This is a genomic window from Polaromonas sp. (assembly GCF_030680935.1).
In the GTDB taxonomy this organism is placed as follows: domain Bacteria; phylum Pseudomonadota; class Gammaproteobacteria; order Burkholderiales; family Burkholderiaceae_C; genus Polaromonas.
Map to the genome: position 1 here is coordinate 1 of NZ_JAUXUP010000056.1, position 52,694 is coordinate 52,694.

The 52,694-nt window shown below is 62.4% G+C and carries 56 protein-coding genes, 2 pseudogenes and 1 riboswitch; of the genes and pseudogenes, 32 read left to right on the forward strand and 26 right to left on the reverse strand.

Annotated features, from left to right (window positions below):
* The coding region (locus tag Q8L50_RS13765) for a Crp/Fnr family transcriptional regulator (RefSeq protein ID WP_305349204.1) at nt 1-730 on the forward strand (730 nt) is incomplete at its 5' end.
* 364 nt (nt 731-1,094) lie between these two features.
* Complete coding sequence (locus tag Q8L50_RS13770; RefSeq protein ID WP_305349205.1) at nt 1,095-1,319, forward strand: hypothetical protein; 225 nt, start codon at nt 1,095-1,097, stop codon at nt 1,317-1,319.
* Nucleotides 1,320-1,343: 24 nt separating this feature from the next.
* On the opposite strand, the gene Q8L50_RS13775 is transcribed toward Q8L50_RS13770, so the two are convergent.
* Nucleotides 1,344-2,270 carry a DUF6279 family lipoprotein gene (locus Q8L50_RS13775; protein WP_305349206.1) on the reverse strand — a complete coding sequence of 309 codons (927 nt, stop codon included), beginning with the start codon at nt 2,268-2,270 and terminating at the stop codon, nt 1,344-1,346.
* On the opposite strand from Q8L50_RS13775, the gene glmU reads away from it, so the two are divergent.
* Together glmU and Q8L50_RS13785 are read left to right on the forward strand one after the other, a co-directional pair.
* The gene (glmU, locus tag Q8L50_RS13780; RefSeq protein ID WP_305349207.1) at nt 2,269-3,696 is read left to right on the forward strand and encodes a bifunctional UDP-N-acetylglucosamine diphosphorylase/glucosamine-1-phosphate N-acetyltransferase GlmU; all 1,428 of its coding nucleotides are present in this window, start codon (nt 2,269-2,271) and stop codon (nt 3,694-3,696) included. The genes Q8L50_RS13775 and glmU overlap by 2 nt on opposite strands.
* A 74-nt stretch (nt 3,697-3,770) precedes the next feature.
* Nucleotides 3,771-4,217, forward strand: coding sequence for a hypothetical protein (locus Q8L50_RS13785; protein ID WP_305349208.1), 447 nt, complete (start codon nt 3,771-3,773; stop codon nt 4,215-4,217).
* 186 nt (nt 4,218-4,403) lie between these two features.
* Here the strand turns inward: Q8L50_RS13785 and Q8L50_RS13790 are convergent, their stop codons facing one another.
* Nucleotides 4,404-4,883, reverse strand: a complete 480-nt coding sequence (locus Q8L50_RS13790; RefSeq protein WP_305349209.1) for an Lrp/AsnC family transcriptional regulator — start codon at nt 4,881-4,883, stop codon at nt 4,404-4,406.
* A 147-nt stretch (nt 4,884-5,030) separates the two neighbouring features.
* On the opposite strand from Q8L50_RS13790, the gene glmS reads away from it, so the two are divergent.
* The 5 genes and pseudogenes from glmS to Q8L50_RS13815 all read left to right on the forward strand — a co-directional run bounded on the left by glmS (nt 5,031) and on the right by Q8L50_RS13815 (nt 10,589).
* Nucleotides 5,031-6,878 carry a glutamine--fructose-6-phosphate transaminase (isomerizing) gene (gene glmS / locus Q8L50_RS13795; RefSeq protein ID WP_305349210.1) on the forward strand — a complete coding sequence of 616 codons (1,848 nt, stop codon included), beginning with the start codon at nt 5,031-5,033 and terminating at the stop codon, nt 6,876-6,878.
* A 267-nt stretch (nt 6,879-7,145) separates the two neighbouring features.
* Complete coding sequence (locus Q8L50_RS13800) at nt 7,146-7,394, forward strand: helix-turn-helix domain-containing protein (RefSeq protein ID WP_305349211.1); 249 nt, start codon at nt 7,146-7,148, stop codon at nt 7,392-7,394.
* Nucleotides 7,391-8,605 carry a type II toxin-antitoxin system HipA family toxin gene (locus Q8L50_RS13805; protein WP_305349212.1) on the forward strand — a complete coding sequence of 405 codons (1,215 nt, stop codon included), beginning with the start codon at nt 7,391-7,393 and terminating at the stop codon, nt 8,603-8,605. The genes Q8L50_RS13800 and Q8L50_RS13805 overlap by 4 nt, the downstream gene beginning before the upstream one ends.
* A gap of 54 nt (nt 8,606-8,659) precedes the next feature.
* Nucleotides 8,660-8,755, forward strand: a pseudogene (locus Q8L50_RS13810) (integrase core domain-containing protein); the annotation flags it as partial.
* Nucleotides 8,756-8,873: 118 nt separating this feature from the next.
* Nucleotides 8,874-10,589, forward strand: a complete 1,716-nt coding sequence (locus tag Q8L50_RS13815; RefSeq protein ID WP_305349213.1) for a lysoplasmalogenase family protein — start codon at nt 8,874-8,876, stop codon at nt 10,587-10,589.
* Nucleotides 10,590-10,596: 7 nt separating this feature from the next.
* Here the strand turns inward: Q8L50_RS13815 and Q8L50_RS13820 are convergent, their stop codons facing one another.
* From Q8L50_RS13820 to ruvA, 5 genes are read right to left on the reverse strand one after another with little or no spacing between them, the layout of a single operon-like run.
* Nucleotides 10,597-11,331 (reverse strand): ABC transporter ATP-binding protein, encoded by a 735-nt coding sequence (locus Q8L50_RS13820; RefSeq protein WP_305349214.1) that lies wholly within the window; start codon nt 11,329-11,331, stop codon nt 10,597-10,599.
* A 4-nt stretch (nt 11,332-11,335) separates the two neighbouring features.
* Entirely contained in the window at nt 11,336-12,562 is a 1,227-nt protein-coding gene (locus tag Q8L50_RS13825) for an ABC transporter permease (RefSeq protein ID WP_305349215.1), read from the reverse strand.
* Between the two features lie 15 nt (nt 12,563-12,577).
* Nucleotides 12,578-13,882 (reverse strand): efflux RND transporter periplasmic adaptor subunit, encoded by a 1,305-nt coding sequence (locus Q8L50_RS13830; RefSeq protein WP_305349216.1) that lies wholly within the window; start codon nt 13,880-13,882, stop codon nt 12,578-12,580.
* 7 nt (nt 13,883-13,889) lie between these two features.
* Nucleotides 13,890-14,963 (reverse strand): Holliday junction branch migration DNA helicase RuvB, encoded by a 1,074-nt coding sequence (ruvB, locus tag Q8L50_RS13835; RefSeq protein ID WP_305349217.1) that lies wholly within the window; start codon nt 14,961-14,963, stop codon nt 13,890-13,892.
* A complete protein-coding gene (gene ruvA, locus Q8L50_RS13840; protein ID WP_305349218.1) occupies nt 14,960-15,532 on the reverse strand; it encodes a Holliday junction branch migration protein RuvA in 573 nt (190 codons plus the stop codon). The genes ruvB and ruvA overlap by 4 nt, the downstream gene beginning before the upstream one ends.
* Before the next feature lie 92 nt (nt 15,533-15,624).
* On the opposite strand from ruvA, the gene Q8L50_RS13845 reads away from it, so the two are divergent.
* Together Q8L50_RS13845 and ybeY are read left to right on the forward strand one after the other, a co-directional pair.
* Nucleotides 15,625-16,638 (forward strand): PhoH family protein, encoded by a 1,014-nt coding sequence (locus Q8L50_RS13845; RefSeq protein ID WP_305349219.1) that lies wholly within the window; start codon nt 15,625-15,627, stop codon nt 16,636-16,638.
* Nucleotides 16,628-17,083, forward strand: coding sequence for an rRNA maturation RNase YbeY (gene ybeY / locus Q8L50_RS13850; RefSeq protein WP_305349220.1), 456 nt, complete (start codon nt 16,628-16,630; stop codon nt 17,081-17,083). Before Q8L50_RS13845 ends, ybeY begins: the two co-directional genes overlap by 11 nt.
* On the opposite strand, the gene Q8L50_RS13855 is transcribed toward ybeY, so the two are convergent.
* The 4 genes from Q8L50_RS13855 to Q8L50_RS13870 all read right to left on the reverse strand — a co-directional run bounded on the left by Q8L50_RS13855 (nt 17,064) and on the right by Q8L50_RS13870 (nt 20,580).
* Nucleotides 17,064-17,849 (reverse strand): alpha/beta fold hydrolase, encoded by a 786-nt coding sequence (locus Q8L50_RS13855; RefSeq protein WP_305349221.1) that lies wholly within the window; start codon nt 17,847-17,849, stop codon nt 17,064-17,066. The genes ybeY and Q8L50_RS13855 overlap by 20 nt on opposite strands.
* A 146-nt stretch (nt 17,850-17,995) precedes the next feature.
* Nucleotides 17,996-19,105: an alpha/beta fold hydrolase gene (locus Q8L50_RS13860; protein ID WP_305349222.1), complete on the reverse strand. Its 1,110-nt coding sequence runs from the start codon at nt 19,103-19,105 to the stop codon at nt 17,996-17,998.
* Between the two features lie 108 nt (nt 19,106-19,213).
* Complete coding sequence (gene dtd / locus Q8L50_RS13865; protein WP_305349223.1) at nt 19,214-19,669, reverse strand: D-aminoacyl-tRNA deacylase; 456 nt, start codon at nt 19,667-19,669, stop codon at nt 19,214-19,216.
* Nucleotides 19,666-20,580, reverse strand: a complete 915-nt coding sequence (locus Q8L50_RS13870; protein ID WP_305349224.1) for a cation diffusion facilitator family transporter — start codon at nt 20,578-20,580, stop codon at nt 19,666-19,668. Before Q8L50_RS13870 ends, dtd begins: the two co-directional genes overlap by 4 nt.
* Before the next feature lie 46 nt (nt 20,581-20,626).
* Between Q8L50_RS13870 and Q8L50_RS13875 the strand changes: the two genes are divergently transcribed.
* From Q8L50_RS13875 to Q8L50_RS13890, 4 genes are all read left to right on the forward strand, one after another.
* On the forward strand, nt 20,627-22,102 hold the full coding sequence (locus Q8L50_RS13875; protein WP_305349225.1) for a sensor histidine kinase: 1,476 nt from the start codon (nt 20,627-20,629) through the stop codon (nt 22,100-22,102).
* The gene (locus Q8L50_RS13880) at nt 22,099-22,737 is read left to right on the forward strand and encodes a response regulator transcription factor (RefSeq protein ID WP_305349226.1); all 639 of its coding nucleotides are present in this window, start codon (nt 22,099-22,101) and stop codon (nt 22,735-22,737) included. Before Q8L50_RS13875 ends, Q8L50_RS13880 begins: the two co-directional genes overlap by 4 nt.
* Nucleotides 22,738-22,871: 134 nt before the next feature.
* Nucleotides 22,872-23,363, forward strand: a complete 492-nt coding sequence (locus tag Q8L50_RS13885) for a heme-binding protein (RefSeq protein WP_305349227.1) — start codon at nt 22,872-22,874, stop codon at nt 23,361-23,363.
* A 29-nt stretch (nt 23,364-23,392) separates the two neighbouring features.
* Complete coding sequence (locus Q8L50_RS13890; RefSeq protein ID WP_370869805.1) at nt 23,393-24,115, forward strand: ankyrin repeat domain-containing protein; 723 nt, start codon at nt 23,393-23,395, stop codon at nt 24,113-24,115.
* A 13-nt stretch (nt 24,116-24,128) separates the two neighbouring features.
* On the opposite strand, the gene tyrS is transcribed toward Q8L50_RS13890, so the two are convergent.
* Complete coding sequence (gene tyrS, locus Q8L50_RS13895) at nt 24,129-25,361, reverse strand: tyrosine--tRNA ligase (RefSeq protein ID WP_305349228.1); 1,233 nt, start codon at nt 25,359-25,361, stop codon at nt 24,129-24,131.
* 224 nt (nt 25,362-25,585) lie between these two features.
* On the opposite strand from tyrS, the gene Q8L50_RS13900 reads away from it, so the two are divergent.
* Together Q8L50_RS13900 and Q8L50_RS13905 are read left to right on the forward strand one after the other, a co-directional pair.
* Nucleotides 25,586-26,944: a M23 family metallopeptidase gene (locus Q8L50_RS13900; RefSeq protein ID WP_305349229.1), complete on the forward strand. Its 1,359-nt coding sequence runs from the start codon at nt 25,586-25,588 to the stop codon at nt 26,942-26,944.
* A 45-nt stretch (nt 26,945-26,989) separates the two neighbouring features.
* Nucleotides 26,990-28,186, forward strand: a complete 1,197-nt coding sequence (locus tag Q8L50_RS13905) for an anhydro-N-acetylmuramic acid kinase (RefSeq protein WP_305349230.1) — start codon at nt 26,990-26,992, stop codon at nt 28,184-28,186.
* A 54-nt stretch (nt 28,187-28,240) separates the two neighbouring features.
* Here Q8L50_RS13905 and erpA read toward each other — a convergent pair whose 3' ends face one another.
* The 5 genes from erpA to rplM form a co-directional block, all read right to left on the reverse strand.
* Nucleotides 28,241-28,606, reverse strand: a complete 366-nt coding sequence (gene erpA, locus Q8L50_RS13910; RefSeq protein WP_305349231.1) for an iron-sulfur cluster insertion protein ErpA — start codon at nt 28,604-28,606, stop codon at nt 28,241-28,243.
* Between the two features lie 103 nt (nt 28,607-28,709).
* Nucleotides 28,710-29,153 (reverse strand): polymer-forming cytoskeletal protein, encoded by a 444-nt coding sequence (locus Q8L50_RS13915; RefSeq protein ID WP_305349232.1) that lies wholly within the window; start codon nt 29,151-29,153, stop codon nt 28,710-28,712.
* A gap of 27 nt (nt 29,154-29,180) precedes the next feature.
* Complete coding sequence (locus Q8L50_RS13920) at nt 29,181-29,888, reverse strand: DUF6776 family protein (RefSeq protein WP_305349233.1); 708 nt, start codon at nt 29,886-29,888, stop codon at nt 29,181-29,183.
* 180 nt (nt 29,889-30,068) lie between these two features.
* Nucleotides 30,069-30,461, reverse strand: coding sequence for a 30S ribosomal protein S9 (gene rpsI / locus Q8L50_RS13925; protein WP_305349234.1), 393 nt, complete (start codon nt 30,459-30,461; stop codon nt 30,069-30,071).
* Entirely contained in the window at nt 30,458-30,913 is a 456-nt protein-coding gene (gene rplM, locus Q8L50_RS13930) for a 50S ribosomal protein L13 (protein WP_305349235.1), read from the reverse strand. Before rplM ends, rpsI begins: the two co-directional genes overlap by 4 nt.
* 275 nt (nt 30,914-31,188) lie before the next feature.
* On the opposite strand from rplM, the gene Q8L50_RS13935 reads away from it, so the two are divergent.
* From Q8L50_RS13935 to Q8L50_RS13965, 7 genes are all read left to right on the forward strand, one after another.
* Nucleotides 31,189-32,184: a 23S rRNA (adenine(2030)-N(6))-methyltransferase RlmJ gene (locus tag Q8L50_RS13935; RefSeq protein ID WP_305349236.1), complete on the forward strand. Its 996-nt coding sequence runs from the start codon at nt 31,189-31,191 to the stop codon at nt 32,182-32,184.
* 23 nt (nt 32,185-32,207) lie between these two features.
* A complete protein-coding gene (locus Q8L50_RS13940; RefSeq protein WP_305349237.1) occupies nt 32,208-34,259 on the forward strand; it encodes a protein kinase in 2,052 nt (683 codons plus the stop codon).
* A 117-nt stretch (nt 34,260-34,376) separates the two neighbouring features.
* On the forward strand, nt 34,377-35,384 hold the full coding sequence (gene paaA / locus Q8L50_RS13945) for a 1,2-phenylacetyl-CoA epoxidase subunit PaaA (RefSeq protein WP_305349238.1): 1,008 nt from the start codon (nt 34,377-34,379) through the stop codon (nt 35,382-35,384).
* On the forward strand, nt 35,381-35,674 hold the full coding sequence (gene paaB / locus Q8L50_RS13950) for a 1,2-phenylacetyl-CoA epoxidase subunit PaaB (protein WP_305349239.1): 294 nt from the start codon (nt 35,381-35,383) through the stop codon (nt 35,672-35,674). Before paaA ends, paaB begins: the two co-directional genes overlap by 4 nt.
* Nucleotides 35,674-36,459 carry a 1,2-phenylacetyl-CoA epoxidase subunit PaaC gene (gene paaC / locus Q8L50_RS13955; protein ID WP_305349240.1) on the forward strand — a complete coding sequence of 262 codons (786 nt, stop codon included), beginning with the start codon at nt 35,674-35,676 and terminating at the stop codon, nt 36,457-36,459. The genes paaB and paaC overlap by 1 nt, the downstream gene beginning before the upstream one ends.
* Nucleotides 36,460-36,463: 4 nt before the next feature.
* The gene (gene paaD, locus Q8L50_RS13960; RefSeq protein ID WP_305349241.1) at nt 36,464-36,964 is read left to right on the forward strand and encodes a 1,2-phenylacetyl-CoA epoxidase subunit PaaD; all 501 of its coding nucleotides are present in this window, start codon (nt 36,464-36,466) and stop codon (nt 36,962-36,964) included.
* Nucleotides 36,965-36,975: 11 nt separating this feature from the next.
* A complete protein-coding gene (locus tag Q8L50_RS13965) occupies nt 36,976-38,100 on the forward strand; it encodes a 2Fe-2S iron-sulfur cluster-binding protein (protein WP_305349242.1) in 1,125 nt (374 codons plus the stop codon).
* 1 nt (nt 38,101) lies between these two features.
* Here Q8L50_RS13965 and Q8L50_RS13970 read toward each other — a convergent pair whose 3' ends face one another.
* Genes Q8L50_RS13970 through Q8L50_RS13980 form a run of 3 tightly spaced genes read right to left on the reverse strand, consistent with a single transcriptional unit; the run spans nt 38,102 to nt 41,170 of the window.
* Entirely contained in the window at nt 38,102-39,133 is a 1,032-nt protein-coding gene (locus Q8L50_RS13970; RefSeq protein ID WP_305349243.1) for a cytochrome d ubiquinol oxidase subunit II, read from the reverse strand.
* On the reverse strand, nt 39,126-40,541 hold the full coding sequence (locus tag Q8L50_RS13975; RefSeq protein WP_305349244.1) for a cytochrome ubiquinol oxidase subunit I: 1,416 nt from the start codon (nt 40,539-40,541) through the stop codon (nt 39,126-39,128). The genes Q8L50_RS13970 and Q8L50_RS13975 overlap by 8 nt, the downstream gene beginning before the upstream one ends.
* Nucleotides 40,542-40,543: 2 nt before the next feature.
* A complete protein-coding gene (locus Q8L50_RS13980; protein ID WP_305349245.1) occupies nt 40,544-41,170 on the reverse strand; it encodes a GbsR/MarR family transcriptional regulator in 627 nt (208 codons plus the stop codon).
* A gap of 754 nt (nt 41,171-41,924) precedes the next feature.
* Here Q8L50_RS13980 and Q8L50_RS13985 point away from each other — a divergent pair.
* The 4 genes from Q8L50_RS13985 (at nt 41,925) to Q8L50_RS14000 (ending at nt 43,691) form a co-directional block, all read left to right on the forward strand.
* Nucleotides 41,925-42,476, forward strand: a complete 552-nt coding sequence (locus Q8L50_RS13985; RefSeq protein ID WP_305349246.1) for a GNAT family N-acetyltransferase — start codon at nt 41,925-41,927, stop codon at nt 42,474-42,476.
* A gap of 72 nt (nt 42,477-42,548) precedes the next feature.
* Nucleotides 42,549-42,998, forward strand: coding sequence for a GNAT family N-acetyltransferase (locus tag Q8L50_RS13990; protein ID WP_305349247.1), 450 nt, complete (start codon nt 42,549-42,551; stop codon nt 42,996-42,998).
* Nucleotides 42,999-43,030: 32 nt separating this feature from the next.
* Entirely contained in the window at nt 43,031-43,363 is a 333-nt protein-coding gene (locus Q8L50_RS13995) for a DUF6516 family protein (protein ID WP_305349248.1), read from the forward strand.
* Entirely contained in the window at nt 43,344-43,691 is a 348-nt protein-coding gene (locus tag Q8L50_RS14000) for a DNA-binding protein (protein ID WP_305349249.1), read from the forward strand. The genes Q8L50_RS13995 and Q8L50_RS14000 overlap by 20 nt, the downstream gene beginning before the upstream one ends.
* 89 nt (nt 43,692-43,780) lie before the next feature.
* On the opposite strand, the gene Q8L50_RS14005 is transcribed toward Q8L50_RS14000, so the two are convergent.
* From Q8L50_RS14005 to ahcY, 4 genes are all read right to left on the reverse strand, one after another.
* Nucleotides 43,781-44,392: a septal ring lytic transglycosylase RlpA family protein gene (locus Q8L50_RS14005; protein ID WP_305349250.1), complete on the reverse strand. Its 612-nt coding sequence runs from the start codon at nt 44,390-44,392 to the stop codon at nt 43,781-43,783.
* Nucleotides 44,393-44,435: 43 nt separating this feature from the next.
* Nucleotides 44,436-45,263, reverse strand: a complete 828-nt coding sequence (gene metF, locus Q8L50_RS14010; protein WP_305349251.1) for a methylenetetrahydrofolate reductase [NAD(P)H] — start codon at nt 45,261-45,263, stop codon at nt 44,436-44,438.
* A gap of 35 nt (nt 45,264-45,298) precedes the next feature.
* A complete protein-coding gene (locus Q8L50_RS14015) occupies nt 45,299-46,303 on the reverse strand; it encodes a TlyA family RNA methyltransferase (protein WP_305349252.1) in 1,005 nt (334 codons plus the stop codon).
* A 143-nt stretch (nt 46,304-46,446) separates the two neighbouring features.
* Nucleotides 46,447-47,880, reverse strand: a complete 1,434-nt coding sequence (ahcY, locus tag Q8L50_RS14020) for an adenosylhomocysteinase (protein ID WP_305349253.1) — start codon at nt 47,878-47,880, stop codon at nt 46,447-46,449.
* Nucleotides 47,881-47,943: 63 nt separating this feature from the next.
* A riboswitch (S-adenosyl-L-homocysteine riboswitch) is annotated at nt 47,944-48,031 on the reverse strand.
* 89 nt (nt 48,032-48,120) lie between these two features.
* Here ahcY and Q8L50_RS14025 point away from each other — a divergent pair.
* The 3 genes from Q8L50_RS14025 to Q8L50_RS14035 all read left to right on the forward strand — a co-directional run bounded on the left by Q8L50_RS14025 (nt 48,121) and on the right by Q8L50_RS14035 (nt 50,638).
* The gene (locus Q8L50_RS14025) at nt 48,121-48,933 is read left to right on the forward strand and encodes an HAD-IIB family hydrolase (RefSeq protein WP_305349254.1); all 813 of its coding nucleotides are present in this window, start codon (nt 48,121-48,123) and stop codon (nt 48,931-48,933) included.
* Between the two features lie 89 nt (nt 48,934-49,022).
* On the forward strand, nt 49,023-50,204 hold the full coding sequence (locus tag Q8L50_RS14030) for an MFS transporter (protein WP_305349255.1): 1,182 nt from the start codon (nt 49,023-49,025) through the stop codon (nt 50,202-50,204).
* Nucleotides 50,205-50,254: 50 nt separating this feature from the next.
* Nucleotides 50,255-50,638, forward strand: coding sequence for a hypothetical protein (locus tag Q8L50_RS14035; RefSeq protein ID WP_305349256.1), 384 nt, complete (start codon nt 50,255-50,257; stop codon nt 50,636-50,638).
* Here Q8L50_RS14035 and Q8L50_RS14040 read toward each other — a convergent pair whose 3' ends face one another.
* Nucleotides 50,639-50,959, reverse strand: coding sequence for a hypothetical protein (locus tag Q8L50_RS14040; RefSeq protein WP_305349257.1), 321 nt, complete (start codon nt 50,957-50,959; stop codon nt 50,639-50,641).
* 100 nt (nt 50,960-51,059) lie between these two features.
* Here Q8L50_RS14040 and Q8L50_RS14045 point away from each other — a divergent pair, with 100 nt between their 5' ends.
* Nucleotides 51,060-51,962: an SMP-30/gluconolactonase/LRE family protein gene (locus Q8L50_RS14045; protein WP_305349258.1), complete on the forward strand. Its 903-nt coding sequence runs from the start codon at nt 51,060-51,062 to the stop codon at nt 51,960-51,962.
* Here Q8L50_RS14045 and Q8L50_RS14050 read toward each other — a convergent pair.
* Nucleotides 51,963-52,694 (reverse strand): annotated as a pseudogene (locus Q8L50_RS14050) (excinuclease ABC subunit A); the annotation flags it as partial.

The following is a 52,694-nucleotide window of genomic DNA, read 5'->3' on the forward strand; positions in this document are numbered from 1 at the left end:
CTGCCCCAGGCAGTGCGCCGACTGCCGCTTGCGCCGCACCGAGGCGTTCAAGACCGTCAGCGACGCGGAGTTGGCCTTCATCGAGAGTTTTCGCAGCGGCGCTGCGCTGGCCACAGCAGGCACTTCGATCATTTCCGAGCAGAACCCCAATGGCAAACTGTTCACGCTGTATTCGGGCTGGGCTTTTCGCTACAAGACCCTCAGCGATGGCCGGCGCCAGATCCTCAATTTTTTGCTGCCTGGTGACTTCATCGGTTTGCAGCAGGAGTTTGCCGACGGCCCCAGCCACGGCGTGGAAGCGCTGACCGATACCACCCTGTGCGTTTTTCCGCGCGACCGCCTGTGGGACCTGTTTCGCCAGTTCCCCAGCCTGGGTTATGACGTGACCTGGCTGTCGGCGCGCGAGGAAGGCATGGTGGACGACAACCTGCTGAGCACCGGCAGACGCAACGCGACAGAGCGGGTGGCCATGCTGCTGATGCACCTGTACCGTCGCGTGCAGCGCCTGGGGCTGGTTGAAGAAGGCTCGATCGCGTTTCCGATCAATCAGCAGCACATTGCTGACGCGCTCGGCCTGTCGCTGGTGCACACCAACAAAACTCTGCGAGCCCTGCACAAGCTCGGTTTGCATGAGCTCAGGGACGGGCGCCTGCGCTTGCTCAACCCCAAAGCCCTCCAGCGTATTGCCGACTATTACGAGCTGCCTGTGCGCCAGGTACCTTTGTTGTAGTCCGGCGCCGACAGCGGCCACCCACCTGGGCCGACAGCGCCCGGGCAAACGGCTTTTTACGCTGACTCCTTATTCCTTTTTCTGCACCATACCGGCGCAGGCAAACAGGTTTTTGGAGTTTTTATGAACAACAAAATCGTTTTCAGGCCGCCTGGCCTGCAGCAACAGCCACACCGCCCGGTGAACCAGCAGCAACAGCAAAGCAGTGGATCGGGCGAGTTTCAGCCGCGGCACAAAGGGTGGACTGGTCAGCCGACCCCTGGCGCGCCAGGCTCTGCCGATGCCAGGCGAGGCGCTGTTGCGCCAACTTGATGGCGCCACTCACCGCAAGCCCCCACTCCATCACACTTTCAAAAGGACAACCATGAACAAGCAGACACCCAACAGCACCACGCCAAAGCCGCAGCAAATCGGCGAAGGCAGTTATGAAGGTACGCGCGACTATCAAAAGGGTGTGGACACCTACCTGAAGGATGCCAACCTGGCTGCCGATGCACCAGCTGCGCGCCCGGCTGACGCCGCCGAAGCCGCCGAGCTGAAAGCAGCCGAACGCGAAGGCCTGTCGCATTCCAAGGCCAAAGGCCAATAGGCCTTTTGCTTCGTGCGGCAGGGTTCAGCGCTGCGCGGTCAACAGCCTGAAATCCTGCGCATAGGCGGTCAGGGTTTCAACCGCCTTGGCCCGTTGCGCGGCAGTGGTGCTGTTGTGAAGCGCGGCAAAGGTGGCGCAGCTGTCGCGCGTCAGGCGCTCCTGGTAAGCGCGGTAGGCAGCATTGGGTGAGTTCATTGCCCGCTGCAAATACGCTTGCACGACCGGCCTGGCTTGTTCGGCGGTGGATTGCCCGGCGACCAGGGGGCTCAGGCTTTGCAGGGCGTCGCGCTGGCGCCGCTGAAACTCACCCAAAGAAATGTTCGCATCAAACGCCGACTGGGCCAGCCGCGACTTGAGCACCGCCAGCTGCGGCTCGTCGAGTGAGCCGTACAACATTTCTGCCCGGCTCACGGCCTTCTTGAGGCGCTTTTCCATCAGAACGGCCGGCGTGCCTTCGATGAACTCGCTGCGATATTCGGCATTGAGTTTGGAAAACTTCTTTTGCATTGCGTTCAGTTGCTCGGGCACCAGCGTGGCGGCCAAACTGCCCGCCGCAGGCAATGCGCGGTCGGATATGGCTTGCAGCTTGTTGCGCACTTCGTCAAAGACCGCACAGGCCTGTGCCTCGGTTACTTCCCCGGGCAACCACGTCTGCCAGCGCTGCAAAGCCTCGACATACCCGGGCAACTGGGTTTGCCGGTGCCATTGGTGAACTTTGGCCAGTTCTTCACGCACGCGGGGCTTTTGCGTGTCGTTGAAGTCAAAGTAGCCATCAAGCTGCCAGAAAGACAGCTCAATCGCCTGGTTATAGGCAATTTTGACGGCGCTGCAGGCCTGCAGGCCAGCCACCAGCAGCAGCACGGCCAGCACACCGATAATCGGCTTGCGGCGCTGCCCTGCCGCCCCGGCCCAGTGGCTGTCCCGATTTGCAAAACGTACAGGAAACTTCATGGCGATTCCAGTCTCAGTTGATGTTGTCATCATGGCCGCAGGCAAAGGCACGCGGATGAAAAGCACGTTGCCCAAAGTGTTACACCGATTGGGCGGTCGTGCACTGCTGGGACATGTCATCGACTGCGCAGCGCGGCTATCGGCGCGCCAGGTGGTGGTGATCACCGGCCACGGCGCTATCGAAGTAGAAGCAGCTTGCGCAGGCGCTGATTGGGCTACAGGCAGTTCTGACCTTCAGTCGCGGATAAAGTTCGCGCGGCAGGAACCGCAGCTCGGCACCGGGCATGCGGTGCAGCAGGCGGTTCCGCTGCTGGCCGACGACGGTGTGACGCTGATTCTCAACGGCGACGTGCCGCTGATTCAGGCACAAACCCTGCGCAAACTGCTGGATGTGTGCGCCGGGGACAAGCTGGCGCTGCTGACCCTGACCATCGCTGACGCCAGTGGTTATGGCCGGGTGCTGCGCGCGGAAGATGGCGCGGTGCTGGGCATTGTCGAGCACAAGGATGCGACCCCCGCACAGCGCGAGATCCGCGAGTTTTATACCGGTGTGATGGCGGTGCCCAACAAGCTGCTCAAAACCTGGTTGGCCCGGCTGACCAACCAAAACAGCCAGAAGGAGTACTACCTGACCGATGTGGTCGCCATGGCAGTGGCAGACGGTCGGCAAGTTGTGGCCAGCCACCCCGACAACGAGCCCGAAGTGTCCGGCGTGAACGACCCGCTGCAACTGGCTGCGCTGGAACGTGTGTACCAGTCGCGCCAGGCGATTGCGCTGATGACACAGGGCGTGCGGCTGGCCGACCCGGCCCGGCTGGATGTGCGCGGCAGCTTGACCTGCGGGCAGGATGTCGAAATTGACGTGAACTGTGTGTTTGAAGGCGCAGTCACGCTGGGCGACGGCGTGCGCATAGGCGCCAACTGCTGCATCGCCAACGCCGTGATAGCGGCAGGCGCCGTGATCCACCCTTTCACCCACATCGACGGCGAAAAGCCCGGCGTGCAGGTTGGCGAAGGCGCGCTGGTCGGCCCGTTTGCCCGGTTGCGGCCCGGCGCGCAACTGGGCGCAGACGTGCACATCGGCAATTTTGTTGAAGTCAAAAACTCCACCCTGGCCAGAGGCGCCAAGGCCAACCACCTGGCCTACCTGGGGGATACCACCGTGGGTGAGCGGGTGAACTACGGCGCCGGCAGCATCACCGCCAATTACGACGGCGCCAACAAGCACCGCACTGTGATCGAAGCCGATGTGCACATCGGCAGCAACTGCGTGCTGGTGGCCCCGGTGACGATAGGCGCGGGCGGCACAGTGGGCGGCGGGTCCACCATCACCAAGGACACACCGGCAGGCGCATTGAGTGTGGCGCGTGGCAAGCAGGTTAGTTTGACTAATTGGACGCGGCCGTCTAAAAAGACGGCATCCTGAGCCAGCTTGACTCTGGAGTCAGCTTATTTCGAAACAACAACACTGGGAAAAACATGAGAAAAATTTGCGCAGCGGTGGGCTTCATCCTGGTCTTGAGCGGGTGCGCGCCCGCAAAACTTGTCCCCCTGTCCAGGCTTCAGGAAACCAACCAGTCCACCCTCCTGGTCTACCGCGAGTCGGCATTCAACTCCGGTGGCATTGACGCCGTCTTCGGATCGGGCCAGCAAGACTGGGTGGCGCTCGGTACCAAGAGCTATGCGGTGCTGCAGATCGCGCCAGATTCGCATGAATTTTTCGTGCGATCGACGCAGGCGGACCAACCCTTCCTGTTCAAGGCAACGGTGGCTCAGGCAGAGACCAAGTGCTTGCGCGTATTCCCAAATCCGGGCAACTTTGCGAAGGCCTTGTTGTTGCCGATCAGCTATATGGCCGGCAACACCTTCATGCTCGAAGAGGCCGTGTGTCCCAGCGCTGCAATTTTGGCGGAATTCGGCAAAAAGACTGTCACTTACGCTAAGTGAGTCGACGCGGGGCTTGTGCCAGAAAACCTACTTAACCCGATTCACCAAAAACACCCCAAAAATCGCCAACCCCTCACCCGCCAGCAAACTGCCGCTCAAGGGTTCCCCCAGAATCGGCAGGTGGCCGATGGCCCTGCGCAGACTGTAGATCGCTATCAATTTGGGAGCTACATACCTTTGTCTTTATTAGGCTAACAGCACTTTCGGCTCAAACTTTACGCGCTTGGTGCTGAAAAACGCCTTCACATTGCGCACATTGGCGTCGCTGGTAAACAAGCGCTGCGCCAGCGCCAGGTAGCCCGGCATGGTGGCCACATGCACCACCAGCACGAAGTCCGGCCCCGGCGAGACGCGGTAACACTGCTGCACCGCGTTGTCCTGCGCCACACGGGTTTCGAAAGCTTGCTGCCATTCAGCGCCCTGCTGGTCCAGCGTGATCTCCACCAGCGCTGTCAGGCCGTGGCCCAGCGTACTTGCCAGTTTGTCGGGGTTGAGGATGGCAATTTCGCGCTCGATCAACCCGGCGTCGCGCAGCCGCTTGACCCGCCGCAGGCAGGTGGGCGGCGAAATAAACACGCGCGCTGCCAGCGCCTGGTTGCTCAGCGAGGCATCGTCCTGCAATGCTTCAAGCAGCTTGATGTCGATTTCGTCGATGTCAGAAATCATTATTCATTCCAATATCTGAACTGTTTTGGAATAATATTCCAAATGTAAGAAACAATGAAATTAATCAACAATTTCCTGCCAAAAAAGTAGATTCAAGAAAATATCTTAGGCCTAATATCCGCTCATTGTTTTACTTTGGAGTGGCTTATGTGCGGCATTGTGGCGTCGGTTTCAACTCGAAATATTGTTCCCATCCTGGTGCAGGGCCTGCAGCGGCTGGAATACCGGGGTTATGACTCCTGCGGCGTGGCGGTGTACGACCAGGGGCTCAAGCGGGCGCGCAGCACCTCGCGCGTGGCCGAGCTGATCGAGCAGGTCCAGGCCGATCACATTGAAAGCGGCACCGGCATTGCCCACACCCGCTGGGCCACCCACGGCGCCCCAGCGGTACACAACGCGCACCCGCACTTCAGCCACGGCAGTGGCGACGCCGCGCACAAACCCGGCAAGGTGGCACTGGTGCACAACGGCATCATTGAAAACTACGAAGAACTGCGTGCCGGGTTACAGGCCAAGGGTTATGTGTTCACCAGCCAGACCGACACCGAGGTGATCGTGCACCTGATGGACAGCCTGTACGACGGCGACCTGTTCGAAGCGCTGAAGGCGACAACTGCCCGTCTGCACGGGGCCTACGCGATTGCGGCCTTCTGCAAGGACGAGCCGCACCGTGTGGTGGGCGCCCGATCGGGCTCGCCACTGATTCTGGGCGTGGGCCAGGACGGCAGCGAAACCTTTCTGGCCAGCGACGCCATGGCCCTGGCCGGCGTGACCGACCAGATCCTCTACCTGGAGGAAGGCGATCTGGTTGATATCCAGCTGGGCAAATACTGGATTGTTGACCGCAGCCACAAGGCAGTTCAGCGTGAGGTCAAGACCGTGCATGCGCACAGCGGCGCGGCCGAGCTGGGCCCCTACCGCCACTACATGCAAAAAGAAATTTTTGAGCAGCCACGCGCCATCGCCGACACGCTCGAAGGTGTGGACGGCATTGTTCCGGAATTGTTTGGCGACGGCGCTTACCGGGTCTTCAAGGACATCGACTCGGTGCTGATCCTGGCCTGCGGCACCAGCTATTACAGCGGGTGCGCGGCCAAGTACTGGCTGGAGTCGATTGCCGGCATACCCACACAGGTCGAGGTGGCCAGCGAGTACCGCTACCGCATCTCGGTACCCAACCCCAAAACATTGGTGGTCACCATCACCCAAAGTGGCGAAACCGCCGACACATTGGCCGCCCTGCGCCACGCCCAAAGCCTGGGCATGACACAAACGCTGACCATCTGCAACGTGGCCACATCGGCGATGGTGCGCGAATGCAAACTTGCCTACATCACACGCGCGGGTGTCGAGATCGGCGTGGCGTCCACCAAAGCCTTCACCGCCCAGCTGGCTGGCCTGTTTTTGCTGACGCTGGCACTGGCCCAAAACAAGGGGCGGCTCAGCGACAAAGAAGAAGCAGTGCACCTCAAGGCCATGCGCCACTTGCCAGCTGCGCTGCAAGCCGTACTGGCGCTGGAGCCACAAGTCATCAGCTGGGCCGAAGACTTTGCAAAGATGGAAAACGCGCTGTTTCTGGGGCGCGGCCTGCATTACCCGATTGCGCTGGAAGGTGCACTCAAACTCAAAGAGATCAGCTACATCCACGCCGAGGCCTACCCGGCTGGAGAGCTCAAACATGGCCCGCTGGCCCTTGTTACCAGCGCCATGCCAGTGGTCACCGTGGCACCCAACGATGCGCTGCTGGAAAAGCTCAAGAGCAATATGCAGGAAGTACGCGCACGCGGCGGCATGCTGTACGTGCTGGCCGACGCAGACAGCAAAATTGAAAGCGGCGAAGGCATTCACGTCATCCGCATGCCAGAGCACTACGGCGCGTTAAGCCCCTTGTTGCATGTGGTGCCGCTTCAGTTGCTGGCCTATCACACGGCGCTTGCTCGCGGCACCGATGTGGACAAGCCTCGAAACCTCGCAAAGTCAGTCACTGTAGAGTGATTGACTTGTGCAGCGGCATGCTGTCGGTCTGAAAAATTCAATGTGGCGGTGAGAAAAATTGACCCGTCACTCAAGGTTGTTAATGCTACTTTGCTGAAAGTCCCCTTTGACGTATCCCACTGGCACGTTTGACGGAGAAGAAGGCGGCACGGGCAAAGGCGGCGCACAAGGCTTGAAGCGTTGAAACTGAATTGGGTATTGTGGTGTACTGCCTACAAAATGTATCGTTTATGAATCATTTTTTTATAAATGTATTACTATCGATACATGGAAAAGTCTTTTCACCTTCAAAAACTGGGGCAAGCCTTCAAAGCCATGCGCACTAACCGGGGCCTGACCCAAGAGAAATTGGCGAGCTTGGCGGGTGTGACGCGCCTGAAGGTGATCGAGATGGAAGCCGGGCGCAGTTCGGTGTCGATGGAGAGCTACGCACGGTTGGCCGGCGCACTGGGTGCGGAACTAACCCTGTCACCCCGCACCCGGCCTACGCTGGATGAACTGAAAGACTTCCAATGAACGCTGCCACGCACCTGCGCGTCAGCACGCCCCAGGGCGAGGCGGGTGAGTTGACGCAGGAGCAGGGGCAGTTTTTGTTTGGCTACGGCCCAGCTACTGCAGGCTCGGCGGTCAGCCTGACCATGCCGGTACGCAAGGCGCAATATGCGCATGCCACCTTGCACCCCATCTTCCAAATGAACTTGCCGGAGGGGTTTTTACTGGAGGAGCTGCAAAACCGCCTGGCCAAAATCGTCAACCTGGAGCCGATGTTGCTGCTGGCCCTATCTGGCGGGCAAGCACCCATCGGCCGCGTGGCCGTGCAATCAGATTTTGTGAACCCTTTGGCGAGTGCGCCGGGCAACGGCGAGCACTTAAGTGAAATACTGGCGTGGGACGGCACAGAAAGTTTGTTTGCCGAACTGGTCAACAAGTACATCTACCGCACCGGCATTTCGGGCGTGCAGCCCAAGGTGTTGGTGCCGCTGGTGGTGGCACCCGATGCAATGGAGCCCGCGTCTTCCAAGGCCACAGTACGCACACACGACCTGATTGTTAAAAGTGGTCGCCAGGAATATCCAGGGCTGGCAGCGAACGAGTTTCTCTGCATGAGTATCGCCAAAGAGTCAGGCTTGGCAGTGCCGGAGTTCTATTTGTCAGACAACAAAGAGCTGTTTGTCATGCAGCGGTTTGACAGAACGCCGGATGGCGCCCCTATTGGGTTTGAAGACATGGCAGTGCTGGCCGGGATTTCATCGCGTGAGAAATACAAAACGAGTTATACCCATGTGGCCAAGCTCGTTGAAGCGTTTTCCTCTGGCCCCCATGTCATACCGTCCTTGCAGGCGCTCTTCGATATGGTGGCGCTGTCTTGCGTGGTGGGCAATGGCGATGCGCATCTGAAAAACTTTGGCCTGCTCTATACCGACCCGACCACCAACGACTGCCGCCTGGCGCCAGCCTTTGACATGGTCAACACCACGGCCTACATTCCTGAGGATGTACTGGCCCTGGATTTGTGCGGGCAGAAGTCATTTTTTTCGGCCCGCCAAGGCTTGTTGGATTTTGCCAAGGTATGCCAGGTGGCCGATCCCGGTGACAGAATGCAGCGGCTGATATTGACCACCGAGATGGTGATCCGGCGTGAAGCCGAAGTGGCAGAGTCCATCCCGCATGTGGTGGCAGCTATCCAGCATTGCACTGACATGTTCAAAGAAACCTTTTTTGATTAACGGGATGGCGTTCACCACCTCGCCAGTGATCATTTCAAACGCGCCTGAACCCACCTGAACGAGCAATGGTTCGAGACCTTGCACCAGGCCAGGAGTGCCTCGGCCATCTGGCGGCAGGACTACAACGAGGTCAGGCCGCACAGCAGTTTGGGGCGTAATAGCGGCGTGATGTGAACACCCTAAACCGCGTAATCTTGCAAAGAGCATGACCGTCGAATCAGGGTAGATGCCAGCGCCGCATCAGTCTGCGCTGCGAGACAATGCGGGCATGAGCCCCAGTCAGATCATTGTTCTTGCCACCCCGGTTTTCTTTCTGCTGATCGCAGTCGAGTTTGCCTGGGGTTATGCAAAAGGCCGCAACACCTACCGCCTGAACGATGCGATCAACAGCATCAGCCTGGGCATGCTGAGCCAGATCAGTGCGGTGTTCACGCGGCTGTTTCGCATTGGCATCTACACCGCCATTTATTCCTCGGTGGCGCTTTTCCCCGATGAAGCTTTCTGGACCACCTGGTACGGCTGGCTGATCGCACTGGTTTTTTATGACTTCTGTTACTACTGGCTGCACCGCGCCGGCCATGAAAGCTCACTTTTCTGGGCGGCGCATGTGGTGCACCACCAAAGCCAGGACTACAACCTTTCAACCGCGCTGCGCCAGACCAGCAGCGGCGCCATCTTCGGCTGGATTTTTTATGTGCCGATGGCGATTGCCGGCGTGCCGCCCCTGGTCTTTGGCGTGGTGGTGCTGGTGGACCTGCTCTACCAGTTCTGGGTGCATACCGAGCATGTCCCCAAACTCGGCTGGTTTGACCGCTGGTTCTGCTCGCCGTCCAACCACCGGGTACACCATGCCGTCAACGACCACTACCTGGACAAGAACTATGGCGGCGTGCTGATCATCTGGGACCGGCTGTTTGGCAGCTTTCGCGAAGAGGACGAAAAATGTGTTTACGGCACACGCAGCCCGCTCAACAGCTGGGACCCGCTGTGGTCCAACGCCGAGGTGTACTGGGCGCTGGCCAAAGACTCGTGGCACGCGGCCCACTGGGGCGACAAGATACGTGTGTGGTTCAAGCCCCCGGGTTGGCGCCCGGCGGATGTTGCGGCGCGTTTCCCCCGGCCAGCCTTTGACATCAGTCGCGTGCAGCGTTACCACCCGCCACTGAGCCGCGCGGCCCTGTGGTTTGGTGCCCTGCAGTTTGTGCTGCTGTTGCAGGGTGTGGCTCTTTTCCTCTGGTACGCAGACAACATGCCGACGGCGCAGGCGGCCATCTGGCTGGGCGTGTTGACAGCCGGTCTGTGGGCCGTGGGCGCGGCGCTGCAAGGGCGCATCAGCTTGATGGAGGTACTGCTGATTGAGGCCGCAGCGCTGGCCACCGCCACCGGCGCGCTGGGACTGGTGGAGTTGCACCGCATTTTCAAACCACTGGCCCTGTTATTTGCTATTATTTTTATAGCTGCTTACGCACACCCGATAAGGGCTGCAAGCCGATTTAATATATTTTTATTGGCGGGATTGGCTTTTTCGCTCGCTGGCGACTGTTTTTTGATGTTTCCCGGTTTTTTCATCCCGGGCCTGCTGTCCTTCCTGGTGGCGCACCTGTTTTACATTGCGCTGTTCAAGATCAATCAGCCGTGGTTTCCCAGCCGGCGCGCGCTGGCAGCCACGCTGGCGGTGGGTGCGCTGATGTACGCTTTTCTGTTTGACGGGTTGACACCGGTACTGCGTGTCGCGGTGGCCGCCTATGTGGTCGTGATTGCGCTGATGGCCGCACAGGCCATAGGCCGCGCCACCGTGCTGCAGGGCAAAGCGTCGGTCTGGGTCGCCATCGGCGCCGGGTTTTTCATGCTCAGTGATGCGCTGCTGGCCACCAACAAGTTTGCTGTGCCGCTACCGATGGCGCAGCTGTGGATATTGAGCACCTATTACATCGCGCAAATTTTGATTACGCGCCACGCGCGGCCGTCGGCGCCCAGGGACTGAAAGCCGCTCAGGTGGCGGCGTGGGTAATCGCCTCGTCGCGCGCAATGCGTCCATCGACCAGCTCGACCAGGCGGTCACAACGCGCGGCCAGACGGGGATCGTGCGTGACCACCACAAAGGTGGTTCCGAGTTCGGCGTGCATGCGCCGCAGCTGCACAAACACCTCATCCGACGACGCGGTATCCAGGTTGCCTGTGGGCTCGTCGGCCAGCACCAGGGCGGGCGACATGACCAGCGCGCGGGCTATCGCCACCCGCTGCTGCATGCCGCCCGACAACTCTGCCGGCCTTTTACCCATGGCCGCTGCCAGCCCGAGGGAGGCGAGCAAGGCACGCGCGTGTTCCCGCTGCTTTGCGCTGACCCGCCCTTCACGCATCAGCGCCGGCAAGGTGACGTTTTCCAGCGCGCTAAAGGCCGGCAGCAGGTGATGAAACTGAAACACAAACCCCAGGGCGCTGCGCCGAAGCAGGGTCAGGGCTGCGTCATCCATGCCCTGCACTTCCTGGCCCAGCAGCCGGCAACTGCCGGCGGTCATGACTTCGAGCAGGCCGATGATGTTGAGCAGGGTGCTTTTTCCCGAGCCGGATGGTCCTATCAAGGCAATGAATTCCCCGCGCTGCACCTCGAGCGACACGCCGTGCAAAACCTCGGCCTCGCTGGGCAGGCCCAGGTTGTAGCTCTTGCGTACATCAGCAAGTGTCAGCAGTGCGCGGGCATCGGGGGCGGGGGCATCGGGGCTCATGCAGCTACATCCGTATGGCTTGCGCCGGGTCCAGCGCGGCGGCGCGGCGCGCTGGTGCCACGGCAGCCAGCACCCCACACACCGTGGCAATCAGCGCCACCTGCACGGCGGTGGCCAGGGGCAGTGTGATCAGAAAAAGCGGCAAGCCGTCTGAGCCGCGCACAAAGGTGGTGAAAAGCCAGATCATGACCACGGCCAGCGCAATCCCCAGCAATGAGCCCAGCGCGCCTACCACCGCACCCTGCACCAGAAAGAGCCGCAAAATCTGCCCGCGCGTGGCGCCCATGGCGCGCAAAATGCCGATCTCCCGGCGTTTTTGCACCACCGATACCACCAGCACGCTGGCAATGCCCAGCACCACCACCACCATCACCACGCCACGAATCAGCGCGGTGCTGACCGACTGGGCATTGAGGGCCGACACCAGCTGGGCATTGCTTTCCTGCCAGCTCTCGATCTTGTAGGGAAACTGCTGGCGCAACTGGTCGGCCAGGGCCTGGGCCGACCAGACATCTTTCACCGTGACATCCAGGCTGGTGGCGCCGCCAGGCAGGCCCAGCAGGTTTTGCGCCGCACGCAGCGGCACGATCACGGTGCGGCGGTTCAGGTCTTTCACGCCCAGATCCACCAGCGCGGTGACGCGCACCGAGTCACTGACCAAGCCGGTCTGCACCGTCAGCCGGTCGCCCACACGCACACCCAGGTCTGCCGCCAGCTCGCGGCCCACAATCGCTTCCCCCGGTGACAGGCGCGGCGTACCGCTGATGACCTTGCCGCGCAGCCCGACCACACGGTCATAACGGTCCAGATCCACGCCCGTCAGCGCAATCGCCTGGGTGGCTTCGCCGCGCAACGCCAGGCCAGCGCCCGACACCGTGGGTGAAACACCGGCAATGGCGGGCAACGCTTCCAGCAGCGGCAACAAGGCCTGCCAGTTGGCAACCGAGCGCAGGCGCTGCGCACGTGGCTGCGTTTCGGTCAGTGTGGCAGTGCCCTCCGCAGCCTGCCAGGCCGGCGTGACCAGGTCGTCTGGCGCACGCACAGTGATATGCGCCTGGGCGCCCAGGGTTTTGGTCAGGGTGCTGCCCTGCAGGCCGCTGATCAACGCCGAGATATAGGCCACCACGGCCACGCCGGCTGCCACACCCACAATGATCAACACGGTCTGCATGCGCCCTTCGCGCAAAAAGCGCAGCGCCACACGCAGCTCAAAACCAAACCCGGGGAACATGTGTTGGACGGCGCGTCAGCGCCCCATGGCGTTGGTCAGGGCCGAGCCAGCGTCTGAAGCGGCGGCCGCCTTGCCCACCGGCTGGCCCGGCTGCCAGGCAACGGCTCGCACGCGCACGCGGGCACCTGCGCGCACGCTGCCACCCAGCAGCACCGCGTCGCCCTCAGCCAGGCCTTCCAGCACCTCGGCGGCATCCAGCGTACGCAGCCCCAGGCGCACCTGGCGCTCTTGTGCATGCCCCTCCACGGCAAGCAGCACGGTCGCCGCCGTGGGTGAAACCTGGCTGTGCAGGGCACTGAGCGGCAACACCAGGGCGCGTTCACGCCGGCCGGTTTCGACCTCGACCGACAGCGTCATGTCTTCGCGCAGAAATGCCGGCGCCTGCTGTTCGAGCGCAAACCTGACTTCGATCGCACCGCGCTGGGCATCGACCGCAGGGGCAATCGACAACACACGCGCGGCAAAACGCTGGTCGGCAAAAGCGTCGGCCACCACGGCTGCCTTCTGCCCCGCTTGCAATTGGTCCAGAAAACGCTCATCCACCTGGGCACTGAGCTGCGTGGGCCCGGCCAGCGCCAGGCTCATCAGGGCCTTGCCGGGCTGCACGATTTGCCCCGGCTCGACATCGCGTGTCAACACCCGCGCATCGGTAGGCGCCAGCACAGCCGCCTGCGCCAGGCGGGCGCGCGCCGCTGCGGTGGCCGCACTGGCCAGCGCCAGTTGCGCCTGGGCCTGGGCCACATCGGTACCGGCCTCGGCATTGGCCTGGGTCTGCGCACGGGCGCCGGTCTGCTGCGCCCGAGCCACTTCCACCGCGCGCCGCACTTCGTCCAGCCGGGCCGCGCTGATAAAACCCTGGGCCACCAGTTGCTCGGTGCGCGCCAGCTCGGCCTCGGCGGCTTTCAGCGTCGAGTCGGCCTGCGTCAGGGCAGACTGCGCCGAAGTGCGGCCCGTGCTACGCAGTCCGGCCAGCCGCGCCTGCGCCTGGCGCTCGGAAGCGACGGCCTGCGTCACCGCAGCGCGCAGCTCATCGGTCTCCAGCTGGATCAGCACATCGCCCTGGCGCACCTGCGCGCCTTCGGTGACCCGCACCTGAGCCACACGACCGGTCACGGTGCTGCCAATGTCCACCCGGGACAGCGTGGCCACACGGGCAGAAAATTGCAGGGTCCGCAACAAGGGCGCGTAACGGAGCTCCAGCACATCCACACGGGGGCTGCGCTGCATCCACCATGCAGTGCCTGCCGCCACCAGCAGCACAGCCACCGCCCCCACCCATATCCAGCGGCGTTTGGGTGAAAGTGTTGCGGCAAGGTTCATGGAGGTCTCAGGCGCCCGGCTCAAAAAGGCCATCGCCGGTACGGGGAGGCGTAACGCCCAAGTGCCGGTAAGCCGCGAGCGTGGCAATGCGCCCGCGCGGCGTGCGTTGCAAATACCCCTGCTGGATCAGATAGGGCTCGATCACGTCTTCAATCGTGTCACGCTCTTCGCCAATGCTCGCGGCGATGTTGTCCAGGCCCACCGGCCCGCCGTCAAAGCGGTGAATCACCGCTTCCAGCAGTTTGCGATCCATCACGTCGAAGCCCTGCGGATCGACGTCGAGCATGGCCAGGGCCTTGTTGGCGATGTCCAGCGAGATGTGGCCACTGCCCTTGACATCGGCATAGTCGCGCACGCGGCGCAGCAGGCGGTTGGCAATGCGTGGCGTGCCGCGCGAGCGGCGGGCAATCTCGAAACCGCCTTCTTCATCCATAGGCGCATTGAGCAGTTTGGCGCTGCGCCTGACAATGCGCGCCAGTTCGTCGGCGGTATAAAACTCCAGCCGCGCCACGATGCCGAAACGGTCGCGCAGCGGATTCGTCAACATGCCGGCGCGGGTGGTGGCCCCTACCAGCGTGAAGGGCTGCAGGTCCAGCTTGATGCTGCGCGCCGCCGGGCCCTCGCCGATCATGATGTCAATCTGGTAGTCCTCCAGCGCGGGGTACAAAATCTCCTCGACGACCGGGCTCAGGCGGTGGATTTCATCGATGAACAGGACATCGTTTTTTTCCAGGTTGGTCAGCAGCGCTGCCAGGTCTTTCGGTTTTTCCAGCACCGGGCCTGAGGTCTGGCGCAGGTTGACGCCAAGCTCGTGCGCAATGATGTGGCTCAGCGTGGTTTTGCCCAAGCCGGGCGGGCCGAACAGCAACACATGGTCCATCGCCTCGCTGCGTTTTTTGGCGGCACCAATAAAAATTTCGAGTTGCTCGCGCACCTTGGACTGGCCGACATATTCGTCGAAGAGTTTGGGCCGCAGGGCACGTTCTATCGCTTCTTCGTTAGGAGAGGCGGGCGCGGCGGACATGACGCGTTTGGCCGGCGGCACGCCGGACATGTCGAAGTCGTCGGTCTGAATGCTCATTTGGCCAGGGCTTTCAATGCCAGCTTGATGCCGTCACTGACACCAACGTCCTTCGGCAAGGCCTTCAGCGCCAGCGCCGCATCGCGGTCGCTGTAACCCAGCGCCACAAGGGCCTGAAGAATGTCGGACTGCGCATCGTCGGCCACGCTGACCGTGATGCCCATGTCGGCGCCGAGTTTGCCCTTGAGTTCGAGCAACAAACGCTCGGCGGTTTTTTTGCCGATGCCCGGCACCTTGATGATGCGCCCTGCCTCCTGCTGGGTCACGGCCTGCGCCAACTCATCAACACTCATGCCGCTGAGCACGCTGAGGGCGGTGCGCGGGCCGACACCGGAAATCTTGATCAGCTGGCGAAAGGCCGCGCGTTCGCTGGCGCTGCCAAATCCGTAGAGCAGCTGCGCGTCTTCACGCACCACAAAATGTGTCAGCAGGCTGACTTTTTCGCCCAGTGCTGGCAGGTTGTAAAAGGTACTCATGGGCACCAGCACCTCGTAGCCGACGCCGTTGCAGTCCACCAGCAATTCCGGCGGGTTTTTTTCGGCCAGCAGGCCAGTGATGCGTCCAATCATGGACAAATCTTATCAGTGCGCCCCCGCCCGTCGGATTGAATATAGAGGGACAATCACCCATCTGATTGCCTTGCCTCAAGGAAAACACCCTTTTGATCCTCCGCCACACCTTCACACCGCCCAACAACACCCGCATGGGCCACCTGTGCGGGCCCATGGACTCGCACATCCGCACCATCGAAGCGGCGCTGCAGGTGGCGATTGCGCACCGGTTTGAGCAGTTCAAGATCGATGGGCCCAAGGGCCGGGCCCAGCAGGCGCTGGAGGTGTTGCAGGCGCTGTACGAAATGGCGAAACGGCCGATCCCGGAAGAGCAGGTGCAGCTGATGCTGGCCGGCGACACCGCGCTCAGTGTGGCGCCGGACGGCGCGATGGCACTGTCCACCCGCCGGGCTGATCTGCGGGCGCGCACCACGAACCAGGGCGCCTACCTGGAAAACATTGCCACCCACGACATCACCTTCGGCATCGGCCCGGCCGGCACCGGCAAAACTTACTTGGCCGTGGCTTGTGCGGTGGATGCGCTGGAGCGCAGCGCGGTGCAGCGCATTGTGCTGACGCGCCCGGCGGTCGAGGCCGGTGAGCGCCTGGGCTTTTTGCCCGGCGACCTGAACCAGAAGGTGGACCCCTACCTGCGCCCGCTGTACGACGCACTGTATGAACTGATGGGTTTTGAGCGTGTGCAGAAAGCCTTTGAGCGCCAGCAGATCGAAATTGCGCCGCTGGCCTTCATGCGCGGCCGCACGCTGAACCATGCGTTTGTGATTCTGGACGAGGCGCAAAACACCACGCCTGAACAAATGAAGATGTTTTTGACCCGCATCGGTTTTGGCGCCAAAGCAGTGATCACTGGCGACGTGAGCCAGGTGGATTTGCCGCGCACCCAGCTCAGTGGCCTGATTGATGCCGAACGTGTGCTCAAACGCGTCAAGGGCATCGCCATCACCCGCCTGACCAGTGCCGACGTGGTGCGCCACCCGCTGGTCGCGCGCATTGTGGACGCCTACGACGGCTACAAAAGCAAAGCCCCAAGCACGGAAGACGCTACTGATTTGATAGTGCCTGTCGCACGCCCCACAAGGACAAAAAGCCGAAATGGCTCTTAAAAAACTGAGCCTGTCGCTACAGTTCGGTGCCATCAATGACGCCAAACGCCACCGCGCGGCACTGCCGCGCCACAGCGTGGCACGCTGGATTCGGCATGCGCTGGACTGCGATGCCGAGCTGACGGTGCGCATCGTCGATGCCGAAGAGGGCCAGGCCCTGAACCGCAGCTACCGGCAAAAAGACTACGCCACCAACGTGCTGACTTTTGACTACACGCTGGCGCCGCTGGTTACGGCCGATCTGGTGTTGTGTGCGCCGGTGATCGCCCAGGAAGCGCGCGAGAACAAAAAAACGCTGCAAGCTCACTACGCGCATCTTCTGGTGCACGGCACCTTGCACGCCCAGGGCTGGGACCATGAGACCAGTCCACAGGACGCCGACGCGATGGAAGCGCGTGAAGTCGAAATTCTGGCCGGCCTGGGGATCAGCAACCCCTATCGTTGACGGGTTCAGCAAAAAAATCCTGAATCTGCTCTGCCACCCACTGCGGGCGCGTGATAGTAGGCACGTGACCAACACCATCGGCAACCAGCAGCTTCGCATGCGGGATCAGCTCAACCAGCTTTTCGGATGAGGCCAGCGGCGAGATCACGTCGCAACTGCCATGCAGTATCAGGGTCGGAACCCTGATCGCGTGCAGGCGCGATTGCACATCCACGTGCTCCACACATTCCATCATTTGCACAGCGGCGACAGCGTTGGAGCGTTTGACAATCATCTTGCCCCAGGCCCGCTCGGCATCGCAGCCTTCCTCGGGCGCACAGGCCTCGACAAAAGCATCCATCGTGGCCGGGAAATCAGCCTTGCAGCCGGCGATCAGCCGGTCGCGGGCTGGCGTTCGTTCGCCGGTGTAGCGGCCACCCACAATGACCAGGCCAGAAAAGCGCTCTGGGCAACGCAGGGCCGCTTCGAAAGCGATCATGGCACCCATGGATTCGGCTGCGAGTACGCAGCTTTGCACCTGCAGGGCATCCAGCACGCGAAACAGGTCCTCGACCAGCAGTTCAAAACTGATGTCGGCTGCGGCACACCTTGTTGCGCCTGTGCCGCGATGGTCGTAAGTGATGGTCCGCCAGGACCGGCTGAGAATTTCGAAGGGCGCTGCCCACAACTCGCCGCTGCCCACCCACCCACCGTGTGCCATCAGGGTTCTGGGGCCGGCGCCGAATGCCGATACGAGGATATCGGCGTCATGTGATTTCAGATACATGGGAAACTCCTGCAAAAAGGATGGCCCCCGCCAAGCCGGTTGACTTGGCCTGTGCCGGCCGATCCTCATGACCAGAGCTTATGAAACAACCCGTCGACTTTCCAGAGGCAGTGGTCCCGCCGCCGGCCGAAATTTCGCACTCGGCGCTATTTGGGCCGGGACGCCAGTCCCGATGGCGCTTGCCCCAGGCCCGCGTCCCGGGCCAGCACGATCGCTTCGGCGCGCGTGGCTACACCCAACTTGTCGAACAGGCTGGTGACGTGGTTTCTGATGGTCTTGTTGGCCAGGCCCAGCGTGGCAGCAATGTGCGCGTTGTCGCGACCGCGGGCGATTTGCTCCAGCACCTGGACCTCGCGCGGCGTCAGCCTGGCCAGTTCAGGCACATCAGCACGCACAGGCACCGCCCCGACCTGCTCGAGGAACAAGGCCACCTCGCTTTGCAGAAGCTGCCATGCCGGCTCGGTGACCATGGGCAGATGTGAGCATGACTCCAGGGGCACAAAGCGTGCACCTGGCACAAGCCCGGCCAGCATGCGGCCCGACTCAAATGGCACAACCGCATCCATTCTTGAATGCAGGACAAGGGTCGGGCACGTGACCCTTTGCGCCGCCGCAGACACATCGATCTCATAGGCCGCACGCAGAATACGGGCCGCCATGGCGGGCGTGGTGCAGGTTTTCATCTGCGCGTTCATCCAGCGTATCTGTTCAGCCGTACCGTCCGGGAAAAACCGCGACGAAAACACCTGGCGGAATGCGGCGTTGTCGCTGCCCCAGCCAAACTCCATCATTTTTGCCAGGGCCTCGCCCAACTCGCGTTCAGCATCGGTGGCGCCGCGCTTTAGCAGGCCCTTCGCATAGCCGCCGCAAATGATGAGGCCAGCCACTCTGTCGGGGTGGCGCGCTGCGTACTCGATGGCGGCTGCCGCGCCCTGCGACAAGCCGACGATCACCACACGCTCCAGCGCCGCAGCGTCCACCACGGCCTCCATGTCGCCAACCCATGCCGGCAGCGAGGTGTCGCCAATCAACCGGTCTGAAAGACCACAGCCGCGAAGATCATGGCCAATGAGTTCATGCCCGGCGTTCAGCAAGGCAATCCACGGGCCCCAAACCGGGCTGGCAGTCTCTGACTCGATGTCGTTAAGCCACATGCAGGATTTGACAATCGGCGGGCCGTGGCCGGTGCGCGAGTACGCGATGCGGGTTCCATCCCCGGCAGTGCAGAAGCGAATGGTTCGTGGTCGGGCTGCCATGGCCCGCCGATGATAGCCCCGTTGGCGTCACATCACGTACAAACGCCGGGTAGCGCCAGATTCAGATGCCAAATATGGCTTCAGCCCTTATTCCACGAGCGTAAGCAGCTATTTTATTGATAGCGGATCAATGCGCAGCGGAATCGTCACTGGCCCGTCATTGACCAGCTCGACCCGCATGTCGGCAGCAAACTGCCCGGTCTCTACCTGCGGATGGGCCTGCCGCGCCTGCGTCACAAAGTAGTCGTAAAGCCGCTTGCCTTCGTCCGGCGCCGCCGCACCGGTGAAGCTGGGCCGGTTGCCGCCCGATACATCCGCGGCCAGCGTGAACTGGCTGACAACCAGCAGACCGCCGGCCACGTCCTGCACGCTGCGGTTCATCTTGCCAGCCTCGTCGGCAAATATCCGAAGCTTCACAATCTTGGCGAGCAACTTGTCTGCCTGCAACTCGGTGTCGCCGCGCTCGGCACACAGCAGCACCAGCAGGCCGCGGCCGATCTCACCGACCACTGCGCCGCCCACCCGCACCCGCGCCTCGCTGACGCGCTGGATCACGCTGATCAAATCAAATCCCTCTCATCGTCAAAATGCGCTTCCACATCGGAGGGCAGCAGCTGGATGGTGGCGCGCAGGCCAGGCACGGCGCTCATGAGCGCCTGCTCGACGCTGGTACGCAGGGCAGCGGCCCTGCCCAGCGACCAACTGCCGGGCATGTGCATGTGCAAATCCACAAAGCGCCGCTGACCGGAGCGGCGTGTGCTCAGGTGGTCAAAACGGATGGTGGCATGTTCAAAGCCAGCCAGGGTTTTGTGGATCTCGGCCAGCACTTCGGGCTCGACCGCCTCGTCCATCAGGCCCTGCGATGAGCGCCACATCAAGTGAACGCCTTCCCGGAGGATATTGAGCGCCACGCCAATCGCCACCAGCGCATCCAGCCACAGCCAGCCGGTCAGTGCCACCGCCGCTATGCCGATCACCACGCCGGCCGAGGTCCAGACATCGGTCACGAGGTGCCTGGCATCGGCTTCAAGGGCAATCGAACGGCTTTTGGCAGCCACACCAAACATCACCCAGGCCAGCAAACCATTGAGTGCAGAGCTGACCACCGACAAAGCCAGCCCCCACCCCACCTGCTGCAAAGGCTGCGGATCAAAAATCCGGTGACCCGCCGCCCAGATGATGGCCAGTGCCGCCCCAACAATGAGCAGCCCTTCAAAGCCTGATGAAAAATACTCGGCCTTGTGATGGCCGTAGGGGTGGTCTGCATCTGCCGGCCGCTGGGCAATGGTGACCATGACCAGCCCGAAAATCGCGCTGGCCAGATTGACAAATGACTCCATCGCATCGGCCAATAGCCCGACCGAGTCGGTGATGTACCAGGCCCCGGTCTTGAGCACAATGGTCACCAGCGCCACCACCACCGAGGCCTGGAGCAGGCGCTGTGGGCTCAAGGATTGCAATGCGGGCAGCGTCATCAGCCCATTGTCCCCGATGCCCAGCGCGCTATGCAAAAATGCAGCGATGCTCAAGGCACAACAACACCGCTGGGTCGGGCTTCTGCTCTGGGGGCTGATCTCGGCACTGGGCTGCGTGATGCTGGCGCGTATCGAACTGGCGCGCCAACGGGAGGCCTTTGAAACCGATGCGCGCATCGTGCACCGCCTGCTGAGCCAGCGCGTCGTTCAGCACGATGCGGTGATGGCCACGCTGGCACTGCTGCAACCTGCAACCCCCGGCTCGCAGCCCGAACAACGGCTGAGCGCGCTCTATCCACAGATTCTTTCTGTACAACGGCGCGAAAGCGGCGCCTCCTGGCCGGACGCGCGCCTGCTGGTGGCGGAAACCCTCTCTCGTGCCCTGCGCGGCCCCGCGCTGGCCGGAGTCGATTTCGCCCGTGGCCGCTACTACCTGGTCCTGGCCGCCGAGCCGGCCAGTTATGCACTGCAGATGGATTTGCGCGCCGTTGTACCCTGGAGCGAATGGCCGATGGCGCCCGAGACCAGTGCAGTGCGAGTACTGATTGAGCACGAGGGCCAGGACTGGGTGCTCCAGCCCGGCCGGTTGGGGCAAGGCGGCTGGCGTTTTGATTTTCGCAAACACCTGGCGGCAGAAAGCCAGCCTTTTGACGTCGTCGCACAGCGCCAGGTCGGCTGGGTCGAATTGCCCTGGTCCTGGATGCTGGGCTGGGCCGCCCTGGTCGCGGCGGTTCTGGTCGGCTGGCTGGCGCTGCTGCGCCAGCGAACAGCCCGGCGGCGCGCGGAAGAGCTGCTGAGGCTGGGTCAGGTCACGCGGCTCAATGCGATGGGTGAGTTGGCCGCCGGTATGGCGCATGAGCTGAACCAGCCATTGACCGCATTGCTGGCCAACACCCAGGCTTGTACGCGCTTGCTGGACGAAGTCCCCTCCGACATGCCCACCATTCGCAGTGCGATGGCGCAAGCGGTTGAACAGGCGCGCCGGGCGTCAGCGGTGGTGAGCCGCTTGAGACGCGCGGTAGAGCGGCCAGACCTGGCCGCGCAGTTGCAGCCTGTTGATCTGATGCAGGCCGTCCAAAGTGCGCTGTATCTGCTGGAGCCGGAATTCAGGCGCCGCAACGTCCTACCCACATTGGATGCGCTGCCCGATTCCGTCACCGTCATGGCCGAGCCGGTGGCGCTGGAGCAGATCATTCACAACCTGCTGATGAATGCCCTGCAGGCGCTGGAACAGGTGCCCTTCAAAGAGCGCCAGCTGTCGGTGTCGGTCCGCGCAACCGGCGGGCTGGGCGAGATGGCGGTGACCGACAGCGGTCCGGGCATGACGGATGAGGTGCTTGCCCGCATCTTCGAGCCTTTCTTCACTACCCGGGAGGCCGGCCTGGGTTTAGGCCTGAGCCTGTGCGAGACCCTGGCGGCCGGCATGCACGGCAACCTGAAAGCGGGGCGGCATGCGCCACGTGGGGCGGTATTCAGCCTCTCCCTGCCACTGGCGCTGCCAGCGCCCCCAGGCAAGCCATGAGAGCCGTCGGTTCGGGTGCCACGCTGTCACCCCTGATTCACCTGATCGACGACGACGAGGCGGTGCGCAGCGGACTGACCCTGCTGATCAGCACGGTGGGCCTGCGTGTGCAGGGCTGGGCCGACCCGCAGGCTTTCATGGCGGGCTTTGACCGTCAGACCGTTGGGGCCATTGTTCTGGACGTTCGCATGCCCGGCATCAGCGGACTGACCGTGCTGGAGACGCTGGTGGCGCAGGGAGTGGACCAGCCAGTGATCATGTTGACCGGGCACGGAACGGTGGAGATGTGCCGCCGCGCCTTCAAGGCGGGGGCCGCAGAATTTCTTGAAAAACCGGTGGACGACGAGGCTTTGCTCGAAGCACTGCAAAACGCTGTGCGGCAGCATGTGAAGTCACGCGAACGCAGTCAGGCCGATCGTCACGCGCAAGAGCGTTACGCGCAACTGTCCACGCGCGAACGCGAGGTGCTGGGCTTGATTGTGGCCGGTCTGACCAACAAGGAAATTGGTCGCGCCCTCGAAGTCTCGCCGCGTACCGTGGAGACACACCGCGCCAACCTGTTTGCCAAGCTGGAGGCCGACTCGCTGGCGCAGCTGATACGGCACTACGCATCGCTGGTTGAGATCGAGCCCTGACCCTGGAAGGGCGGGGCGGCGCTCCGTAGTTGTACCGAGCCGCGCGCGTAGCGCTACGAATAGCCTGCAGGCCCGCGATTTTTTAAAGTTCTCCCACGGTTGATTGAACCGTAGCAACATCAGGAGAACAACCCATGCGCCACATCATCCAGGCTTCGGTCCTTTGTCTGTCCCTCGTCGCCACGGCGGCTTCGGCGCAAAGCGTGCGCACCGAGAAGAACATGTCGCTTGATCTGGCCAACCAGATTGCCACCGCGACTGTCGCGGCCTGCACGGCCAATGGTTATGCCGTGGGGGTCACGGTGGTGGACCGCGCCGGTACGGTGCGCGCCGTGCAGCGTGCCGACAACGCCGGGCCACACACGCTGGCAGCAAGCCTGCAAAAAGCCTTTACCTCCGCTTCTGCCAAAAACAACACGCTGGCAATGATGGAAGGCGCGCAGAAAAACCCCGCCGCCGCCAATCTGACCGACATTCCGGGCTTCTTGCTGCTGGGCGGCGGTATGCCCATCAAAGTCGGCAGTGAAACCATTGGCGCTGTGGGTGTTGGTGGCGCGCCCGGTGGCCACCTCGACGAAGCGTGTGCCGTGGCCGCACTGGAAAAAGTCAAGGACCAGTTGAAGTAAGCCCCACCAACACGTCAGGAGAACCAGCCATGAAGTTGATCCCCCGTCCCCTGTTTGCGCCGCTGAAACATCTGGTGCTGGCTGCAGCCTGCGGGCCAGGTTTCATGGCTGCCTTGCCCGCTGCGGCCCAGGTGGCTCCGCATGCCGCCGAAGTGGCCGCCTACCAGGGCCTGCACGCAGCCGCACACCGGGGCGACGTGACTCAGATTGAAAAAATCATTGCCACCACAGCCGATCTCAATGCCCGCGACGGCAATGGCCGCACACCGCTGCATGTTGCGACCTTCGCCAGACAGCGCAACGCCATTCGCGCGCTGGTAAAGGCAGGTGCCAACATCGATTTGCTGGACAAGGACCGCTACGACGCCGTCACCATCGCCTCGGTGGCCGACGACGAAGAGACGCTGAGGGTGCTGCTGGCCCTGGGCGCCAGCGCCAGACAAGTCACCAGCCGCTACGACGGCACCGCGCTGATTGCCGCTGCGCATCTGGGCCACGACGGGGTGGTGCGCCAGCTGATTGCCGCGGGCGCGCCGCTGGACCATGTGAACAACCTGCACTGGACGGCAGCGATTGAAGCGGTCGTGCTCGGCGACGGTGGCCCACGGCACCAAAAAACCCTGCGGGCACTGATTGAAGCCGGTGCCAATCTGCAACTGACCGACCGGCAGGGCAACACACCCCTGCAGCTGGCCAGGTCACGCGGTTATGGCGCGATGGTGCAAATGCTGGAAAAGGCAGGCGGCCGCTAAAGAAACAGGTCTGTCAGCCCAACGTCACACGCACAAACTTGCGCTTGCCAACCTGCACCACATAAACCCCTCCAGACAGCTTCAGAGCCTTGTCGCTGACCACGCTGGAGTCCACGCGCACTCCGCCACCCTCGATCAGGCGATTGCCGTCGCCGGTCGAAGTGGCCAGGCCTGCCATTTTGAGCAGGCTGGCAATGCCCAGAGGAGCGCCGCTCAAGCTGATTTCAGGAATTTCGTCCGGCACGCCGCCCTTGCTGCGGTTGATGAAATCCTGTTCCGCTGCGTCAGCGGCGGAAGCTGAATGGAAGCGCGCGGTGATCTCCCTGGCCAGCGCCACCTTGGCTTCCTTGGGGTTGCGGCCGGCCTCGACTTCCTTTTTGAGCGCCGCAATATCGGCTTCGCTTTTGAAACTGAGCAGCGTGTACCACTTCCACATCAACACGTCAGAGATCGACAGCACCTTGGCAAACATGGTGTTGGCGTCTTCTGAAATGCCGATGTAGTTGTTCTTGCTCTTGGACATCTTCTCCACGCCGTCCAGCCCTTCGAGCAGCGGCATGGTCAAAATGCACTGTGGCTCCTGGCCATACTCGACCTGCAGGTGGCGTCCCATCAGCAGGTTGAATTTCTGGTCGGTGCCACCCAGCTCCAGGTCGCTCTTCAACGCCACCGAGTCATACCCCTGCATCAGCGGGTAAAGAAACTCATGCACGCTGATCGACTGGCCGGCCTTGAAGCGCTTGTTGAAGTCGTCGCGCTCCATCATGCGGGCCACGTTGTACTTGGCGGCAAGGGCAATCATGCCGCGCGCGCCCAGCGGGTCACTCCATTCGCTGTTGTAGCGAATCTCGGTACGCGCCGGGTCCAGCACCATCGAAGCCTGTCGGTAATAGGTCTCGGCGTTGACCTTGATCTGCTCTGGCGTCAGTGGTGGCCGCGTGGTGTTGCGCCCGGACGGGTCACCAATCAGCGAGGTGAAGTCGCCGATCAAAAAGATCACCGTGTGCCCCAAATCCTGCAACTGGCGCATTTTGTTCAGTACCACCGTATGTCCGACATGAATGTCAGGTGCGGTCGGATCCAGCCCCAATTTGATGCGCAACGGCGTGCCGGTGGCGTCGGAGCGGGCCAGCTTTTTAAGCCATTCGCCTTCAGGAATCAGCTCTTCACAGCCCCGCAACGACACCGCCAGGGCGTCCCTGACACGGTCAGTCACCGGATAATTTGTAACAAGCGCTTGATTCATAAGGGTTTTTCACAGGTCGGGCAGTTGTCTGACAGATATACTCGCTGTTCTGCCGTTACGGGGCCAAGCAAGAGATGGCCTGTAAATTGCAAACCGATTCTAAGTTGTTGACTGGCCTGGTGATTTTGCCGGCCGGTCATCCCCTCATCCGTCGCTGTCAGGCTGCTGCTGTCGCCTGAAGCCTAGCCAAGTTGGGAACGCCAGTTTTGATCAAAAACGATCTAGTGTACGGACTGCAAGCAGTCACCCGCCTCCTTCGCCGCCATCCCAAACGAGTCACCGGCACCCTCGCAGCCCTGTTGCTGGGTACTGGCGTCACCGCTTTCGGAGTCGCCCCGCTTGCACCGGACGCGGCCGACCTGCCGGTTCGTCAGGTTCTGGAAGCCGTGCAAAGCCTGCCGACCGAAGCGCAGACCGACGCCCTCAGCAGTTTCCGCTTCACGCTGTTCCGCAGCGAAACCACGCGTAGCACCGACACCGTCGACGCCCTGCTCAAGCGCCTGAATATCGACGACACCGCAGCAGCTGCTTTTTTGCGCAGTGATGCCAACGGCCGCCTGACACTGCTCGGACGCCCCGGCAAAAATGTGACAGTCGAGGCGACCGACAGCAACCAATTGCTCAAGCTGAGCGTGCGCTGGGCCACCGACGACGAAGAAAAATTCACACGTCTGGTGGTCGAGCGCGATGCCAACAACCATTTTTCTTCACGCGTGGAAACAGCCCCGTACAGCCGCTCAACCCAGCTTGCAGGCGGAGTCATCCGCAGCTCACTGTTTGCAGCGACCGACGAGGCCGGCATCCCGGATGCCGTGGCCGTACAAGTGGCAGAAATTTTCTCGGGTGACATCGATTTTCACCGTGCCTTGCGCAAGGGTGACCGCTTCAGTGTGGTTTATGAAACGCTGGAAGCCGATGGCGAGGCCCTTCGCACCGGCAGGGTGCTGAGCACCGAATTTGTCAACAACGGCAAAACGCTGCAGGCGATGTGGTTCCGTGATCCGACGGCAACGCAGCCGATGGCGGGTGCCACAGCGGCCAAGGGCGGTTATTACACCCTGGACGGCCAGAGCCTGCGCCGCGCCTACCTGGCATCACCTATGGAGTTTTCGCGGGTCAGCAGCGGCTTCAAGATGCGTTTCCACCCGATTTTGCAAACCTGGCGCGCCCACCTCGGGGTGGACTATGCCGCACCCACCGGCACCGCTGTGCGCAGCGTCGGCGACGGCGTGGTCGAGTTCGCTGGCGTTCAAGGCGGCTTTGGCAACGTCGTGTTTGTCAAACACCGCAACAACCACACCACCGTTTACGCGCATTTAAGCCGCATCGGCGTGCGCCAGGGCCAAAGCGTGAGCCAGGGCCAGGATCTGGGCGCAGTGGGCTCCACGGGCTGGGCCACCGGCCCGCATTTGCACTTCGAGTTCCGCGTCAACGGGCAGCATCAGGACCCGATGACGATTGCCAAACAAAACGACACAGTGCCCGTCTCCGCTTCGGCCCTGGCGCAGTTTCGCCAGCTGGCTGGCCAGGTGAAGCAGCAGCTACAAGCGGCAGCAGACACCACCCAACTGCGCGCAGAGTAGCCGGGGCCGGCTCAGGGGCGCCGCCCCCATGCGGCAAAATGACGCATGGCTGATTACTACATCGGATTGATGTCCGGCACCTCGCTCGATGGTGCAGATGGCGTTCTGGTGGATCTTTCGGGTGCTGTACCGCAGGTCCTGCTGTCTGCATCCACGCCCTTCCCGCCCGCTTTTCAGGCCGAGCTGCTGGCGCTCAACACCCCCGGGGCTGACGAATTACACCGCGCTGCGCTGGCGGCCAACCAGCTGGTGCTGCTGTATGCGAGGGTGGTGAAGGCGCTGCTGGCCCAAGCCTCATTGCAAGGCATTCAACCTGACAGAATTCGCGCCATCGGTGCGCATGGCCAGACCGTGCGCCATCGCCCACAAGAGTTTGCAGACGACCCGCTGAGCGGCGGTGCCACGGCCGGCTACACCCTGCAACTGAACAACCCGGCGCTACTGGCCGAGCTCACCGGGCTGGATGTGGTCGCTGACTTCCGCAGCACCGATCTGGCCGCTGGCGGACAAGGCGCGCCGCTCGTGCCGGCCTTTCACCACGCCGTTTTTGCCCGGCCTGATCACGCCGTTGCCGTTCTCAATATAGGCGGCATCAGCAACCTGACCTTGTTGCCCGCCAGCACCGCGCAACCCGCGGTTACCGCGACAGGTTTTGATTGCGGGCCCGGCAACGCCCTGATGGACTTCTGGTGTCTGAAACACACCGGCCAGCCCTACGATGCTTCAGGCGCCTGGGCCGCATCGGGCCAGGTGCTTACCGGCTTGTTGACCGCTTTGCTGGCTGAACCCTACTTCGCCAAGGCAGCACCCAAAAGCACCGGACGTGATCTCTTCAACCCCGCCTGGCTTGCCGTTCAACTCAATGGCTTTGAAGGCAACAGGCCGCAGGACATACAGGCCACACTCACCGCGCTCACTGCACAAGCCTGCGCGCGCGACCTGCTGCGCCACGCGCCGCACAGCACGGAGCTGCTCGTGTGTGGCGGCGGCGCCTTCAATGCCGAGCTGATGCGGCAACTGGCCAGCGCCCTGCCCCGGATTTCCGTTCAAGCCACCACTGCCCGCGGCCTGCCGCCGTTGCAAGTCGAAGCCGCCGCGTTTGCCTGGCTGGCACAGGCCTGGCACGAGCAGCGGCCCGGCAACCTGGCGGCCGTCACCGGGGCCAGCGGTCCGCGTGTGCTGGGCGCCCTCTACCGGGCCCCCACGGTCGCTCACTGGCCTCACCTTGAGCAGCGGCCATAAAAAAAGGACCCGAAGGTCCTTTTTTTATGCGCTTCCGGAGAAGCCGTATCAGGTTCAGGCCGAGAAGCTGGAGCCACAGCCGCAGGTGCTGGTCGCATTGGGGTTCTTGATGACAAACTGGGCGCCCTCGAGGTCGTCCTTGTAATCAATTTCTGCGCCCACCAGGTACTGGTAACTCATCGCGTCGATCAGCAGCGACACCCCGTTTTTGGTCATGGTGGTGTCGTCTTCGTTGGTGATATCGTCAAACGTGAAACCGTAAGAGAAGCCGGAACAACCGCCACCCTGAACAAACACGCGCAGTTTCAGATCCGGGTTGCCTTCTTCGGCAATCAGGTCCGCCACTTTGGCCGCCGCGCTGTCGGTAAAGACAAAGGGGTCCGGCATCTGGGTCTGGATGTTTTCAGCAACTGCGCTCATGGGAGTCTCCGTTCTTCACAATTCAGTCAATTCGGTCAATTTAACCGATTCATGGTACAGCACTTCGATCAACCACAAGGCGCATGCAGGCTTAGAAATTGGCCTACAGGCGTCCAAAGCCGCTGACCGAGCCCTCGTCGCGCACTCTTTCAACGTTGTTGGCAGCGAGCTTGAGCAAGGGCTTGTCGCCGACTTCGTGGTTGATGGGCCGCAACTGTCCAAAGATGACGGCGCCCTGGTGCATTTCAAGCGCTTTGTAAGCCACATCACCCTGAATCTTGGCCTTGGGCTGAAGTTCGAGCAGCTCGACCGCATGTACCGGTCCCATGACCCGCCCATTGATGATGACGTGGTCGGCATAGATGTGGCCGGTCACACAGGCCGACTCGCTGATCACGAGAATGCTGGGGCTGCCTTCGTTGGCACGTATGTCACCGATCACTTCGCCATCAATGCGCAAGCCGTCGGTGAACTTCAGGTTGCCTTCAATACAGCTGCCCTCGGCAATCAGGCTCTTGATGGGGGGTTGCGTTTTTTTACCGAACATGACAAATCCTGTGTTGGGAAATGGCGGTCAGAGCTTGAGCGTCTGCACCGAGCGGACGACCGTTCCTTCAATGACTTTGGCCGTGACTGTTTTTACCACGGCAAGGGGGGGCAGGTCGAGCACTCCTTCCATGCGGCGATATTGCTTGAACTGCAGCGGCTGCCCGCCAGCGGGCAATACGGCGGTCCAGGGTTTGCCGGCCAGCGTCCCGCCCAGTGTCAACTCGAGTTTGCCGTTGAAAACCGGTGCGTCCTTCACTGGTTGAATCACCAGTACCTGCCACTTGAGCTGCATGGCAGACAGGGTTTCCGCCTGCAGACCGCGTATGGCGACGGTTTCTGCGCCGCCTGCAGGCAGCAGCTTTTCAAAAAAACCCAGGTCATCACGCAGCAGGCGGTTATCGGCTTCCAGCTGTTTGATCTGGACCATCATTTTTTCCTGTGCGGCCTTTTCAGCGGTCAGCAGGCTTCCGGAAATGTTGGCAATCGACTGCGATTTGTCACGCTCGGCTCGCAGCGCGGCTACCTCCTCGCGCAGCTTGGTCAATTCGAGCTTGGCGTCCCGGTCCAGCCCGGCGATGCTGACGCCCAGCTCAAACGTCCAAAGTGCGATGGCGGCGGAAAACCCCAGCATCACTGCACCCATCGCCCAGCGCAGAGGCCAGGGCAAGGCACTGCGAATGGCCATGCGCGGAGAGCTGATGGTCAGGCGGCGGCGAAACAGTCGGAACTTCAAAAGGCAGAGCCTGCGGTTTTTATTTCAGGAGGGTGCATTGTGCACGCAGATCGTAGGCGCGCCCTGCCCGTGCCTCGTAAAGTGCGGTAAGGGCTTGCATCTGGCAGCACGCAGCGCGCGGCCATGAAAAAAGCCGCCAGGCGCAAACCGGACGGCTTATTCGGAAACTGCAGAAACGTATTAACGCTTGCTGAACTGCTTGCGGCGGCGTGCCGAGCGGAAACCGACCTTTTTACGTTCGACTTCACGCGCATCGCGCGTCACAAACCCGGCCTGGCTCAGCACCGGCTTGAGTGTGGTGTCGTAGTCGATCAGCGCGCGTGTGATGCCGTGGCGGATCGCGCCGGCCTGGCCGGACTCACCACCGCCGTGGACGTTGACCATGATGTCAAAAGTTTCGACATGGTTGGTCAGGTGCAGCGGCTGCTTGCAGATCATGATCGAGGTTGCGCGGCCGAAGAAGGTCTGGATGTCACGGTCGTTGACGGTGATCTTGCCAGTGCCCTTTTTGATGAACACACGGGCGACGCTGGATTTGCGACGGCCGGTGCCATTGTTCCAATCACCAATCATTTGGCCACCCCGTTCGATAAAGCTGCGATTTCAAGCACTTTGGGCTGTTGGGCGGTATGCGGGTGCTCTGCACCACCATACACCTTGAGTTTTTTGATCATGGCGTAACCGAGCGGGCCCTTGGGCAGCATGCCCTTGACGGCTTTTTCCAGGGCGCGGCCCGGGAACTTGGTTTGCATGTCGCGGAAATTCGTTGCCGAGATACCGCCGGGGTAACCCGAGTGGCGGTAGTAAATCTTGTCGGTCGACTTGGCGCCGGTGACACGAAGCTGGGCTGCGTTGATGATGACGATGAAGTCACCGGTATCGACGTGAGGCGTATAAATGGCCTTGTGTTTGCCGCGCAAACGGAGAGCAACTTCGCTGGCTACTCGTCCGAGGACCTTGTCGGTCGCGTCAATCACAAACCACTCATGCACCACGTCAGCGGGTTTTGCGCTGAAAGTTGTCATGGTTTACTTTTCAAAAGTTGGTTTGAGCAGCCCTTTTCCACGGTCGGCGTTTCTCTGATGGAAACCTCTTAGGTGGTGTTCAAAGCTTCGCCGCGGGGCCAGCCATTCGCTGCGAAGCCCTCGATTATACAAATATCGGGGACGGCGCGCCAATAAAACCGGCCCCGGCTGCGGAAAGAGGCGCGGAAACGCGCTTTTTGGCGTAATTTCAAGGTCAAACTGAGGGACGGAGTCGTTTTTTCGGGCAAAAAGGCCCTGCCCGTTAACATAGCCCCATGTTCAGTTACCGCCACGCCTTCCATGCCGGCAACCACGCCGATGTGCTCAAGCACACCACGCTGATTGCGTTGATGAAGTATTTAACCCAGAAGGACACGGCACTGACCGTGATCGACACCCACGCCGGCGCCGGGCTTTACCGCCTGGATGGCGACTACACCGAGACCAGCGGCGAGGCACAACACGGTGTTTTCCGCCTGTTTTCCATGCCAAACAAGGCTATAGCCCCGGTACCATCTGCGCAAGCAGCTATCAAGACCATAGCAACTCGCAAGCCAACGAGCTCCAAACCGCCGGTCAACGAGGCCCTGGCCCCAGCGCTGCAAGACTATGTGGACCTGCTGCACCGCCTGAACCCGCAGCTGGCCGAAAGCGGCGATGCGGCACATCTGAAGATTTACCCGGGCTCGCCCTTTATCGAACAACAGTTTCTCAGCGGCCGCGACAAGCTCAAGCTGTTCGAGCTGCACCCGACCGATTTCAAGTCGCTGACCGGCAACATCGCGCAGCTGGGTGTGGGCCGGCAGGTGAGCGTCACCTGCGAAGACGGCTTCGAGGTACTCAAAACCTTTTTGCCGCCGCCAGCGCGCCGCGCCATGGTGCTGTGCGATCCGAGTTACGAGATCAAGACCGATTACGCCCGCGTGGCAGCCTGCATGGCAGACGCTGTGAAGCGTTTTGCCACGGGCACCTATGTGGTCTGGTACCCGGTCATTCCGCGTCCCGAGGCCCATGATTTGCCGCGCAAGCTCAAAACCATGGCCACCAAGGCTGGCCGCAGTTGGCTCAATGCCACACTGACGGTCAAGTCCAGCAAGCTGACCACGGACGATGCGGGTGATGTCGTGCGTCCCGGCCTTCCGGCCAGCGGCATGTTTGTGATCAACCCGCCGCACACGCTCAAGGCCGAGCTACAGGCCGCACTGCCGCAGATGGTGGCGCGGCTTGGGCAGGACCGCAATGCGGGCTTCACGCTGGAGCACGGCGGCTGATTCCGCTTGCGCCGTGAACCGCCATGAGCCTGATTCTTGTGGTTGAAGACGATGACGCGATCCGCGGCAACATCGTGCGCCTCTTGAACCTGGAAGGCTTTGAAACCGCCTCCGCGGCAGACGGCCTTGCGGGTCTGGCCCAAGCCAGGCGGCGTGCGCCGGACCTGATCATCTCGGACGTGAACATGCCCGGCATGGACGGCTTTGCACTGCTGGCAGCAGTGCGTGGCGATGCGGCGTTGGCAACCATCCCATTTTTGCTGCTCACCGCGCTGGACGACCGCGCCAGCATGCGGCGCGGCATGACCACAGGCGCCGACGACTACCTGTCCAAACCCTTCACGCGCAACGAGCTGCTGGAGTCTGTCAACGCCCTTCTGCGCAAAAGCGCGCGGGTTGAAACCCGCATCGCGACCGGACTGGCAGCGCTGGAGGCGCGCCTGCGCAACGCTTTTGCCGATCACATAGGCGGCGAGAAAAACGATGCTTTCACGGTCGAAGCGCCTGCTGACGACGCTGCGCGGCAGGTGCTGGAAGCCACGGTGCTGGTGTCCACCATCCACAACTTCACCTCACTGGCCGAGAAACTCGATGCCGGCGAAGTCTCGGAGTTGCTGACCGAATACTCCGGGCGCAGTTGCCAGCCGGTGCTGACAAACGGCGGTCGGCATCTGAAGTTTGTCGGCGACGGCCTGATGGCCGTGTTTGCCGATACGCTCAGCGAGTCGCCGCTGTCGGCCTCGCGCCGCGCCGTGTCCGCGGGTCTGGCCATGGCACTGGCCGCGCATGAGTTTCGGGCCTGGCTGGTGCAGCGTTTTCCGGGGCGCGGCTTGCCTGATTTTGCCGTGGGCGTCGGCCTGCATTGTGGCCCGATTACCCTGTGCCGCATGGGCACGGCGGACAGCCACGACATGCTGCCGGTGGGCGACACCGTCAGCCTGGCGGCACGCCTGGAGGCGGTCACGCGCGAGCGCGGCTGGACAGTGCTGACCAGCGAAGCGGTGCTGGCGGGCGCCGGCCCTGGCATTCAAACCGGGACGCGCGACGCGCTCGCTGTACCCGGCAAGCAACTGACCCTGGATGTGGTGGAGATCACCGGGCTGCAAACCCAGCTCGACGACAAGATCCACGGCATGGCCAGCCTGACCGAGCGCGCCGCAGAAGTCAGCGCAGCAGTCAGGACCAATTCAGACATCACGGCCCGCGCGGTGAAAGACGCGCTGCAAGCCAAGCTGGCCGCGCTGAAAGACCTGCGGTTTGAGGCCGGTACCGAGCCGGTGCGCCTGAAAGGTTACCGCATCACCCGCAAGATCGGCTCGGGCGGCATGACCGAGGTGTACCTGGCCGAACGCGAAAGTGATGGCCTGCCGATTGTGCTGAAGGTGCTGGACTCCAGTGGCAAAGAGGCGTCTGAACACCTGGTGCGTTTTATCCAGGAGTACGCGCTGCTGAGCCAGATCAAACACCCGCATGTGATCACCATCCATGACCAGGGTTTCAGCGACGACCACGCCTACATTGCGATGGAGTATTTCGAGCGCGGCGACCTGCGCGCAGAGCTTGACTCCGGGATGACACGCGAGCGCGCGCTGGCCGTGGCCGGGCAACTGGCCATGGCACTGGCCGCCATCCACGGCCAAGGCATTGTGCACCGCGACATCAAGCCCGAAAACGTCATGCTGCGCAGCGACGGCAGCGTGGCCCTGGCCGATTTCGGTATCGCCAAGTCCATGCTGCAGGCGGAAAGCCTGGGCCTGACCCAGACCCGGCACGGCGATGTGGTGGGCACCCCTTACTACATGAGCCCTGAGCAGGTCAGTGGCAAGGCGGTGACAGTGCAGTCCGATCTGTACAGCCTGGGGGTCATGTTTTTCGAGATGCTGGCGGGCCGGCGCCCGTTTGTCGGCGACTCGCTGGAGTCGCTGCTGGCCAAACACCTGCACGCTGCCACGCCGCCACTGCCCGCTGCACATGCGGACCTGCAAGACCTAGTGAACCAGCTGATGGCCAAAGAAGCCGCCCAGCGCTACCCCACTGCCAACGCGCTGTTGGCAGACCTGGCCAGGCACTCCTGAAAGCCCCTCCTCCGGGCTGCTTCAATTAACCGACCGATCGGTCGGTTAATTGCTATACTGCCATTTGGCGGCGTCACAAGTGGCGCCTTCAAGCCCCTTTGGCAGAGGAGACAAGACATGTACACACAATCGCTGGACGTTCCCGATACTTCGGCGCCGACCCTCGCCTCGGTTGCTGCGGCGCCGGATGCGCAGCAGACCCGTTTTGACGAAAAAATAGATGCCGATCAGAAGATCGAGCCGCAGGACTGGATGCCCGAGGCCTACCGCCGCACTTTGGTACGACAGATCAGCCAGCACGCCCACAGCGAAATCATCGGTATGCAACCCGAAGGCCAATGGATCTCGCGCGCGCCTTCGCTCAAGCGCAAGGCGATTTTGCTGGCCAAGGTGCAGGACGAAGGTGGCCACGGCCTCTACCTGTACTCAGCCGCCGAAACCCTGGGCGTAGGCCGCGACACGCTGCTCGACGCGCTGCACACCGGCAAGGCCAAATACAGCTCAATCTTCAACTACCCCACCTTGCAGTGGGCCGATGTCGGCGTCATCGGCTGGCTGGTTGATGGCGCGGCCATCATGAACCAGGTACCGATCTGCCGCTGCTCCTACGGGCCCTATGCACGCGCCATGATCCGCATCTGCAAGGAAGAAAGTTTTCACCAGCGCCAGGGCTTTGAAAGCCTGATGGTGCAAATGCAGGGCACACCCGACCAACGCGCCATGGTGCAGGACGCAGTGAACCGCTGGTGGTGGCCGGTGCTGGCCATGTTTGGCCCGCCCGATGCCGACAGCACCAACGGCGCGCAGGGCATGCGCTGGGGCATCAAACGCATTTCCAACGACGACCTGCGCCAGAAGTTTGTTGATGCCACCGTGCCGCAGGCTGCGGTGCTGGGCGTGACGCTGCCCGACCCCGATCTGAAATGGAACGAAGCGCGGCAGCAGCACGACTACGGCGCGATTGACTGGGACGATTTCTGGGCCGTGGTCAATGGCAACGGCCCCTGCAACAAAGAGCGCCTGGCCAACCGCGTGGCAGCGCATGAGGACGGCCAGTGGGTGCGTGATGCGGCGCAGGCGCATGCAGCCAAACAACGCGCACGCCAGTTGAAGGAGGCTGCATGAGCACCCCGCAAAATGAGTGGCCACTGTGGGAGGTTTTTGTCAGGTCCAAACAGGGCCTGGAACACAAACACTGCGGCAGCCTGCACGCCACCGATGCGCAGCAGGCGCTGCAAATGGCGCGTGATGTCTACACCCGGCGCCAGGAAGGTGTGAGCATCTGGGTCGTGCCGTCCAACAGCATCACGGCAAGTGAGCCGGACGACAAACCCGCATTTTTTGAGCCCATGGCCGACAAGATCTACCGGCACCCAACCTTCTACGAAATTCCTGATGAAGTGGGTCACATGTGATGGCTGTACTGGCAACACCCGTCAGCGCCCCGCTGGACTACCTGCTGCACCTGGCCGATAACGCGCTGGTGCTGGGCCAGCGCAATGCCGAGTGGTGCGGCAACGGTCCGGTGCTGGAAGAAGACATCGCGCTGGCCAACATGAGTCTGGACCTGATCGGCCAGGCGCGGATGTTGTACCAGCATGCGGCTGTGGTGGCGGGTGGTGGCGCGACGGAAGATTCGCTGGCCTACTTCCGCGATGCTGCGGCCTTTCGCAACTACACCTTGCTGGAACTACCGCATGCCTCCAGCACCTCTGAGCGCGACTACGCGGTAACCATCACCCGCAATTTTTTCTACAGCGCACTGATGCTGCTGCTGTGGGAGGCGCTGCAAACATCGACAGACTCGCAACTGGCAGCGATTGCCGGCAAGTCGCTCAAAGAGGTGCGTTACCACTTTCGCCATTCGCGCGACTGGCTGGTGCGGCTGGGTGACGGCACAGCCGAGTCACACGCCCGCAGCCAGCGGGCTGTAGACCATTTAATGCCTTACACCCAGGAGTACTGGGCGCAAGCAGCTATTAAAAATATAGCAACTTCAGAGCGCGTTGCTGGTATGGCAAGCCTGCAGACCCGCTGGGACGAACTGGTCAACGACGCTTTCGAAGAGGCCGGCCTGCAACGCCCGCGTGTCATGGCCAAACCGGCACAGGGCAAAAACGGCCAGCACAGCGAGCACCTGGCGCCACTGCTGGCCGAGATGCAAAGCCTGGCGCGCGCGCACCCCAAAGCGCAATGGTGAAGCCTTGAACACCCTGCAAGCGGTATGGGACGCGCTCGATGCCGTGCCCGACCCGGAGATTCCGGTGGTGTCCATCCGCGAGCTGGGTATTTTGCGCGATGTGCGCCACACCAGCGACGGTGTGGAAATCATCGTCACGCCCACCTACAGCGGCTGCCCGGCCATGGGGCAAATTGAAGACGACATCCGCGCGGCGCTGACGCAGCTGCAAATCAGCGCGCGCATCACCACCCAGCTGGCACCGGCCTGGACCACCGACTGGATCAGCGCAGCGACGAAGGAAAAGCTGCGCAGCTACGGCATTGCGCCGCCGCACACCACCACGCCCGACAGCGACAAAGTGATCCGCTTTGCCGCCCGCAAGTCCGCGCCTGATGCGGTCGCCTGCCCGCAGTGCGGCTCAGTCAACACCACCGAGACCTCGCACTTTGGCTCGACCGCCTGCAAGGCCTTGTACAAGTGTCTGGACTGTCTGGAGCCATTCGATTACTTCAAACCCTATTGAATAAAGCGTCCATGTCCGTTCCCCACTTTCACCCGTTGCGCATCACCCGCGTCACACCGGAAGCCGCCGGTGCCGTCGCCATCAGCTTCGCCATTCCGCCCGACCTGCGATCGCTCTACGCGTTCACGCCGGGCCAGTTCCTCACACTCAAGGCGCAGATAGGCGGCGAATCCGTGCGCCGCAGTTATTCCATCTGCAGCAGCACCCAGCACCTGGCAGCCGCGCAAGAGATCGAAGTCGGCATCAAACCGGTTGCAGGCGGTGTTTTTTCCAACTGGGCCACCCGCCTGCAGGCTGGCGACACGCTGGACGTGATGCCGCCCGATGGCCGTTTCACGCCGCGACTGAACGGGGCCGTGCACCGCGTGGGCTGGGCAGCGGGCTCGGGCATCACACCGCTGTTGTCCATCATCGCCAGCACACTGGCCGGCGAGCCAGACTCCCGCTTCACCTTGGTGTATTGCAACCAGCGCAGCAGCTCCATCCTGTTCAACGAAGCCCTGCAAGACCTGAAAGACCGCTACCCGGCGCGCCTGAGCCTGATTCATTTGCTGTCGCGCCAGGCACAGGATGTCGCACTTTTTAACGGCCGGCTTGACGCCGCGAAAGTCAGCGAGTTGCTTGGCAGCCTGATTCCAGCCGCCGGCATTGACGAAACCTTCATCTGCGGCCCTGAAGCCATGATTGAGGGTTGTGAAAAGGCCCTGTTGGCCGCCGGTGTGCCCAGGGCGCATATCCACGCAGAACGGTTTTTGAGCGGGCCGCCAACCCCAGATGCTATTAAATCAGGAGCTGTTTACGCAGTTGGGATAAGGGCTAACGGCCAAAATGGCTCTCTAAAAAGCGCAGTGCCCGGCCCCATCCATTTGACAGTGCAACTCGATGGCAAAGCACACGCGCTGCGCATGTTTGCGCATGAAAAAGTGCTGGATGTGGCCCTGGCCGCAGGCCTGGATCTGCCCTACAGCTGCAAGGGCGGCGTCTGCTGCACCTGCCGTGCCAAGGTGACTGAAGGCCAGGTGGCGATGGAGAAAAACTTCACGCTTGAAGACTGGGAAGTCAAAAAAGGCTTTGTGCTCAGCTGCCAGGCCAGGCCGCTGACGGACAGCGTCTCTATCAGTTACGACGAGCGCTAGGCTAATACTTCAGCGCCGCACTTTTTCCCCAGAACACGCGGTAGGCAAACACCGTGTAGCCAATGATCATGGGCAGCACCACCGCTGCACCCACCAGAATCACGCCCATGGCTGCGGGCGCGGTGGCGGCCTGCCAGATGGTGATGCGGTCAATCACCAGCCACGGAAACAGGCTGTAGGCCAGCCCGTAAAAGGCCAGCAAAAACACACCAACCGTGGCACCAAACGGTACCCAGGCGCCGTATTCATTGCCCTCGGCCAGACGCACCGGCAGGCGCTGCAGGCTGCGGAAGATCACTGCGAACAGCACCGCCGTCGCCGCCGGAATCGGGATCAACAACACGATGTTGGGAAACGAAAACCACTTGGCAAAAATGAGGGGACTGACCAGTGGGGTGGCCAGCGAGATAGCCGCCACGCCCGCCATGGTGAACCACAGGCTGCCGCGCGCCCAGCGTACCGCCTGCAGTTGCAGCGCGCCTTCGGACTTGATGATCAGCCAGCCGGCACCCAGCAGGCAATAAGCCGCCACCAGCGCCAGCCCGATCATTGCGTTGAACACCATGATCCACCAGCTGGAGTCAAAGCCGGTGATCAGCGAACCCAGCATGTAGCCCTGCGACCAGCTCGCCAGCAGAGAGCCGCTGTAGAACAGGCGGTTCCACAGCGGCTTGTGCGCGGCGCGCGCCTTGACGCGGAAGTCAAAGGCCACACCGCGCAGCGTCAGGCCGATCAGCATGAAGGCCACCGGCAGGTAGAGCGCGCCCAGAATCACGCCGTGCGCCATCGGAAACACCGTCAGCATGATGCCCACACCCAGCACCAGCCAGGTCTCGTTGGCGTCCCAGAAGGGGCCAATGCTGGCAATCATGCTGTCCTTGTCGTCGTCGCTGGCGCGGCGCATCAGCACACCCACGCCCAGGTCATAACCGTCAAGAATCACATAGGCCAGCATCGCCAGGCCCATCACCACCAGAAAAACAATCGGCATCCAGCCGGCGGCCTGTGTCAGGTCTGGGGCAAGGTCAAGCACGGGCGCCTCCTTCTTTTTCCGGGTAGTTGACGACGTTGAGTTGCTTCTCGGTGTCGCCCGCTGTGTTGTCGTCGCCAAAGGGCTGGTCGGCGTGTTTCTTGTGCCGCGCCAGGTAAAACACCACCGAGATATAGGCAACGATCAACGCTGCATACAGCGCGAGGTACAGGGCCAGCGTCAGCGCAATACGTGGGGCCGGCACCTGCGAGGCAGCCTCAGCCGAGGTCAACACACCGGTCACCAGCCAGGGCTGGCGACCAATCTCGGTGACATACCAACCGGCGATCAGCGCGACCCAACCGGCAAAGGTCATGGCCACCAGCAACTTGGCATGCCAGGGCCGCAGCGTGCGGTCCGTGCCCTTTTTCCAGGGTGCCAGCTGCCACGCACTGGCCCAGCTGACCGCCAACATCAACAGCCCCATGCCGACCATGATGCGAAACGCCCAGAACACTGGCGCCACGGGCGGGTGTTTGCCTTCAAACTGGTCCAGGCCCTTCACTACGCCGTCGAGTGAATGCGTGAGGTAGAGCGCTGCCAGTTTCGGAATCGCAATTTCATAGCGGTTTTCCTTCGCCTTTTCATCGGGCAATGCAAACAGGATGGCCGGTGCCCCTTTTTCGGTTTTCCAGATGCCCTCCATGGCGGCCAGCTTGGCGGGCTGGTGCTCCAGCGTGTTCAGGCCGTGCAAATCGCCCGCGATGATCTGCAGCGGGATCAGAATCGCGGCCAGGTAGATACCGGTCTTCAGGCTGGCCATCACTTCGGCGCCGCGGTCATCACGCAGCCAGCGGTAGGCCGATATACCCGCCACCAGAAAAGCCACCGTCAGGCCCGAGGCCAGCATCATGTGGGTGAAGCGGTAGGGAAAAGACGGGTTGAAAATGACCTCCAGCCAGCTCGTCACATGCGCCTGCCCGTTGATCATCTCGAAGCCTGCCGGTGTGTGCATCCAGGAGTTGAGCGCCAGAATCCAGAAGGCCGACAGCGTGGTGCCACCGGCCACCAGCAGCGTGGCGGTGGTGTGCATGCGCTCACTGACACGCTCGCGTGCAAACAGCATCACGCCCAGCATGGTCGCTTCCAGAAAGAACGCTGTCAGCACCTCATAGGCCAGCAGCGGGCCGGCGATGTTGCCGACTTTTTCCATGTAGCCCGGCCAGTTGGTGCCAAACTGAAAACTCATGGTGATGCCGCTGACCACGCCGAGCGCAAAAGTCAGCGCAAAAATTTTCACCCAGAACTGGTAAGCGTCCATCCAGTGCTGCTGGCCGGTTTTAACAAAACGCAGCTTGAAAAACAGCAACACCCAGCCCAGTGAAATGCTGATGGTTGGAAAGAGAATGTGAAAGGTAATGTTGGCGGCAAACTGGATGCGCGCCAGCAGGAATGCGTCTAGACCGTCCATCATCAACTCCGGTTGTTTTCTTCAGGAATATTGGCCAGGGGGGCTGCCAGCTTGGGTGCGGCGGCGCGGCCTGTCAGCCCGGCCTTGACCGTGCTGCTTACCTTGTCAGTCAGCTCCAGCAGCTTTTGCACCTTGGCACCCATCTTCATGAGTTTGATCAGCGTGGCTGAATCCATTTTTTGCACATCGGCCAGCCAGCCGGTCATGAGCTCAATCAGGTCATGCATCTGTTTCATGCGCGCCTGGGCGTGGATGTCGTCGCCGGTGGACGGCTGCTCCATCAGCGCGTCGCGCAGCATTGACAGCGTGGGATCAATCTCACGCTTGCGCCGCTCTTCAGCCAGCGTGCGGAATATCGCCCACACGTCTTCAGGCGCCTGAAAATACTCGCGCCTGTCGTTGGGCAGGTGCTGTAGCCGCACCAGGTTCCACGACTGCAACTCTTTCAGCCCCATGCTGACGTTGGAGCGCGAAAAAGCCAGCGCCTCACCGATCTCGTCGGCATTGAGCGCACGCGGCGAGACATACAGCAGCGCATAAATCTGGCCGACGGTGCGGTTGATGCCCCAGCGGCTGCCCATTTCGCCAAAGTGCAAAACAAAACGCTGGGTCAGGGGAGCGAGGTTCATGGTCTGTACTTACTGAGTTTTCAGGAATTACTGAAATTATAGGAAGTCAATGACGTGAATCAAGGTTTGCTTGTTTTGCCATTGGCGGTTCAAGGGGATTTGCGGTTGTGCCGAAAAAAGGCACCCGTCCAAATGGGGGATGCGCGGTGCTACCAGCTACGCCTAAACTCGCGGCTGCGGGGTTTGGCGCTTTTTTATTTAGCTGGGGAGTAGAGGTAAAGATGGAATATTCTTTTAAGAACAAGGACTTGTGCGTGTTTGGCAGGTCCAGAATATCGAGCGCGGGCCAGTTTATCGAGCAGGTCTTGCTCTATACATTACGTTAGAACGCAAATGCTTACGGTCCCTGAATTTCTAGCACTCTTGCTTATGGCGACATACTTCGCCGGCTTTGGCTGGCATTTCTCCCAAGTCGCCAGGCTGTGGTCAACTCCCGAATACGGCGGTGCGCGGTATGGAAGAGAACTTCTGTTGGCCCTAGCGTATGGGGTCTTCCCATTTGCAGCAGCGTTTCTAGCCAACACCTATGAGATTCCAGATGAAATTCGCAAGAATGGAACACTTATCGCCGCTATCCTTTTGCCTGTTGGGTGGGCTTTGAGGGCCTGGAGCAACAAGCGAAAGGGCGCGGCATCATCACATGCTCAGCGGACTCATGGTTGAGGAGAACAAACTGCCTTCTAACCCGGCGTTCAAGCGGACCTGCGCAAAAAGTCGCGCAGGCCGCTTAACTCTACGTTAGGCCGCATACAACGTGACAGTCGCAGTCCTCACCGCTTCGGATGCTGCGCCGTACAAAGCGCTGATGCTGCACGCCTACGAAAATGCCGCCGATGCTTTCACGTCGACCCCGGAGGAACGTGCCAAAGAGAGTGATGAATGGTGGGTCAAGCGGATCGCCCACCCAGAAGGAATGACGGTCGCGTTCGGAGAATTCAAAGGTGAGAGCCTTGTCGGAACTGTCGCGCTGGAGTTTTCGGCCAAGCCCAAGACAAAGCACAAGGCACTGGTCGTCGGCATGTACGTCCTGCCGCTCTTGAGAGGCAATGGTTCCGCCCGCGCCCTACTTCAAGCGGCAATCCAGTTCTGCACAGATCGCGGAGACATACGTGCCGTCCAGCTTGAAGTGACTGAAGGGAACACGCCCGCGATCAGCCTCTACGAGTCACTCGGCTTCACTGCGTACGGTCTGGAGCCCATGGCCGTACTCACGCCTACAGGCTTCAGGTCCAAGGTTCACATGTGGCGCAGCCTGCCCAGCCCAGCGAATGCGGCCTCACCTCTACGTTGTGGGTGTGTCGAATAGCGGAGCCGCGCCTTTATCCGGGGATCGCAGGACTGTCATCTCCCCGACACACTGCCTGTGAACAGTCGAGGCATGAATCACCAACCCACTTTCCGCCCTGCCCTGGAAGCTGAACTGCCCGGGGTATTGCGCCTCTATGCCCAGCCCGACATTGACGACGGAAACGTTCTTGCCTTGGCGGACGCAAAGCGCCTCTGGGAGCGCATGGCGACTTATCCCAACTACAAGCTCTACGTCGCGCTACAGGGCACACAAGTGGTCGGCACTTTTTCCCTACTCATCATGGACAACCTCGGCCATCTGGGCGCGCCGTCGGCGGTGGTGGAAGACGTGGCGGTGGACCCGGCTGTGCAGGGCCAGGGCATAGGCAAAGCCATGATGCGGCACGCGATGGCGCTGGCGGCTGGGAGTGGTTGCTACAAGCTTGCGCTGTCGTCTAACCTGATGCGCGAGAAGGCGCATGCGTTTTACGACTCGCTGGACTTTGAGCGCCACGGCTACAGCTTTCGCATCCATGTTTAGCCTGTAGACGGGAGTCACCGTCGTTGGAGCAGTTGACAACACTCGTCCGTGTTGGCATCATCTCCAACATGAAGGCAAGCTTGATCGCGCGAACGCGGATCGTCTATTCAACCCACGCGTTCGCTGAGTTGGTACTTTGGCGAGTGCCAAGTCCACTAGCGGGGTCAGCCCACGAATTCAAGTACCGGCTGGCCTATGTTGTCGATTCGGTGTGCGTCGTGCGTTACGACAACGAAGTCGGAAAAGGTGACCATCGCCATTTTGGCGCGTCCGAGACCTCGTACAAGTTCAGCACGTCAGAGCGATTGGTTGCCGATTTTCAGAAAGATATCAAGAGGTGGAACGATGAAAACAGTCATTCTTGAGGTTCGCCCGCCCAAGGAATCCATGGCGAATTTTGTTCAGTCCTGGAAGACCGGTAAGCCGGAGCGGTCGGCGCGAATCAGCTTTGCAACGCCAGAATTGCTTTGGCAAGTACTCACAGCGAAGCGCTGGGAACTGTTGAAGGTACTTTGCGGTGCAGGGCCAGTATCCATTCGCGAGGCGGCTCGCCGCGTTGATCGTGACGTGAAGGCCGTTCACTCCGACATCACGACTCTGCTGAATACGGGGGTTCTTGATCGCGCCGAGGGTGGCGGCATTGTGTTTCCGTTCGAAGCTGTCAAGGTCGAATTTTTGCTTGAGGCGGCGTAAAGCGCTATGAATTCAGGAGCTTCTTCCGCCCGCCTGATATGGGCTGGGGGCCTATTCAACTCGTGAAATAGCGCCCAGGCGCCCGCCGGTCAGCGGGGGCGAGGTGCGGGCCTAAGGATGCGCGGGCGCTTCAGGGCCGGTGCGGGCGGCGCGGCCACCGCTGGTGTGGAGTGCGGCACCAGCAGCAACACGTCTTTCACGCCCAGCCCCAGCATGCCGATTGACTCGGCAGCGGCGCGGCTCAGGTCGATCACGCGGCCACGGCTGAAGGGGCCGCGGTCGGTGATGCGCACATCGACTTCTTTGCCATTGACCAGACTGCGCACACGCACCACCGTGCCAAAGGGCAGCGTCTTGTGCGCCGCGGTCAGCTCATGCATGTTGTAACGCTCGCCGCTGGCCGTGCGCCTGCCGTTGAAGCGCGGGCCGTACCAGGAGGCTTTGCCCTGCTCGAACTCGCGGGCTGGTTGACCGGCGAGCAGCGCTGTGTCATCTGGCGCAACTGCAGGGGCAGGTAAGACGTCTGGCGGCGCGGCCGGCGAAGCGTTGGCTCCAGGAGGTGCTTGGGCTGCTGCAGCAGGCTCGCCCGGGACAGGCGTCGATGCTGTGGGCGGGGTGGCCGGCGGGGTGGTGCAAGCCGACAGAAGTGTCAGCAGGCCAGCGGTAAACCAGCCCCGGAGAACGGCTTTGTGAAGAATCAAACTCAGGAATTGCGATGTAGTCGGCAAAAGATCAACATCACACTCACTTCGACAGCCGCTTCAAAATTTCAGTCGTCGCAGCCGCCTGGTTCATGGTGTAGAAGTGGATACCCGGCACACCAGCCGTCTGCAACTGGTCACACAGGTCGGTGATCACATCGAGCCCGAAACTTTTGATGGACGCGATGTCGTCGCCATAACCCTGTAGCCGCAGGCGTATCCAGCGCGGAATCTCTGCGCCGCAAGCATCTGAAAAGCGCATCAGTTGCGCCGAGCTGGTGATAGGCATGATGCCGGGCACCACGGGCACGTCCAGCCCCATCTTCTGCGCGTCATCGACAAAACGGAAGTAGGCGTCAGAGTTGAAAAAATACTGGGTGATGGCCGAATTGGCGCCGGCCTTGACCTTGGTCGCGAAGGCCTGCAGGTCGGCGTCGGCTGATTTGGCCTGCGGGTGGATCTCGGGGTAGGCTGCCACTTCAATATGGAAGGCATCGCCCGTGAACTCGCGGATGAAAGCCACCAGGTCGCTGGCGTAATGAAACTCGCCGCCCGCGCCGTAGCCGCTGGGCAAATCACCGCGCAGCGCCACCAGGCGCTTGACGCCCATGGCCTGCAAAGCCGCCAGCTGCTGGCGCACCGTGGCTTTGGTCGCGCCGACGCAGGAGAAGTGGCAGGCCGCGTCCACCCCTTCCTTCAGGATTTCACCGACGGTGCCGAAGGTGCCATCTTGCGTGGAGCCGCCCGCGCCAAAGGTGACCGAGCAGAACTCGGGCTTGTGCAGGTACAGCTCCTGGCGCGCCAGACGCAGTTTGTCAGCGCCCTCAGGTGTCTTGGGCGGAAAAAATTCAAAGCTGATTGGAAGATTCATCACCAGTCTCACTTGTTGTTCAGTGGGGAAAGCGCTCAGGCTTCCTTGTCGCGGCGTTTGCCGCGCGCCGGGCCGTGCTGGCCCGCGTGTGCTTCTTCAGAGTCCTCATGCGCCGCCTGCATGGCACGCAGCTCGCTGCGCGGCGTGCGTTTGGCGGCCTTGCGCGGGGGTGCCGCCGGCAGGGGCTGGTCTTCACCGGCGTTGTTTTGGCCCTTGACGGCGTGGATGAAAAACTCACGGTTGCCGTCGCCACCTTCAATCGGCGAGGGCAGCCAGGCTTTGACCGTCATGTCAAGCGCAGTACAGGCATCACGGAGGCGTTGTTCGACAAACTCAAAATGTGCAGCGTCGCGCACAATGCCGCCCTTGCCAATCTGGCCGGGCTGCAATTCAAACTGCGGTTTGACCAGCATCAGCGCATTGCCACCGGGCTTGAGCAGGCGCAGCACCGCCGGCAACACCAGCGTCAGCGAGATAAAGGACAGGTCACCGGTCAGAAAGTCAAAATTGGCCTCTACCGGTTCCACCGGCTCGGCATCCTCGTCGTCGAAGTTTTCATCATCAAATTCAGCCTCAGCCCCCGCCGAATGAGCGGGACCAGCTACCAAATCCATAGCGGTCATGGAGCGCGCATTGACGCCCTCGATACACAGTACACGCGGGTCCGCGCGCAGGCTGGGGTGCAACTGGCCATGGCCGACATCAACACCCACCACCTGCACAGCACCCTGCTGCAACAGGCAGTCGGTGAAACCGCCGGTGGACTGACCTATGTCCAGGCAGCGCAGCCCTGCCACCTTCAGACCGGTACTTTTGAGCGCGCCTTCGAGCTTGAGTCCGCCGCGCGAGATGTATTTCGCCTCGGTGGTGTCCAGAATCTGCAGCTCGGCCAGCTCGGATATTTCGTCGCCGTTTTTGGCGACTTTTTTCCAGGCGCCGCCCGCCTCCACGCGCCACTGCACGCCAGCCGCAATCAGGCGCTGGGCCTGGGAGCGGGTGGCGGCATGGCCGTGTTCGACGAGGAATAAGTCAGCGCGCATGAATCTCCAGAGGAATAACCGGCGCGTGGCGAGCGGCCGTCAGGCTAGGCGCGGGCGTCGGGCAACCGGAGTGCACTTCAGGTGCATGAGGATTGCCCGATCGGGACCCGCAACGACGCATCACGGCCGCGCAGTAGCGCAGCTCAATAGCGGTAGGTGTCGGCCTTGTACGGGCCAGCTTTGGAGACACCGATGTAAGCAGCCTGCTCGTCGCTGAGCTCGCTCAGCATCGCGCCGACCTTTTTCAGGTGCAGACGCGCGACTTTTTCGTCCAGGTGTTTTGGCAACACATAAACCTTGCCCACTTCGTAGTCGGCCTGTTTGGTGAACAGCTCGATCTGCGCAATGGTCTGGTTGGCGAAGCTCGACGACATCACAAAGCTCGGGTGGCCGGTGCCGCAGCCGAGGTTCACCAGGCGGCCTTTGGCCAGCAGGATGATGCGTTTGCCGTCCGGGAAGATCACGTGGTCAACTTGTGGCTTGATCTCTTCCCAGGTGCATTTTTCCAGGGCAGCAACGTCGATCTCGTTGTCGAAGTGGCCGATGTTGCAGACGATGGCCTGGTCTTTCATGGCCGCCATGTGGTCATAGGTGATGACGTTTTTGTTGCCGGTGGCGGACACAAAAATGTCGCACTTGTCGGCAGCGTATTCCATGGTCACGACCTTGTAGCCTTCCATCGCGGCCTGCAGGGCGTTGATGGGGTCGATCTCGGTCACCCACACTTGTGCGGACAGGGCGCGCAGCGCCTGGGCCGAACCCTTGCCCACGTCACCGTAACCGGCGACCACGCAGACCTTGCCAGCGATCATCACGTCGGTGGCGCGCTTGATCGAGTCGACCAGCGATTCGCGGCAGCCGTAGAGGTTGTCGAACTTGCTCTTGGTCACGCTGTCGTTGACGTTGATGGCGCGGAACTGCAGTGTTCCCTTGGCCGACATCTCGTTCAGGCGCAGCACGCCGGTGGTGGTCTCTTCGGTCACGCCGATGATTTGCGCCGCCTTGCGGGTGTACCAGGTCTTGTCTTCGGCCAGCTTGGCCTTGATGGCGTTGTACAGGCAGATCTCTTCTTCGCTCTGTGGGTTGTTCAGGACGGAGGCGTCCTTCTCGGCGCGCTGGCCCAGGTGCATGAGCAGGGTGGCGTCGCCGCCGTCGTCCAGGATCATGTTGGGGCCTTCGCCTTCGGTGCCGGCGGCGCCGAATTCAAAGATGCGGTGGGTGAAGTCCCAGTACTCGTCGAGCGACTCGCCCTTGTGCGCGAACACCGGCGTGCCGTTGGCCACCAGAGCGGCGGCGGCGTGGTCCTGCGTGGAGAAGATGTTGCACGACGCCCAGCGCACGCTGGCACCCAGCGCCTGCAGGGTCTCGACCAGCACGGCGGTCTGGATCGTCATGTGGATGCTGCCGGTGATGCGCGCGCCCTTGAGCGGCTGCGCCTTGGCAAACTCTTCGCGGATGGCCATCAGGCCGGGCATTTCGGTCTCGGCGATCTTGACTTCCTTGCGGCCCCAATCGGCCAGGGCAATGTCGGCGATCGCGCAATCGGTGAAGGTGGGGTTGTTCAGACGTGCATTCATGGTTCGCTCCGGTAAGGATGGATGAACCACATCGGCGGGCGAAAAAAAGCTCATCGCACGGGATGTGGATGAGCGTCGTTGCATGGATGGTCCGAGCCTCACGCCCCGCTGCTGACTTGGTCAGTGGGGACGCTGCAACGCTCCTCGGATGCCGGATTTTAGCCCAGCATGCCCCCGGGTGTGTGTTTGTGGGGTCTCGATCCCGGACTTCCCGCACGCCTGTGCGACACTGCCGGCCCCATGCCGACCCTCCCAGCACCCTCACCGCTCGCCCTGTGGCCCACCGGGTCGCGCGCGCGCATCCACGGCGTGCTGACCGACATCGACGACACCTTGACGACCGACGGCGCCATCACGCCCGACGCGCTGGACGCCCTGCACCGCCTGCGCGCCGCCGGCCTGCCGGTGCTGGCCATCACCGGCAGACCGGCCGGCTGGAGCGAGGCCTTTGCCCTGGCCTGGCCGCTGGACGCCATCGTGGCGGAGAACGGTGCCGTGGCGCTGTGGCGCGGTGACGACGGCCAGTTGTGCCGGGACTACCTGCAGGACGCTCCCACCCGCGCCACCCACTTCGCACATCTGCAGACCACGGCTCAACGCGTGCTGCGCGAACTGCCCCAAACCCGCCTGGCCACCGACAGCCCCGGGCGCGAGACCGACATCGCGATCGATCACAGCGAGTTCGCGCACTTGAGCGAAACGGAGATCGCGCAGGTGGTGGCGCTCATGCGCGGCGAAGGCCTCAACGCCACCGTGAGCTCGATCCACATCAACGGCTGGATCGGCGATCACGACAAGCTGGCCGGCGCGCGCTGGATCGTGCGCACGCGCCTGGGACGCGACCTCGACGTTGAGCTCGACCGCTGGGTCTATGTGGGCGACTCCACCAACGACGCGCGCATGTTCGGCCATTTCCCGCACAGCGTGGGCGTGGCCAACGTGGCGCGCTTCTGGGCCGCGCTCAGCCACCACCCGCGCTTTGTGGCTCAGGGCGAGCGCGGCGCGGGTTTCGCCGAGGTCGCCAACGCGGTGCTGTCGGCCAGATCCGCATGAGCGAGCACCCGCTGCCGCCGCAACACAGCCAGGCCATCACCGGCACCGCGCCACCCGCGCTCGTGCCCGTGCAGGCCCGGCTCGGTCTGATGGCCATCTTCGGCTCCACCTTCTTCCAGCTGGTGGGCTACTTCATGCTCATGCCGCTGCTGCTGTTGCGGCTGAAGGGCGACGGCGTGTCCACCGCGCTGGCCGGCATCTTCGTGGCCACCGGCTGGCTCGGCGTGTTCGCCATGACGCCCTTCGCCTCGGCCATCACGCAGCGGCTGGGCCGCCGGCCCTCGCTCTGGCTCGCGGCCTTCGTGCCGGTGATCGCCATCACCGGCTTCCTGTTCAGCAACTCGCTGGTGCTGTGGTTCGTCTGCATCCTCATCGAAGGCATGGCCGCCGGGCTGCGCTGGGTGCTGGCCGAGGCCATCGTGGCCGAGTTCTCCCCGGCACATCAGCGCGGACGCAACGTCGGCATTTTCGAAACCATGGTCGGCACCACCTTCGTGCTGGGCCCGCTGGTACTGGCCTGGTTCGGTGCACAGAGCGACACTGCGCTGTGGCTGGCACTGGCGCTCACGGTGTTCGGCCTGGGCTGGAGCCTGCTGATTCCGCGCCTGCCGGCCGCTGCCGACGCGCACAGCGCGCAGGTGGGTGTGTCGGGCGTGTGGCACGCGCTGCGCGCTCACCCACTGATCATGAGCGTGGGCTTCGTCGGCGGCTTTTTCGAAAGCGGCCTCACGTCCATCCTGCCGCTCTACGGCCTGGCGCTCGGACTGGGCGCCACCGCCGCCGCGCTGCTTGTCTCGGCCAGCGGCCTGGGCAGCGCACTCATGATGCTGCCCGTCGGCCTGCTGGCCGACCGGCTGGCCCACCACCCCACGCAGCGCTGGGGCAGCGCCCGCGACACCCGCTTGAAGATCATGCGGGTGTGTGCCCTCATCACCCTGCTGGCCACCCTCGTCATTCCCTTCGTGGCCGGCACACCGTGGCTGGCTGCGCCGGTGGCGTTTCTGTGGGGTGGTGCCGGCGGCAGCCTCTACACGCTGGCCATGATCGACATCGGCTCGCGTGAAGACGGCATCACCCTGGTCAACAGCACGGCCGTGCTGGTGCTCTCGTACACGCTGGGCGGTGTGCTCGCTCCTGCGGCAGGCGCTGCCGCGCTGCAATGGGCGCCCACGCTGGGCTTCCCGCTGCTGCTGGTGTCGGTGGCCGGGCTGGGCTGCTGGCTGTTGAGACGCGAGCCACCGTCCCCATCTGCGGGAACCCCACCGGGTTAAGCTGCTCCCAAGGGTGCATTCCGCGTTTTCCGCCCTGCGAAAGGACCCCCATGGCTCTCCCCTGGCTGCTTGCCCTCAAAGTGATTCCCTGGGGCGACGTGATCGAACACGCGCCCAAGGTGCTCAACGCCGCCCGCAAGCTGATGGACCGCCAGAAGGCGCCCGCGAGCCCGACCGCCCCACCCCGGCCGCTGGACCTCGCCACCGATGCACAGCCCAGTCTGGGTGAGCTCAAGAACCGCCTCATTGAAGCCCGTCAGCTGATCGACCAGCAGGCCGAGGTGCAGCTGCAGATGACCCAGACCCTGGGTGAACTGGCCGAGCAGAACGCGCGCCTGGTGGCGGCGGTGGAGCTGCTGCGCGTGCGCACGCGTGTGTTCATGTTCGTCATCGCCGCGCTGGCCATCGGCGTGATCGTGCTCTTCACGCGCTGATCAAGCCCGCTCGCTTTTCAGGCTGGCGTCACAACCCACACCCGCCGCAATCCAGCGGCGCGCCAGCGTCTGCAGCACCGGCGCCGCCCAGCGCCAGCGCGGGCCCAGCACCTCGGCCGCATCGGTGACCGCGCCACACCGGTAGATCGACAAGGCACCGTCCCAACGCAACGCGTCACACGCCCCGGTGCGCTTGCGCGAGATCACCTGCCCCAGCGGGCAAGGCTCGGCCAGGCAACACACACCACAGCCGTTGCACGGCGCGCCCAGCGCAGGCTGGGCCGGCGCGGCTGGGTGGATGTGAATGATCTGGTGCGGCACGGCTGGAGAGTAACGCAGGCGTCACCTCTCGAAGGTCGCGGCTTGCGTGGTCCTGCCGCACGGGTCTATGGTCATTGCTCAACAACACACAGGAGACAGCATGGCCATCGATCCGCGTTTCTCGGTTCTTGTTTCGGGCTACACCTTCCTGGAGAGCCCGCGCTGGCACGACGACCGCCTCTGGCTGTCGGACTTCTACACGCACCAGGTCCTGCGCGTGGACTTGCAGGGCCGGGTGGAGGTGGTCGCCGAGGTGCCCGGACAGCCGTCGGGCATGGGCTGGCTGCCCGACGGGCGCCTGCTGGTGGTGTCCATGCGCGAACGGAAGATCCTGCGCCGGGAAACCGACGGCAAGCTCGTCACCCACGCCGACCTGTCCTCGGTGGCCGGTGGCCACGCCAACGACATGGTGGTCGATGCCCAAGGCCGTGCCTTTGTGGGCAACTTCGGCTTCGACCTCATGGGTGGTGGCACGCCGCAGGCGGCCACGCTGGCACGGGTGGATCCCGATGGCTCGGTGCACGCCGTGGCAAGCGATCTGTACTTTCCCAACGGCAGCATGATCACGCCCGACGGAAAGACCCTGATCGTGGGCGAGACCATGGGCAACCGCATCTCGGCCTTCGACCTGCAAGCCGACGGCGCGCTGGGTCCGCGCCGGGACTGGGCCTCGTTCGGTCCTGTGCCGGCGCTGATCGACATCGGCTCCGTGCTGGGCAGCCTCAAGGCCGCGCCCGACGGCGCCACGCTGGACGCCGAGGGTGCCGTCTGGTTTGCCGACGCCATCGGCAACCGGGTGGTGCGCATGGCGGCCGGCGGCGAGATCCTGGACAGCATCTCCACCGGCGCCCTCGGCGCGTTCGCCTGCACGCTCGGTGGTCCGGACGGACGCACGCTGTTCATCTGTGTGGCGCCCGACTTCAACGAACACGCCCGCCAACAGGCGCGCGAAGCGTCCGTGTGGACCACCCAGGTCGGCGTGCCCGGCGCCGGGCGCCCCTGATCAGCGCGCCAGCACCGGCCCCAGCACACGCCCGGTGTGCGTGTCCAGCCGCACCACCTCGTCGGGCGGCGCAGCGGCCACGATGAGGCCGCCGCCACCACCGCCCTCGGGGCCGAGGTCGATGATCCAGTCGGCTTCGGCCATCACGTCCAGGTCGTGCTCGATCACCACCACGCTGTGGCCGCCGTCGACCAGGCGGTGCAGCACGCGGATGAGTTTTTCCACGTCGGCCATGTGCAGGCCCACCGTGGGTTCGTCCAGCACGTACAACGTGTGCGGCGGCTTCTGGCCGCGGCGGGTGATGTCGTCGCGCACCTTGCTGAGCTCGGTCACGAGCTTGATGCGCTGCGCCTCGCCACCACTGAGCGTGGGACTGGGCTGGCCCAGCGTGAGGTAACCCAGGCCCACGTCTTTCAGCAACTGCAGCGGGTGGCCGATGCTGGGCATGGCGGCGAAGAAGTCGACCGCTTCGTCCACCTCCATCTGCAGCACGTCGCCGATGCTCTTGCCCTTCCAGGTCACGGCCAGGGTCTCGGGGTTGAAGCGCGCGCCGTGGCAGACCTCGCAGGGCACCTTCACGTCGGGCAGGAAGCTCATCTCGATGGTTCGCATGCCCTGGCCTTCACAACCCGGGCAGCGGCCTTCGCCGGTGTTGAAGCTGAAGCGGCCCGGGCCGTAGCCGCGCGCCTTGGCTTCCAGCGTGTCTGCGTACAGCTTGCGCACCGTGTCCCA

Excerpts from the sequence above, each read along its gene's own strand:
- Q8L50_RS13770 (WP_305349205.1), top strand. The coding sequence starts at position 1,095 with ATGAACAAGCAGACACCCAACAGCACCACGCCAAAGCCGCAGCAAATC.
- glmU (WP_305349207.1), top strand. The coding sequence starts at position 2,269 with ATGGCGATTCCAGTCTCAGTTGATGTTGTCATCATGGCCGCAGGCAAA.
- Q8L50_RS13775 (WP_305349206.1), bottom strand. The coding sequence starts at position 2,270 with ATGAAGTTTCCTGTACGTTTTGCAAATCGGGACAGCCACTGGGCCGGG.
- Q8L50_RS13790 (WP_305349209.1), bottom strand. The coding sequence starts at position 4,883 with ATGATTTCTGACATCGACGAAATCGACATCAAGCTGCTTGAAGCATTG.
- glmS (WP_305349210.1), top strand. The coding sequence starts at position 5,031 with ATGTGCGGCATTGTGGCGTCGGTTTCAACTCGAAATATTGTTCCCATC.
- Q8L50_RS13800 (WP_305349211.1), top strand. The coding sequence starts at position 7,146 with ATGGAAAAGTCTTTTCACCTTCAAAAACTGGGGCAAGCCTTCAAAGCC.
- Q8L50_RS13805 (WP_305349212.1), top strand. The coding sequence starts at position 7,391 with ATGAACGCTGCCACGCACCTGCGCGTCAGCACGCCCCAGGGCGAGGCG.
- Q8L50_RS13815 (WP_305349213.1), top strand. The coding sequence starts at position 8,874 with ATGAGCCCCAGTCAGATCATTGTTCTTGCCACCCCGGTTTTCTTTCTG.
- Q8L50_RS13820 (WP_305349214.1), bottom strand. The coding sequence starts at position 11,331 with ATGAGCCCCGATGCCCCCGCCCCCGATGCCCGCGCACTGCTGACACTT.
- Q8L50_RS13825 (WP_305349215.1), bottom strand. The coding sequence starts at position 12,562 with ATGTTCCCCGGGTTTGGTTTTGAGCTGCGTGTGGCGCTGCGCTTTTTG.
- Q8L50_RS13830 (WP_305349216.1), bottom strand. The coding sequence starts at position 13,882 with ATGAACCTTGCCGCAACACTTTCACCCAAACGCCGCTGGATATGGGTG.
- ruvB (WP_305349217.1), bottom strand. The coding sequence starts at position 14,963 with ATGAGCATTCAGACCGACGACTTCGACATGTCCGGCGTGCCGCCGGCC.
- ruvA (WP_305349218.1), bottom strand. The coding sequence starts at position 15,532 with ATGATTGGACGCATCACTGGCCTGCTGGCCGAAAAAAACCCGCCGGAA.
- ybeY (WP_305349220.1), top strand. The coding sequence starts at position 16,628 with ATGGCTCTTAAAAAACTGAGCCTGTCGCTACAGTTCGGTGCCATCAAT.
- Q8L50_RS13855 (WP_305349221.1), bottom strand. The coding sequence starts at position 17,849 with ATGTATCTGAAATCACATGACGCCGATATCCTCGTATCGGCATTCGGC.
- Q8L50_RS13860 (WP_305349222.1), bottom strand. The coding sequence starts at position 19,105 with ATGGCAGCCCGACCACGAACCATTCGCTTCTGCACTGCCGGGGATGGA.
- Q8L50_RS13870 (WP_305349224.1), bottom strand. The coding sequence starts at position 20,580 with ATGACGCTGCCCGCATTGCAATCCTTGAGCCCACAGCGCCTGCTCCAG.
- Q8L50_RS13875 (WP_305349225.1), top strand. The coding sequence starts at position 20,627 with ATGCTCAAGGCACAACAACACCGCTGGGTCGGGCTTCTGCTCTGGGGG.
- Q8L50_RS13880 (WP_305349226.1), top strand. The coding sequence starts at position 22,099 with ATGAGAGCCGTCGGTTCGGGTGCCACGCTGTCACCCCTGATTCACCTG.
- Q8L50_RS13885 (WP_305349227.1), top strand. The coding sequence starts at position 22,872 with ATGCGCCACATCATCCAGGCTTCGGTCCTTTGTCTGTCCCTCGTCGCC.
- Q8L50_RS13890 (WP_370869805.1), top strand. The coding sequence starts at position 23,393 with ATGAAGTTGATCCCCCGTCCCCTGTTTGCGCCGCTGAAACATCTGGTG.
- tyrS (WP_305349228.1), bottom strand. The coding sequence starts at position 25,361 with ATGAATCAAGCGCTTGTTACAAATTATCCGGTGACTGACCGTGTCAGG.
- Q8L50_RS13905 (WP_305349230.1), top strand. The coding sequence starts at position 26,990 with ATGGCTGATTACTACATCGGATTGATGTCCGGCACCTCGCTCGATGGT.
- erpA (WP_305349231.1), bottom strand. The coding sequence starts at position 28,606 with ATGAGCGCAGTTGCTGAAAACATCCAGACCCAGATGCCGGACCCCTTT.
- Q8L50_RS13915 (WP_305349232.1), bottom strand. The coding sequence starts at position 29,153 with ATGTTCGGTAAAAAAACGCAACCCCCCATCAAGAGCCTGATTGCCGAG.
- rpsI (WP_305349234.1), bottom strand. The coding sequence starts at position 30,461 with ATGATTGGTGATTGGAACAATGGCACCGGCCGTCGCAAATCCAGCGTC.
- rplM (WP_305349235.1), bottom strand. The coding sequence starts at position 30,913 with ATGACAACTTTCAGCGCAAAACCCGCTGACGTGGTGCATGAGTGGTTT.
- Q8L50_RS13935 (WP_305349236.1), top strand. The coding sequence starts at position 31,189 with ATGTTCAGTTACCGCCACGCCTTCCATGCCGGCAACCACGCCGATGTG.
- Q8L50_RS13940 (WP_305349237.1), top strand. The coding sequence starts at position 32,208 with ATGAGCCTGATTCTTGTGGTTGAAGACGATGACGCGATCCGCGGCAAC.
- paaA (WP_305349238.1), top strand. The coding sequence starts at position 34,377 with ATGTACACACAATCGCTGGACGTTCCCGATACTTCGGCGCCGACCCTC.
- paaB (WP_305349239.1), top strand. The coding sequence starts at position 35,381 with ATGAGCACCCCGCAAAATGAGTGGCCACTGTGGGAGGTTTTTGTCAGG.
- paaC (WP_305349240.1), top strand. The coding sequence starts at position 35,674 with ATGGCTGTACTGGCAACACCCGTCAGCGCCCCGCTGGACTACCTGCTG.
- Q8L50_RS13965 (WP_305349242.1), top strand. The coding sequence starts at position 36,976 with ATGTCCGTTCCCCACTTTCACCCGTTGCGCATCACCCGCGTCACACCG.
- Q8L50_RS13975 (WP_305349244.1), bottom strand. The coding sequence starts at position 40,541 with ATGGACGGTCTAGACGCATTCCTGCTGGCGCGCATCCAGTTTGCCGCC.
- Q8L50_RS13980 (WP_305349245.1), bottom strand. The coding sequence starts at position 41,170 with ATGAACCTCGCTCCCCTGACCCAGCGTTTTGTTTTGCACTTTGGCGAA.
- Q8L50_RS13990 (WP_305349247.1), top strand. The coding sequence starts at position 42,549 with ATGAATCACCAACCCACTTTCCGCCCTGCCCTGGAAGCTGAACTGCCC.
- Q8L50_RS14000 (WP_305349249.1), top strand. The coding sequence starts at position 43,344 with ATGAAAACAGTCATTCTTGAGGTTCGCCCGCCCAAGGAATCCATGGCG.
- metF (WP_305349251.1), bottom strand. The coding sequence starts at position 45,263 with ATGAATCTTCCAATCAGCTTTGAATTTTTTCCGCCCAAGACACCTGAG.
- Q8L50_RS14015 (WP_305349252.1), bottom strand. The coding sequence starts at position 46,303 with ATGCGCGCTGACTTATTCCTCGTCGAACACGGCCATGCCGCCACCCGC.
- ahcY (WP_305349253.1), bottom strand. The coding sequence starts at position 47,880 with ATGAATGCACGTCTGAACAACCCCACCTTCACCGATTGCGCGATCGCC.
- Q8L50_RS14025 (WP_305349254.1), top strand. The coding sequence starts at position 48,121 with ATGCCGACCCTCCCAGCACCCTCACCGCTCGCCCTGTGGCCCACCGGG.
- Q8L50_RS14030 (WP_305349255.1), top strand. The coding sequence starts at position 49,023 with ATGGCCATCTTCGGCTCCACCTTCTTCCAGCTGGTGGGCTACTTCATG.
- Q8L50_RS14035 (WP_305349256.1), top strand. The coding sequence starts at position 50,255 with ATGGCTCTCCCCTGGCTGCTTGCCCTCAAAGTGATTCCCTGGGGCGAC.
- Q8L50_RS14045 (WP_305349258.1), top strand. The coding sequence starts at position 51,060 with ATGGCCATCGATCCGCGTTTCTCGGTTCTTGTTTCGGGCTACACCTTC.